Source organism: Mesorhizobium sp. M1227 (assembly GCF_040318315.1).
In the GTDB taxonomy this organism is placed as follows: Bacteria; Pseudomonadota; Alphaproteobacteria; order Rhizobiales; family Rhizobiaceae; genus Mesorhizobium.
Genome location: NZ_JAMYLZ010000032.1, coordinates 1 through 56,427, shown reverse-complemented (window position 1 = coordinate 56,427; position 56,427 = coordinate 1). Strand labels below are relative to the sequence as shown.

The 56,427-nt window shown below is 60.5% G+C and carries 55 protein-coding genes and 6 pseudogenes (1 of these 61 only partly in view); 38 read left to right on the top strand and 23 right to left on the bottom strand.

Annotated features, from left to right (window positions below; genetic code table 11):
- Positions 1-362, bottom strand: partial view of a hypothetical protein gene (locus NKH28_RS27060; RefSeq protein ID WP_352492307.1) — the 5' portion only. It extends 4 nt beyond the left edge of the window; the window shows 362 of its 366 coding nt (coding positions 1-362); the start codon lies at positions 360-362; its stop codon lies off the left edge, out of view.
- A 465-nt stretch (positions 363-827) separates the two neighbouring features.
- Between NKH28_RS27060 and NKH28_RS27055 the strand changes: the two genes are divergently transcribed.
- The gene (locus NKH28_RS27055) at positions 828-1,016 is read left to right on the top strand and encodes a hypothetical protein (RefSeq protein ID WP_352980840.1); all 189 of its coding nucleotides are present in this window, start codon (positions 828-830) and stop codon (positions 1,014-1,016) included.
- Positions 1,017-1,334: 318 nt separating this feature from the next.
- On the opposite strand, the gene NKH28_RS27050 is transcribed toward NKH28_RS27055, so the two are convergent.
- On the bottom strand, positions 1,335-1,553 hold the full coding sequence (locus NKH28_RS27050) for a KTSC domain-containing protein (RefSeq protein ID WP_352772395.1): 219 nt from the start codon (positions 1,551-1,553) through the stop codon (positions 1,335-1,337).
- Between NKH28_RS27050 and NKH28_RS27045 the strand changes: the two genes are divergently transcribed.
- From NKH28_RS27045 to NKH28_RS26965, 17 genes and pseudogenes are all read left to right on the top strand, one after another.
- Positions 1,552-1,740, top strand: a complete 189-nt coding sequence (locus tag NKH28_RS27045; RefSeq protein ID WP_352779510.1) for a hypothetical protein — start codon at positions 1,552-1,554, stop codon at positions 1,738-1,740. The two genes, NKH28_RS27050 and NKH28_RS27045, sit on opposite strands and share 2 nt — an antisense overlap.
- Positions 1,741-1,823: 83 nt before the next feature.
- Entirely contained in the window at positions 1,824-2,057 is a 234-nt protein-coding gene (locus NKH28_RS27040; RefSeq protein WP_352980839.1) for a hypothetical protein, read from the top strand.
- A gap of 658 nt (positions 2,058-2,715) precedes the next feature.
- The gene (locus NKH28_RS27035) at positions 2,716-4,743 is read left to right on the top strand and encodes a conjugal transfer protein TraG (RefSeq protein ID WP_352980838.1); all 2,028 of its coding nucleotides are present in this window, start codon (positions 2,716-2,718) and stop codon (positions 4,741-4,743) included.
- Between the two features lie 119 nt (positions 4,744-4,862).
- Complete coding sequence (locus NKH28_RS27030; RefSeq protein WP_352467842.1) at positions 4,863-5,276, top strand: CopG family transcriptional regulator; 414 nt, start codon at positions 4,863-4,865, stop codon at positions 5,274-5,276.
- The gene (gene trbB, locus NKH28_RS27025) at positions 5,273-6,241 is read left to right on the top strand and encodes a P-type conjugative transfer ATPase TrbB (protein WP_352980837.1); all 969 of its coding nucleotides are present in this window, start codon (positions 5,273-5,275) and stop codon (positions 6,239-6,241) included. The genes NKH28_RS27030 and trbB overlap by 4 nt, the downstream gene beginning before the upstream one ends.
- Positions 6,242-6,252: 11 nt before the next feature.
- Entirely contained in the window at positions 6,253-6,561 is a 309-nt protein-coding gene (locus tag NKH28_RS27020; RefSeq protein WP_352980836.1) for a TrbC/VirB2 family type IV secretion system protein, read from the top strand.
- Positions 6,561-6,833 carry a VirB3 family type IV secretion system protein gene (locus NKH28_RS27015; RefSeq protein ID WP_023680309.1) on the top strand — a complete coding sequence of 91 codons (273 nt, stop codon included), beginning with the start codon at positions 6,561-6,563 and terminating at the stop codon, positions 6,831-6,833. The genes NKH28_RS27020 and NKH28_RS27015 overlap by 1 nt, the downstream gene beginning before the upstream one ends.
- Positions 6,827-9,277, top strand: a complete 2,451-nt coding sequence (gene trbE, locus NKH28_RS27010; protein WP_352980835.1) for a conjugal transfer protein TrbE — start codon at positions 6,827-6,829, stop codon at positions 9,275-9,277. The genes NKH28_RS27015 and trbE overlap by 7 nt, the downstream gene beginning before the upstream one ends.
- Entirely contained in the window at positions 9,274-9,999 is a 726-nt protein-coding gene (trbJ, locus tag NKH28_RS27005; protein ID WP_023718720.1) for a P-type conjugative transfer protein TrbJ, read from the top strand. The genes trbE and trbJ overlap by 4 nt, the downstream gene beginning before the upstream one ends.
- A 36-nt stretch (positions 10,000-10,035) precedes the next feature.
- Entirely contained in the window at positions 10,036-11,358 is a 1,323-nt protein-coding gene (trbL, locus tag NKH28_RS27000; RefSeq protein WP_352980834.1) for a P-type conjugative transfer protein TrbL, read from the top strand.
- Positions 11,359-12,090, top strand: coding sequence for a conjugal transfer protein TrbF (trbF, locus tag NKH28_RS26995; RefSeq protein WP_352458767.1), 732 nt, complete (start codon positions 11,359-11,361; stop codon positions 12,088-12,090).
- Positions 12,080-13,108, top strand: a complete 1,029-nt coding sequence (trbG, locus tag NKH28_RS26990) for a P-type conjugative transfer protein TrbG (protein ID WP_352517829.1) — start codon at positions 12,080-12,082, stop codon at positions 13,106-13,108. The genes trbF and trbG overlap by 11 nt, the downstream gene beginning before the upstream one ends.
- A gap of 10 nt (positions 13,109-13,118) precedes the next feature.
- Positions 13,119-14,336: a TraB/TrbI/VirB10 family type IV secretion system protein gene (locus NKH28_RS26985; RefSeq protein WP_352980849.1), complete on the top strand. Its 1,218-nt coding sequence runs from the start codon at positions 13,119-13,121 to the stop codon at positions 14,334-14,336.
- 11 nt (positions 14,337-14,347) lie between these two features.
- Complete coding sequence (locus tag NKH28_RS26980; protein WP_352980833.1) at positions 14,348-14,620, top strand: DUF2274 domain-containing protein; 273 nt, start codon at positions 14,348-14,350, stop codon at positions 14,618-14,620.
- Positions 14,621-14,917: 297 nt separating this feature from the next.
- A pseudogene (locus NKH28_RS26975) lies at positions 14,918-15,790 on the top strand (IS3 family transposase); the annotation flags it as partial.
- 68 nt (positions 15,791-15,858) lie between these two features.
- A complete protein-coding gene (locus NKH28_RS26970; protein WP_352980832.1) occupies positions 15,859-16,452 on the top strand; it encodes an ASCH domain-containing protein in 594 nt (197 codons plus the stop codon).
- On the top strand, positions 16,449-17,942 hold the full coding sequence (locus NKH28_RS26965; RefSeq protein ID WP_352980831.1) for a GNAT family N-acetyltransferase: 1,494 nt from the start codon (positions 16,449-16,451) through the stop codon (positions 17,940-17,942). Before NKH28_RS26970 ends, NKH28_RS26965 begins: the two co-directional genes overlap by 4 nt.
- Here NKH28_RS26965 and NKH28_RS26960 read toward each other — a convergent pair.
- A complete protein-coding gene (locus NKH28_RS26960; RefSeq protein ID WP_502906668.1) occupies positions 17,939-18,439 on the bottom strand; it encodes a hypothetical protein in 501 nt (166 codons plus the stop codon). The genes NKH28_RS26965 and NKH28_RS26960 overlap by 4 nt on opposite strands.
- A 154-nt stretch (positions 18,440-18,593) precedes the next feature.
- Here NKH28_RS26960 and NKH28_RS26955 point away from each other — a divergent pair, with 154 nt between their 5' ends.
- The 3 genes from NKH28_RS26955 to NKH28_RS26945 all read left to right on the top strand — a co-directional run bounded on the left by NKH28_RS26955 (position 18,594) and on the right by NKH28_RS26945 (position 22,088).
- Positions 18,594-19,136 carry an ATP-binding protein gene (locus NKH28_RS26955; protein WP_352772431.1) on the top strand — a complete coding sequence of 181 codons (543 nt, stop codon included), beginning with the start codon at positions 18,594-18,596 and terminating at the stop codon, positions 19,134-19,136.
- Positions 19,137-19,293: 157 nt separating this feature from the next.
- Positions 19,294-20,634: a DUF4365 domain-containing protein gene (locus NKH28_RS26950; RefSeq protein ID WP_352772433.1), complete on the top strand. Its 1,341-nt coding sequence runs from the start codon at positions 19,294-19,296 to the stop codon at positions 20,632-20,634.
- Entirely contained in the window at positions 20,631-22,088 is a 1,458-nt protein-coding gene (locus NKH28_RS26945) for an argonaute/piwi family protein (protein WP_352980830.1), read from the top strand. Before NKH28_RS26950 ends, NKH28_RS26945 begins: the two co-directional genes overlap by 4 nt.
- A gap of 594 nt (positions 22,089-22,682) precedes the next feature.
- On the opposite strand, the pseudogene NKH28_RS26940 reads toward NKH28_RS26945, so the two are convergent.
- The 4 genes and pseudogenes from NKH28_RS26940 to NKH28_RS26925 form a co-directional block, all read right to left on the bottom strand.
- A pseudogene (locus tag NKH28_RS26940) lies at positions 22,683-23,057 on the bottom strand (transposase); the annotation flags it as partial.
- A pseudogene (locus NKH28_RS26935) lies at positions 23,026-23,667 on the bottom strand (IS110 family RNA-guided transposase); the annotation flags it as partial. The pseudogenes NKH28_RS26940 and NKH28_RS26935, both read right to left, overlap by 32 nt.
- A 191-nt stretch (positions 23,668-23,858) precedes the next feature.
- Positions 23,859-24,584: a thermonuclease family protein gene (locus NKH28_RS26930; protein WP_352773919.1), complete on the bottom strand. Its 726-nt coding sequence runs from the start codon at positions 24,582-24,584 to the stop codon at positions 23,859-23,861.
- A 96-nt stretch (positions 24,585-24,680) separates the two neighbouring features.
- Positions 24,681-25,160 (bottom strand): hypothetical protein, encoded by a 480-nt coding sequence (locus NKH28_RS26925; protein WP_352980829.1) that lies wholly within the window; start codon positions 25,158-25,160, stop codon positions 24,681-24,683.
- 715 nt (positions 25,161-25,875) lie between these two features.
- Between NKH28_RS26925 and NKH28_RS26920 the strand changes: the two are divergent.
- Positions 25,876-26,184 (top strand): annotated as a pseudogene (locus NKH28_RS26920) (integrase core domain-containing protein); the annotation flags it as partial.
- Between the two features lie 94 nt (positions 26,185-26,278).
- Here the strand turns inward: NKH28_RS26920 and gmd are convergent.
- The 3 genes and pseudogenes from gmd to NKH28_RS26905 form a co-directional block, all read right to left on the bottom strand.
- On the bottom strand, positions 26,279-27,349 hold the full coding sequence (gene gmd / locus NKH28_RS26915; protein WP_352773663.1) for a GDP-mannose 4,6-dehydratase: 1,071 nt from the start codon (positions 27,347-27,349) through the stop codon (positions 26,279-26,281).
- Between the two features lie 141 nt (positions 27,350-27,490).
- A pseudogene (locus tag NKH28_RS26910) lies at positions 27,491-27,807 on the bottom strand (nodulation factor ABC transporter ATP-binding protein NodI); the annotation flags it as partial.
- A gap of 367 nt (positions 27,808-28,174) precedes the next feature.
- A complete protein-coding gene (locus NKH28_RS26905; RefSeq protein ID WP_352980828.1) occupies positions 28,175-28,648 on the bottom strand; it encodes a hypothetical protein in 474 nt (157 codons plus the stop codon).
- 44 nt (positions 28,649-28,692) lie between these two features.
- Here NKH28_RS26905 and NKH28_RS26900 point away from each other — a divergent pair, with 44 nt between their 5' ends.
- The 3 genes from NKH28_RS26900 (at position 28,693) to NKH28_RS26890 (ending at position 32,073) form a co-directional block, all read left to right on the top strand.
- Positions 28,693-29,088: a hypothetical protein gene (locus tag NKH28_RS26900; protein ID WP_352980827.1), complete on the top strand. Its 396-nt coding sequence runs from the start codon at positions 28,693-28,695 to the stop codon at positions 29,086-29,088.
- 321 nt (positions 29,089-29,409) lie between these two features.
- Positions 29,410-30,414, top strand: a complete 1,005-nt coding sequence (locus NKH28_RS26895) for a nodulation protein NodZ (protein WP_502906669.1) — start codon at positions 29,410-29,412, stop codon at positions 30,412-30,414.
- Between the two features lie 243 nt (positions 30,415-30,657).
- A complete protein-coding gene (locus NKH28_RS26890; protein ID WP_352980825.1) occupies positions 30,658-32,073 on the top strand; it encodes a mannose-1-phosphate guanylyltransferase/mannose-6-phosphate isomerase in 1,416 nt (471 codons plus the stop codon).
- Positions 32,074-32,678: 605 nt separating this feature from the next.
- Here the strand turns inward: NKH28_RS26890 and NKH28_RS34540 are convergent.
- A complete protein-coding gene (locus NKH28_RS34540; protein WP_502898322.1) occupies positions 32,679-32,942 on the bottom strand; it encodes a hypothetical protein in 264 nt (87 codons plus the stop codon).
- A gap of 342 nt (positions 32,943-33,284) precedes the next feature.
- Between NKH28_RS34540 and NKH28_RS26880 the strand changes: the two genes are divergently transcribed.
- Both NKH28_RS26880 and NKH28_RS26875 read left to right on the top strand, forming a co-directional pair.
- Positions 33,285-33,743, top strand: a complete 459-nt coding sequence (locus NKH28_RS26880; RefSeq protein ID WP_352467057.1) for a (2Fe-2S)-binding protein — start codon at positions 33,285-33,287, stop codon at positions 33,741-33,743.
- Positions 33,744-33,746: 3 nt separating this feature from the next.
- On the top strand, positions 33,747-35,948 hold the full coding sequence (locus NKH28_RS26875) for a xanthine dehydrogenase family protein molybdopterin-binding subunit (RefSeq protein WP_352980824.1): 2,202 nt from the start codon (positions 33,747-33,749) through the stop codon (positions 35,946-35,948).
- Between the two features lie 710 nt (positions 35,949-36,658).
- Here the strand turns inward: NKH28_RS26875 and NKH28_RS26870 are convergent.
- From NKH28_RS26870 to NKH28_RS26855, 4 genes are all read right to left on the bottom strand, one after another.
- Complete coding sequence (locus NKH28_RS26870) at positions 36,659-37,849, bottom strand: tyrosine-type recombinase/integrase (protein WP_352541476.1); 1,191 nt, start codon at positions 37,847-37,849, stop codon at positions 36,659-36,661.
- Positions 37,849-38,094 carry a helix-turn-helix domain-containing protein gene (locus NKH28_RS26865; protein ID WP_352541475.1) on the bottom strand — a complete coding sequence of 82 codons (246 nt, stop codon included), beginning with the start codon at positions 38,092-38,094 and terminating at the stop codon, positions 37,849-37,851. The genes NKH28_RS26870 and NKH28_RS26865 overlap by 1 nt, the downstream gene beginning before the upstream one ends.
- 64 nt (positions 38,095-38,158) lie before the next feature.
- Positions 38,159-38,407 (bottom strand): helix-turn-helix transcriptional regulator, encoded by a 249-nt coding sequence (locus NKH28_RS26860; protein ID WP_352816193.1) that lies wholly within the window; start codon positions 38,405-38,407, stop codon positions 38,159-38,161.
- A 523-nt stretch (positions 38,408-38,930) separates the two neighbouring features.
- A complete protein-coding gene (locus tag NKH28_RS26855) occupies positions 38,931-39,407 on the bottom strand; it encodes a DUF5996 family protein (protein WP_352980847.1) in 477 nt (158 codons plus the stop codon).
- A gap of 78 nt (positions 39,408-39,485) precedes the next feature.
- Here NKH28_RS26855 and NKH28_RS26850 point away from each other — a divergent pair, with 78 nt between their 5' ends.
- Positions 39,486-40,361 carry a MurR/RpiR family transcriptional regulator gene (locus NKH28_RS26850; protein ID WP_352449995.1) on the top strand — a complete coding sequence of 292 codons (876 nt, stop codon included), beginning with the start codon at positions 39,486-39,488 and terminating at the stop codon, positions 40,359-40,361.
- Positions 40,362-40,434: 73 nt separating this feature from the next.
- Here NKH28_RS26850 and NKH28_RS26845 read toward each other — a convergent pair whose 3' ends face one another.
- The 3 genes from NKH28_RS26845 to iolD all read right to left on the bottom strand — a co-directional run bounded on the left by NKH28_RS26845 (position 40,435) and on the right by iolD (position 44,126).
- On the bottom strand, positions 40,435-41,250 hold the full coding sequence (locus NKH28_RS26845; RefSeq protein ID WP_352541473.1) for an SDR family oxidoreductase: 816 nt from the start codon (positions 41,248-41,250) through the stop codon (positions 40,435-40,437).
- 3 nt (positions 41,251-41,253) lie between these two features.
- The gene (iolE, locus tag NKH28_RS26840) at positions 41,254-42,153 is read right to left on the bottom strand and encodes a myo-inosose-2 dehydratase (protein WP_352980823.1); all 900 of its coding nucleotides are present in this window, start codon (positions 42,151-42,153) and stop codon (positions 41,254-41,256) included.
- A gap of 125 nt (positions 42,154-42,278) precedes the next feature.
- Complete coding sequence (gene iolD, locus NKH28_RS26835) at positions 42,279-44,126, bottom strand: 3D-(3,5/4)-trihydroxycyclohexane-1,2-dione acylhydrolase (decyclizing) (protein WP_352980822.1); 1,848 nt, start codon at positions 44,124-44,126, stop codon at positions 42,279-42,281.
- Positions 44,127-44,233: 107 nt separating this feature from the next.
- Between iolD and iolG the strand changes: the two genes are divergently transcribed.
- The 10 genes and pseudogenes from iolG to NKH28_RS26785 form a co-directional block, all read left to right on the top strand.
- Positions 44,234-45,241, top strand: a complete 1,008-nt coding sequence (gene iolG / locus NKH28_RS26830; RefSeq protein ID WP_352541471.1) for an inositol 2-dehydrogenase — start codon at positions 44,234-44,236, stop codon at positions 45,239-45,241.
- Between the two features lie 3 nt (positions 45,242-45,244).
- Positions 45,245-46,681, top strand: a complete 1,437-nt coding sequence (locus NKH28_RS26825; RefSeq protein ID WP_352980821.1) for an NAD-dependent succinate-semialdehyde dehydrogenase — start codon at positions 45,245-45,247, stop codon at positions 46,679-46,681.
- 10 nt (positions 46,682-46,691) lie between these two features.
- Positions 46,692-47,507, top strand: a complete 816-nt coding sequence (locus NKH28_RS26820; RefSeq protein ID WP_352541469.1) for an HpcH/HpaI aldolase family protein — start codon at positions 46,692-46,694, stop codon at positions 47,505-47,507.
- Positions 47,507-48,472, top strand: coding sequence for a hydroxyacid dehydrogenase (locus NKH28_RS26815; RefSeq protein ID WP_352980820.1), 966 nt, complete (start codon positions 47,507-47,509; stop codon positions 48,470-48,472). Before NKH28_RS26820 ends, NKH28_RS26815 begins: the two co-directional genes overlap by 1 nt.
- Positions 48,462-49,586, top strand: coding sequence for a Gfo/Idh/MocA family protein (locus tag NKH28_RS26810; RefSeq protein WP_352980819.1), 1,125 nt, complete (start codon positions 48,462-48,464; stop codon positions 49,584-49,586). Before NKH28_RS26815 ends, NKH28_RS26810 begins: the two co-directional genes overlap by 11 nt.
- Before the next feature lie 137 nt (positions 49,587-49,723).
- Positions 49,724-50,464 carry an ATP-binding cassette domain-containing protein gene (locus tag NKH28_RS26805; protein ID WP_352686825.1) on the top strand — a complete coding sequence of 247 codons (741 nt, stop codon included), beginning with the start codon at positions 49,724-49,726 and terminating at the stop codon, positions 50,462-50,464.
- A complete protein-coding gene (locus NKH28_RS26800; RefSeq protein WP_156937342.1) occupies positions 50,457-51,557 on the top strand; it encodes an ABC transporter permease in 1,101 nt (366 codons plus the stop codon). Before NKH28_RS26805 ends, NKH28_RS26800 begins: the two co-directional genes overlap by 8 nt.
- Before the next feature lie 58 nt (positions 51,558-51,615).
- Entirely contained in the window at positions 51,616-52,620 is a 1,005-nt protein-coding gene (locus NKH28_RS26795; RefSeq protein WP_352541465.1) for a substrate-binding domain-containing protein, read from the top strand.
- 210 nt (positions 52,621-52,830) lie between these two features.
- On the top strand, positions 52,831-53,880 hold the full coding sequence (locus NKH28_RS26790) for a Gfo/Idh/MocA family protein (protein WP_352541464.1): 1,050 nt from the start codon (positions 52,831-52,833) through the stop codon (positions 53,878-53,880).
- Between the two features lie 312 nt (positions 53,881-54,192).
- Positions 54,193-54,680, top strand: a pseudogene (locus NKH28_RS26785) (IS66 family transposase); the annotation flags it as partial.
- A gap of 386 nt (positions 54,681-55,066) precedes the next feature.
- Here NKH28_RS26785 and NKH28_RS26780 read toward each other — a convergent pair.
- The 5 genes from NKH28_RS26780 to NKH28_RS26760 form a co-directional block, all read right to left on the bottom strand.
- Positions 55,067-55,249, bottom strand: a complete 183-nt coding sequence (locus NKH28_RS26780; protein ID WP_352541463.1) for a hypothetical protein — start codon at positions 55,247-55,249, stop codon at positions 55,067-55,069.
- Positions 55,250-55,326: 77 nt separating this feature from the next.
- Complete coding sequence (locus tag NKH28_RS26775; RefSeq protein ID WP_352541462.1) at positions 55,327-55,521, bottom strand: hypothetical protein; 195 nt, start codon at positions 55,519-55,521, stop codon at positions 55,327-55,329.
- A 147-nt stretch (positions 55,522-55,668) separates the two neighbouring features.
- A complete protein-coding gene (locus tag NKH28_RS26770; RefSeq protein WP_352541461.1) occupies positions 55,669-55,854 on the bottom strand; it encodes a hypothetical protein in 186 nt (61 codons plus the stop codon).
- Positions 55,855-55,901: 47 nt separating this feature from the next.
- On the bottom strand, positions 55,902-56,111 hold the full coding sequence (locus NKH28_RS26765; RefSeq protein WP_352980818.1) for a hypothetical protein: 210 nt from the start codon (positions 56,109-56,111) through the stop codon (positions 55,902-55,904).
- A gap of 23 nt (positions 56,112-56,134) precedes the next feature.
- The coding region (locus NKH28_RS26760) for a TCP-1/cpn60 chaperonin family protein (RefSeq protein WP_352541460.1) at positions 56,135-56,427 on the bottom strand (293 nt) is incomplete at its 5' end.

Here is a 56,427-nt window from a genome sequence, read left to right as displayed (position 1 = left end):
CAACCTTCGTCGGTCTTTTTCACCTGGCCCGGCGCGGCGGTGTTGGCTGTCGTGTCCTGCTGACCTGGCGCAGCCTGCTGAGCGCTGCCAGTCTGCTGGCCGGGCGCACAGTCCCTGGCCGAGTTCGGATTCGTGGTGCCGCTGGTGGTGGTCGTGTCGGTGCCCTGATCGCCGGACATGTTGGTGCCGCTGCTCGTCGTGCCGGTGCCCTGATCCGTCGTGCTGGGCATGGTTGTCGTGGTCGAGGTTCCGCTCGTCGAGGTTCCGCTCGAAGTTCCGCTCGAAGTTCCGCTGGTCGCCTGGGCAAAGGAAAGCCCGGCCGACACCGCCAGCACGGCCGAAGCCAAAAGGATGCGTTTCATCTTCTTTCTCCTGTCTGAATGCGCGGGATGCGCCTGGCAAATCGAACAGGCAGACAGAAGGAGTGTTCCCCGATGAAGTTCAACTTTTGTAACTCTGGCCGTAGGTCAGCGTTAGGATGGCCGGCGTATATTAGAAACCTCTTGAAGAAGACACTGCCCGCACCAGAATCCATGGCATGGCTCGGGGAATAGGCATTGGTGACCAGGTGGCGATTACTGCCACGGTTCGAAGGTGGATAACAGAGGACCGCGTAAGCGTCTGTATCCCAGGTTACGACTTCCCACATTCCATCATCGACCACACCAAGTTGAACCGAGGCCAGCAAATCGACCTGAGACGCGAGGTCACGCGCATCGAAGAGAACACTGTGACGATCGACCTCGGGCCATTGGTCACGGTCGACCGTGAGAAGGTCCGGTTGGTGGAGAAGTATCGGCCGCCAAAACGACCAAACGCACTTGCAGATGCCCCGGATTAGAACCGACAACATCGCGACCGGCTATGAGGGCAGGCCGCATGACGGGCCGGTAGAGGACGAGGCGAAGCACTTGGTCTACTGCCCAGTCTGCGGCCAAACGTTCGACGCGCGCGATCTTGGACAGGTGTTCCACCACGCTGAGCCGCAGCACGAGCCGCTTCCGGTCGAGCAATAGCCCAGCTAGTTGAGCTCCGGCGGCAGACCGACGTTGAGACCCTTCAGCGCGCCACCGACGTACGTTGGATGAGAAAAGGGGTGCTGCGTGCACCGCGCCTTCCCCGCGCGCCGATGTTCCACCTGGACCGCAAAAAAGTCCCGCCGCACTGCCAGAACGGCGGGACCGATCAAACGCTTTGCACCAGGCGGGGGGATGCGGGGGGGTTGGGCTTGCCAAGTGAGCGCGGACCGTAACCAACCCTAAGCGCAACGGCGGCAACGCGTCCACCAACCGCCGGTTGGAGCGACAGGACGATTGAGCCGCCGGCAGGTCAGGTCATCCCGGGTCGCTATCGCTCGCAACCAGACGGTAGCGGAAATTGTTGCGGATATGGTCGTTGAAATAGCGGCCCTTAGCGAACGCGGCCCGGAACGCGGCAAAGGTTTCCGGCGGAACCCCCTCAAACTCGTACCGTTTACGGCTGGCGACGAACCACACCGAGAGGGTCCTTCTATCCAGATCATATTCCATCTTGCGGATCGAAGTAGACGGCATGAGCACCACAGGCCGAGGCCCGCGCCTTGCGGGAGCGCGGGCCGATCGGGATACCGATCTGCAGCAATACCTGGAGGTGGAGGATTCGCTGCGTGCACCGAACTTTCGCGGCGGTCCAGTGTTCCCAATCGAGATGCACAAAAAGCTAGCTGCACCTTTCGGCATCACGTGGACGTTGGATTTCTGAGAAAACGGGAGCGTCAATACCAACTTCTGGCGATGGAATTTTCCCGTGAGATAGGCACGCTCCAGGCGAAGGAGTGGATCGCCATGACCGCCATCGCCTACAACCTTGCCAACGATATCAAAGGATCGTGGAGGGTCGTCTTCGTGCCGGACGAACTGCATCTGTATGTGGAATTCAGCCAGCCAGACGCCGACACAAACCCGGTTGATTGGATGAGCGTTGATGATTTCCTTGCATGGCAGCCGAAAGGCGCGCTTCACAAGCGAGCGCGCGACAGCTTGGTTTCGCTCATTTGCAACGCGCTGACAGAGCGATGAGACAAGGGAAAACCCGCGCCGAGATCGAGTGCGAGCGCCGCGGGTGGGCCTATTCGACGTCCCGAAGGCACCGCGACGATGCCGCCAACGCGATAGCTAAAGCTCTTATCGGTGAGGCGCGCGGGCTTGGCTTTGAAGCGTCAGCGGAGCGACATTTCACCTTTCGCTCGGTGATCGCATTTTCGATGTCGATGTCGCTGACGTTAAGCTTTCTCACGAACTCCGCGTACGACCAGGCTGGCGTTCGTCAATCGACCTCCTGCAAGCCGAGACCGAACCAAGATCGAGGCACAAATGGTTCACGCTTCGTGCTTCGAAGCGCGTAAAAAGGCAGTGTGGATCCGCCATCCATCGCCGGCCAGAATCTTCCTCGCTACCCGCACAAACGCGTCGGCTCCAATGATAGGCGGGCATATCTTCCGGACTTGTCTGAGGTTTGTCTGTCAGCACATCTAATGTGCCTGCACAGAAGCCAACATTTCTGCGACCAACCGCGTACCTGGCACCGCCGACAGGTTGCTGCGGCGGATTTTCGCTTTCGCAGGTGAACAATGCCTATCAACCTTGTCATCGCACCTGGTCGCACGTAGAGGCCGTTCGAATTCTCATCGCTCGGCGCGATGTTTGGTCCGTCTGCCCAGAAGAGCGGAGCAAGCCATTGACACCCACGAAGTTGCTGATTGGGCAGATCGCTGTCGTATTCGCAATTGTCATTCTTGGCGTGTGGACTGCAACCCAATGGTGCGCCTACATGCTCTCCTATCAGCCGCCACTCGGCGCACCATGGTTTGTGACAGTCGGCTGGCCGATCTACCAGCCGTGGAAACTGTTCGAATGGTGGTTCCAATTTGACGCCTATGCGCCTGAAGTCTTCGACAAGGCTGGCATACTTGCCGGAGCCAGCGGGTTCCTGGGCTGTGCCGCCGCGATAGCTGGGTCCCTCTGGCGCGCACGGCAGCGGGGGTTGGTCACCACCTATGGGTCCTCACGATGGGCCATGAAGCTGGAGATCGAGAAGGCGGGGCTGTTTCAGCCGGCCGGCGTTTTCCTTGGCGGACTGAATTATCGCTATCTGCGCCATGACGGACCGGAACACGTCATGGCCTTTGCGCCGACACGTTCGGGCAAGGGCGTGGGACTCGTTGTTCCAACCCTTCTTTCCTGGACCGGCTCGGCCGTTATTCACGACATCAAAGGCGAGAACTGGCAGCTGACCTCTGGCTGGAGGTCGAAGTTCTCGTACTGCCTTTTGTTCAATCCTACCGATCCGAGATCGGCGCACTACAACCCGCTGCTGGAAGTGCGCAAAGGTCCGGATGAGGTCCGGGACGTTCAGAACATCGCAGACATTCTCGTCGATCCGGAAGGCGCGCTGGAGCGGCGGAACCATTGGGAGAAGACCAGTCATTCACTCCTAGTTGGCGCCATCTTGCACGTGCTCTACGCCGAAGAGGAAAAGACACTCGCCCGTGTCGCCACCTTCCTGTCGGACCCGCAACGCTCATTCGCTGCGACACTGCAGCGGATGATGACCACCAACCACCTCGGCACGGTGGACAAGCCCCAGGTCCATCCGGTCGTGGCCTCGGCGGCTCGTGAGGTGCTGAACAAGTCAGAGAACGAGCGCTCAGGCGTTCTCTCGACCGCCATGTCGTTTCTCGGGCTCTATCGAGATCCAACGGTTGCCGCGGCAACATCGGCCTGCGACTGGCGCATTGCCGACCTTGTGGATGCCGAGCGACCGATGTCGCTGTATCTGGTCGTGCCGCCGTCGGATATCTCGCGCACTAAGCCCCTGGTGCGATTGGTGCTCAATCAAATCGGCCGGCGGCTGACCGAGCGCCTGGAGGGCGATCCAAAGAAGACCCGCAAGCATCAGCTCCTGATGATGCTGGATGAATTTCCGGCGCTGGGACGGCTCGATTTCTTCGAGACCGCCCTGGCCTTCATGGCGGGTTACGGCATCCGCGCCTATCTCATCGCGCAATCGTTGAACCAAATCTCCAAGGCCTATGGCGAGAACAACGCCATTCTCGACAATTGCCATGTGCGGATTGCCTTTTCCTCAAATGACGAGCGCACGGCCAAACGCATCTCGGACGCGCTCGGTACCGCGACGGAACTCAGATCGATGCGCAACTATGCCGGCCATCGGTTGGCGCCCTGGTTGTCCCACGTCATGGTAAGCCGCCAAGAGACCGCTCGCCCCCTGCTGACGCCGGGTGAGGTGATGCAGTTGCCGCAGGCTGACGAACTAATCCTGGTTTCGGGATTGCCGCCGATTCGCGCCAAGAAGTTGCGTTATTACCAGGATCCGAATTTCACGGAGCGAGTGCTGCCTTCGCCGGTGCTGCGCGACGGTGCCTACGCGGATCGGCCCACGTCGCGCCCGGACGATTGGAGCGGACAGGTGCGCGGCGTGGATCGGCGTCTTGCTGGCGACGACGACAGTGCCGGCGCGGCAATCGAAGACGGAGGTGTCCAGCAGCAGCGCCATCCGGGCCTGCCCGAAGAACGGACCCTCGTCGCCCAGGAGCCTGATCATGGCGATCTGTTCACGCCCGCAGACGATGACTGCGAGACGCTCGCCGACAAGCGCGTCATGGATCGGATTTCCACCGCAGCACGTGCGTACGGCCTCAATGAGGGAATGGGCGACGACAAGGACATCGTGCCCGGCTTCTGAACGGCGCGCCATACGCGGGCGCATCTCAGCGTAGATAACGGCCGTAAGCGATTTCGAGGATCTCGACGATGCTCGTTCCCGTCGCCGGTGCATCAGCGCCGGTCAGAGGAACGAGCAGCATGAAGCCCCACCGCATTCGTCACCAGTTTTTGCTTGAACCCGAGTTGAGCGAGAAGCTGGAGAACCTCAGCCGCAATCCATCGACCACCAAATCGGCCATTGTGGCGCACGCGGTCGAGGCCTTTATCGAGCGACGTGGGGAGAATGAACTCGACCAGCGCTACGGCAAGAGGCTCGACCGTCTTTCCCGCGACCTCGGACATGTCAGGCGCGATGTCGAGATGATCCTGGAGAGCCTGGCGCTCTTCATCCGCTTTTCGATCACGCTTCATGCTCACACGCCGGTGCCGGACAGGGCCACGCAAGCGATTGCCCAGGAGCGCTTCGACAAATTCGTCGAACAGGTCGGCCGCCAAATCGCTTCCGGGAAACGGTCACTTGGCACCGACGATCGCAGGGGAGGGGAAGGATGAGTTCTCATCCGGAAGCCGACCATCGCCGCCGCGTCATGCTGCGCACCGCCATGGGTCCTGCGATCACCGAAGCCCTTGCCGATCCGACCGTCATTGAGGTGATGGTCAATCCCGACGGTGCGCTGCGGCTCGACCGGTTGGGTGAAGGCCGGGTCGACACCGGCGTGCACATGCATCCTTCTGAGGCCGAACGCATCATCCGCCTGGTCGCCTCCCACGTGCGCGCCGAGGCGCATGCGGACAATCCGATTGTCAGCGCCGAATTGCCATCGGGCGAGCGCTTCGAGGGTCTGCTGCCGCCTGTCGTGCTGGGGCCATGCTTCGCCATCCGAACGCCTGCAGCGAAACTCTACACGTTGGCCGACTATGTCGCCGACCGGGTCATGCTGCCGCTGCAGGCCGATGCGCTGAAGAAGGCGGTCCGCGAGCGGCGCAACATCCTGGTCGCCGGCGGCACGTCGTCGGGCAAGACAACACTTGCCAATGCGCTGCTGGCACAAGTCGCCGATTGCGACGAGCGGGTGATCCTGATCGAGGACACGCGCGAACTGCAATGCGCGGCGAAGGATTGCGTTGCCTTGAGGACGAGGCGGGGGTCGGTCACGCTCGCCGATCTGGTGCGCTCGACCCTGCGGCTCAGACCCGACCGCATCATCGTGGGCGAAGTCAGGGGCGCGGAAGCCCTGGACATGCTGAAGGCATGGAACACCGGGCATCCCGGCGGCATCGCGACGGTTCACGCCAATTCGGCGCGCTCCGCTCTCTACCGTATCGAGCAGCTCGCCCAGGAAGCCGTCGTCACCGTTCCCCGCCGCCTCATCGCTGATGCGGTAGATCTGATCGTCTTCATCGCTGGGCGCGGATCCTCGCGCCGCATTGACGCGATCGCTGAGGTCACCGGTCTCGACAGCCGCGGTGATTACGCCGTCACCCCGCTCACGCTTCCGCAACTCCAGCAGTTTTGAAAGGTCACCTCATGCGCAAGAAGCTTCGCTTCCTCTCGTCCACCGCGCTCGCGTTTCTTCTCACCGTCCCGGCCCACGCAGCGGGCTCCGGCATGCCTTGGGAACAGCCGCTGCAGCAGATCCTTGAGTCGGTGCAGGGACCGGTCGCCAAGATCGTCGCGGTGATCATCATCATCACCACCGGCCTGACCCTTGCTTTCGGTGACACGGCAGGCGGTTTTCGCCGGCTGATCCAGATTGTCTTCGGCCTGTCGATCGCCTTCGCGGCATCGAGCTTCTTTCTCTCCTTCTTCTCCTTCGGCGGCGGGGTACTCGTTTGATGGCCACCGGAGAGCAGCATATCGAGGGTTTCGAAGTCCCCGTTCACAGGGCATTGACTGAGCCGATCCTGCTGGGCGGCGCGCCGCGAGCGGTGGCGATCCTCAACGGCACGGTGGCCGCGGCAATAGGCCTTGGCCTGCAGCAGTGGATCGCCGGACTGGCGCTCTGGATCGCCGGCCACACGCTCGCGGTCTTTGCCGCTCGCCGCGATCCGGACTTCGCCAGCGTGCTTGTCCGTCATCTTCGCCTGAAGGGGTGGCTTGCATGCTGAACCTTTCGGAGTATCGCGGCAAAGCCGATCGGCTTGCCGATCATTTGCCCTGGGCCGCTTTGGTCGCGCCCGGCATCGTGCTCAATAAAGACGGTAGCTTCCAGCGAACCTTCCGGTTCCGTGGCCCCGACCTTGAAAGCGCGACCGAAGCCGAATTGGTCGGCATCTGCGCACGAGCCAACAATGCGCTACGAAGGTTGGGCTCCGGATGGGGGTTGTTTTTCGAGGCCGAGCGCGTTGAAGCGCTGGGCTATCCGAGCTCGGCTTTTCCCGATGCTGCCTCATGGCTGGTCGATGAGGAACGGCGCGCGGCATTCGAGGGCAAGGTCGCGCACTTCGAGAGTCGCTATCATCTGACCTTGGTCTGCATGCCGGCGCCAGATGGCCAGGCGCGGGCGGAAAGCGCACTGGTCGACTCGCATCACTCGGGAGGGGCTAGAGACTGGCGCCAGGAGCTGGCGTGGTTTCGCGACGAGACCGACCGCGTCCTGGATTTGCTGTCCGGCTTCATCCCGGAAGTGCGCGCCCTCGATGATGCCGAGACGCTAACCTATCTGCACGGCACAATCTCGACCTACCGCCATCCGGTCGCCATGCCGGAAACGCCAATGTATCTCGACGGTGTTCTGGTTGACGCGCCGCTTACCGGCGGCCTGGAGCCGATGCTGGGTGAGCAGCATCTGTGCACCCTCACCATCCTTGGTTTCCCGAACGTCACCCGGCCAGGGATCCTCGACGCGCTCAACCATCAGGATTTCGCCTATCGCTGGATGACGCGCTTCATCCCGCTCGACAAGACGGAAGCCACCAAGACGATGACACGGTTGCGCCGTCAGTGGTTTGCCAAGCGCAAATCGGTCGCCGCCATCCTGCGCGAGGCCGTGACCAACGAACCCGTCCCTCTCGTCGATAGTGACGCCGACAACAAGGCCCTGGACGCGGATGCCGCCCTTCAGGCGTTGGGCGGCGATCACGTCGGCTTCGGCTATCTCACCACAACGGTGACGGTATGGGACAAGCACCGGCAGGCCGCCGCGGAAAAGCTCCGAGCGGTTGAGCGCATCGTCAGCGGGCTCGGCTTCACCACGATCCGTGAAAGCATCAATGCGGTCGAGGCGTGGCTCGGCTCGTTGCCCGGTCATGTCTACGCTAACGTTCGCCAGCCGCTCATTCACACGCTGAACCTTGCCCACGTCATGCCGCTGTCGTCGGCGTGGGCCGGTCCGGTGGATAACGAGCATCTCGCCAATGTGACTGGGACCGAATCCCCGCCGCTTCTCTTCGCAGAGACCAGCGGGTCGACACCGTTTCGGCTTTCTACCCACGTCGGCGATGTCGGCCACATGCTGGTCGTTGGGCCGACCGGTGCCGGCAAGTCGGTTCTGCTTGCGCTAGTCGCTCTGCAGTTTCGACGCTATGCCGGGGCGCAGGTCTATGTCTTCGACAAGGGCAATTCGGCTCGTGCGGCAACACTGGCCATGGGCGGAGAACACCACGCTCTGGGCGCGGACGGTGCGCTTGCCTTCCAACCGCTGCGCAATATCAATGACCAGGCTGTCCGCAGCTGGGCAGCCGAATGGATCGCCGGCCTCATCGCCCATGAGAATGTCACCGTAACGCCGGAGGTGAAGGAGGCGATCTGGTCGGCCCTGACCAGCCTTGCCACCGCGCCGGCGCAGGAACGCACGCTCACTGGACTGTCGGTCCTGCTTCAGTCCAATGCGCTGAAATCCGCGTTGATGCCGTACACGCTCGATGGCCCGTTCGGGCGTCTGCTCGATGCCGATGAAGATCGGCTGGCTTTGTCGGATGTGCAGTGTTTCGAGACCGAAGAGCTGATGCACCAGGAAGGCGCCGTGCTGCCGGTGCTCACCTATCTCTTCCATCGCCTCGAGGAGCGGTTCGACGGCCGGCCAACACTGCTCATGCTCGACGAGGCCTGGGTCTATCTCGACAACCCGCTCTTTGCCGCCCGCATCCGCGAATGGCTGAAGGTGCTGCGAAAGAAGAACGTCTCCGTCATTTTCGCCACGCAGTCACTTGCAGACATCGCTGCCTCGTCGATCGCGCCGGCAATCATCGAGAGCTGCCCACAGCGCATTTTTCTTCCCAATGACCGTGCCGTGGAACCGCAGGTGCGGGCAGCCTATGAGTGCTTCGGCCTGAACGAGCGGCAAATCGAATTGGTCGCCCGTGCCACACCGAAGCGCCAGTATTATCTGCAGTCGCGCCGCGGCAACCGCCTCTTCGAGCTCGGGCTCGGCCCGATCGCTCTTGCGCTCTGCGGCGCCTCTGATCCGGCCACGCAAGCTTTGATCGACAGCGTCCTGTCAGAGCACGGGCAGGACAGCTTTGCCTCCCGGTTCCTGAGTGCGCGCGGCCTCGATTGGGCTGCCGAGCTTCTCCAGCAATTCCCTCAACCAGACAAGGAGCAATCGTCATGATGCGGCGCCGCCTTCTCACCAGCCTGATCACCGTTTCCCTGATCGCAAAACCGATGGCCGACTACGTCCAGCCGGCCCACGCCCTGATCGTGTTCGATCCGTCGAATTATGCGCAGAACGTGCTGACAGCGGCACGTTCCCTGGAGCAGATAAACAACCAGATCCAGTCGCTTCAGAACCAGGCGACCATGCTGCAGAACATGGCGCGCAACCTTCAGCGCCTGGATTTTTCTTCCGTCGGCCAGCTCACAGGTTCGCTCCAACGGATCGACGGCCTGATGACCCAGGCCAGCGGCCTGAGCTTCGATCTCGACAAGCTTCAGAACCAGTGGCGTGTGCAATATCCGGAAAGCTACGACGCCACAATCAAGGTCAGCGATGTGGCGAGCGCCGCGCGCGAGCGCTGGCAAAACGCCATGCAGGCGTTCCGCCAAACCATGAGCGCGCAGTCGCAGATCGTGGAGAACGTGCGGGCCGACGGCGACCTGCTTACCGATCTCGTCAACCGCAGTCAGGGCGCGGCAGGTGCCCTTGAGGCAAGCCAGGCCACCAATCAGCTGATCGCGCTTTCGACCAAGCAGCAGATCCAGATTCAGACGCTGCTCGCGACCCAGTTCCGGGCTGAAGCCGAAGATGCTGCCCGCAAGGCGCAGTCCGAGGAAGCCGCCCGCGAGACGACGAAGCGTTTCCTGGGCACCGGTACGGCCTATCCCGGCAACTGATCAGCAGTTCTTCAAGACAACGAGGAAGGCGGCGACATGAATGACCTCGGCGTCATTGATCGCTTCATGGAGACTTTTACCCGCTATATTGATAGCGGGTTCGGTCTGCTTTCGGGCGACGTCGCCTTTCTCACCACCATCCTGATCGGCATCGACATCACGCTGGCAGGCCTGGTCTGGGCGTTCGGCGGCGAGCCCAATGTTCTTGGCCGGCTTGTCCGAAAAGTGCTCTATGTCGGCGCCTTCGCCTTCATCCTGAACAATTTTAAGAACCTCGCCGACATCATCTACCATTCCTTTGCCGGCCTCGGCATCAACGCATCGGCCGGCAATCTGTCCGCCGACAGTCTCCTGCGGCCAGGCCGCATTGCCGCGGCCGGCTTCGAGGGCGCCTGGCCGCTGCTCAATCAAGCGAGCCAGCTAGTCGGCTTCCCCGAGATTTTTGGCAACGCGCTGACCATCTTCGTGCTGCTTCTCGCCTGGTTCCTGGTCCTCATCGCCTTCTTCATCCTTTCCATCCAGCTTTTCATCACCATCCTGGAGTTCAAACTCACCACATTGGCCGGCTTTGTTCTGGTGCCCTTCGCGCTCTGGAACCGCTCGGCGTTTCTGGCCGAGCGCGTGCTCGGCAATGTGATCTCGTCGGGCATTAAGGTGATGGTGCTTGCCGTCATCGTCGGCATCGGCTCCACGCTCTTCGGCGAGTTCGCTTCCGCCCTGCAAGGCAAGGAGCCGGACTTGGCCGCGGCCATGTCACAGGTACTGGGCGCGTTGGCGCTGCTTGGGCTCGGCATTTTCGGACCGGGAATTGCCTCGGGTCTTGTTTCCGGCGCGCCGCAGCTTGGCGCGGGAGCCGCACTCGGAACCACCGCGGCGGCCGCCGGATCAACGCTCGTTGCCGGAGGTGCGGCGCTTGCCGGCGCGCGCATGGCAACCGGCGGCGGTCTCGCCGCCGTTCGAGCCGGCACGGCCATGGGATCGGCTGCTTCCACAGCTTGGCAGATGAGGCGTGCAACATCGCCCGAGTCCGGCCTCTCCGGCGTAGCTGCTGGACTGCAGGGCGTTGCCGGCGCAGCTGGCGGCGCCGCGATTCGGGGAATGCGATCTGCAACAGAACCATTCCGGCGCAGCGCCGATGCCGGCCGCGATGCCGCCTGGACCGCGACGGGCGGCACGCCGACCGCATCAATGACCGGAAACCCTGCCGCGTCAGGTGCCGATGCCGCGCCGGCGTGGGCGAGGCGCTTGCGTTCCGAACAGACCGCGCGCGCCCATCGCCACGCCGCCACGCAGGCCGTCCGCGATGGCGATCGGGGTGGAAGCGGCGCCAACCCCTCTCTCAACGATAAGGAAGACTAGATGCTCTTCAAGCGACCTGTTCAGCGTTACGGGAAGACGCCCCACCCCGTCACACCATACCAGAAGGCCGCCCAACTTTGGGACGAGCGCATCGGCACTGCGCGCGTGCAGGCAAGGAACTGGCGCCTGATGGCCTTTGGCTGCCTCGCTCTGACCACCGGGCTCTCTGGTGGACTCTTGTGGCAGTCGATGCAGGGCCGCGTCGTGCCCTATGTCGTCGAGGTTGATCGTTTCGGCGAGGCGCGCGCCGTCGCTCCAGCAATCCGGGACTACGAGCCCACCGATGCCCAGATCGCCTGGCATCTCGGCCGCTTCATCCAGAATGTCCGCTCTGTTTCCACCGATGCGGTGCTGGTGCGGCAGAATTGGCTCTCGGCCTACGACTTTGCCACCGACCGCGGAGCCCTCTTTCTCAACGAGTACGCTAAGGCCAACGACCCGTTCGGCAAGATCGGCACGCGCAGCGTCTCGGTGCAGGTGACGAGCGTGGTTCGAGCGTCCGACAGCTCCTTTCAAGTCAAATGGACCGAGCAGGTCTTTGAGCGCGGCAGCCTCGCCAGCACAACGCGTTGGACCGGGATCCTCACCATTGTGATCCGGCCGCCGAACAATACCGATCAGCTGCGCAAAAACCCGCTCGGCGTCTTCATCAATGCCATCGACTGGTCGCGCGAGCTCGACAGTGCCGCGCAGACTTCCGTTCCCCCAAAGGAGCCCGCCAATGATAAATAGACTCTCGTCGCTCCGCACTGCACTGGTCCTGTCGACGTCGGCTGCGGTCATCTCCGCCTGTGCCTCGAAGCCGGTGCCGCCACCTCAGATTTCCTATGATGCTGCCAAGTTCCAACCGGCGGCAATCGAGAAGGCGCCGGAGAAGCCCGTCAAAGTCGTGGAAGTGCCGAAACCGCTACCGCTGCCCGGCCAGTTGCAGCCCGAGCCGGGCAAGGCTGCTGAAGACAGGCGCTCGCCTGAAGAACGTGTCGCCGATGCCAACAAGGCGGCGACGCAGCAACCCACCAAATATGGCTATGTGAATGCGGTGCAGGTTTACCCCTTTGCCGAAGGCGCGCTCTACCAGCTCTATGCCGCACCGGAGCGCGTCAGCGATATCGCTCTGCAGTCAGGCGAGAAACTCCAATCCGTGTCGGCCGGCGATACAGTGCGCTGGGTAATAGGCGATACCGTCAGTGGCTCTGGCGATGACCAGCGCACCCATGTGCTGGTGAAGCCCTTCGCGCCAGGACTTGCCACCAATCTGGTGATCACCACGGACCGGCGAAGCTATCACTTGCAGCTTCAAAGCACGGATAAGACCGCCATGGCGGCAATCTCCTGGACCTACAGCGAGGACCAGATTATCGCGCTACGCCGGCGCGATGCGCAGGCCGAGGCTGCTATGCCAGTGGCGTCGAATGTGGCTCTCGAAAATATTCGCTTCCGCTATTCGATTACCGGCGACATGCCGCCCTGGAGGCCGACGCGCGCGTTCGATGATGGCAGCAAGGTCTACATCGAGTTTCCGCGCCGCATCGATCAGGGCGAGGCCCCGCCGCTCTTCATCGTCGGTGCTGACGGGGACAACCAGCTCGTCAACTACCGCATACGCGGCAACTATTACATTGTCGATCGCCTCTTCGCCGCGGCCGAACTGCGCCTCGGCGCCAAGCAGCAGCAGGTGGTGCGCATCACGAGGACCGACGGCAGGCAAGCGCCGTGGCGGAAATTGCTCTTTTCGCGTTCCAGCAGGTGAGGGACGGCCCATGACGGATACTTCCCGCTCCGATGCTTCACCGAAACTCGATCCAGAACAGCTGCCGCTGCGGGCCTCGCCTCGCCGCGCTGTGCGCTTCAAGCGCGGCATTATTGTCGCCATTGCTGCTGTTGGTTCCGGGACCGTTCTAGGCGTCACCATGATGGCGCTGCAGGGACCGGCGCTGCGCATCAAAGAGCAGGCTGAAGAGCTTTACAACACTGAGCGGAAGCCAACCGCGGAGGCAATTGAAAGGCTGCCTAAGGACTATTCCGGGATCAAGCCCAAGCCTCCGGTGCTTGGACCACCGCTGCCCGGCGACCTCGGCCGCCCCATCCTTGAGCACCAACGCCAGCTGGGCATCGCGCCGGGCCAGGAGGTTTCGGCGGAGGAGCAGCGCCTTGCACAGCAGGCGATCGAGGCGCGCGAATCGCAAGTCTTCTTCCGGATCGAAAATCGACCCCGGCAAGCAGATGCCGCCGGCAACGGGCAGGGCGGGCGTCCACCCTTTGAGGCAACGGCTCCACAATCCGATGCCGCACGCGGTTCAGCTTCCGTAGCACCGGCCGAGGGCGACCAAAACAACCAACAGCGCAAGCTCGTTTTTGTCAGCCAGCGGAACACAAGTGGAATCTACAATCTGCATGCACTGCAGACGCCGGCTTCGCCGTATCAGCTGATGGCCGGCAGCGTCATCGCAGCGAGCCTGATCACTGGCATCAATTCCGACTTGCCCGGCCTCGTCGTCGCACAGGTCACCGAGAATGTGCACGACACAGTCACCGGCAGCACCTTGCTCATTCCGCAAGGCTCTCGCCTGATTGGCACCTATGACAGCGTTGTTGCCTTTGGACAAAGGCGCACGCTGCTGGTCTGGCAACGGATACTGCTGCCCGACGGCTCTTCGATCGAAATCGACAATCTGCCGGCGACGGACACCGCCGGCTATGCCGGGCTTGAGGACAAGGTGGATTTCCACACCTGGCAGCTGATGAAAGGCGTTGCGCTGGCCACGTTGCTAGGGGTCGGCACCGAGCTGAGCCTCGGGGAAGACGAAAGCGACCTGGTCAAAGCAATCCGCGAATCCGCTCAGCAGAACGTCAGTCGAGCTGGCCAGCGCATCACCGAGAAGAACCTCAATATCCAACCCACCATCACTGTCCGGCCCGGTTGGCCACTGCGCGTCATCGTGCACAAGGATCTTGTGCTGCGGCCGTACCCGGATTGACTGGAGTCATCATGACCAATCTGAAACTCGGCAAACTTCCGGATCGGACACCTTCGAAGATCACCATAAGCGTAAGTGCAGACATGAACCAAGCACTGAAGGACTATGCGGCGCTTTGTCGTCAGACCTATGGCGAGTCCGAATCGGTAGCGGAACTGATCCCGTTCATGCTGGCGGAGTTCCTGGAGAGCGATCGAGCGTTTGCCAAGGCCAGAAAGGAAGGGTTCCCTGTCGTCGACAAGTCAGAGAAATCGCGGCGGCAGCCAATTTCAGGGTCCGAATAAGTGACAGCGACCAGTGAGTCCGAGGGGGCACCTTTCTAGGCGGGCAAATGCATTGAAGCAATTTGCCGGCGGCAAGCCGAAACACAGGGCACAATAGACGAGCTGATCTGCCCCGAACCAATCCCGGCTCTGCGCCTCATCCCGGTCATTTGCACTATCGAGGTCATCTACCGAAAGCGGACATTTTTCGGCCGACTTCACCGATCGCGTTTCTGGAAAGAGTTCCGGAGCTCTAGCTAAAAATGGGCGTGTCCCAGTCGGTCTCGGAAAAAACCTGTGTCGCAATGAAGTCCATCAATGCGAGACCGGCAGGCGTGCAAGACCATCGGCTGCTGCCGGATGACGGTTCGCCACAAGGCGAGCCGTGGCGACGATGGTGGCCTGCGGGAGCGGATGAAGGCGATCGCGCATGAGCGCCGGCGCTTCGGCTATCGCCGCCTGCATGTGCTGCTGCGGCGGGAAGGTTATGTGGTCAATCACAAGCGTCTGTTCCGGCTCTATCGCGAGGAGAAGCTTGCCGTTCGGCGCCGTGGCGGCCGCAAGCGGGCCATTGGAACGCGGGCACCGATGATGGTCCCCGTTGCGCCCAACGACCGTTGGTCACTGGACTTCGTGTCGGATCAGCTGACCGATGGCCGTCGCTTCCGGATATTGACCGTCGTCGACGACTGCACGCGCGAGTGCCTGGGGTTGGTCGCGGATACGTCTCTGTCCGGCGCGAGGGTTGCCCGCGAACTCGATCGGCTCATGATCGAACGCGGCAAGCCGAAGATGGTGGTGAGTGACAATGGCAGCGAACTGACCAGCAATGCGATCCTTGCCTGGGCCGATGCAAGCCGCGTGGACTGGCATTATATCGCGCCGGGCAAGCCAATGCAGAACGGCTTCATCGAGAGCTTCAACGGTCGCCTCCGTGACGAACTGCTGAACGAGATGCTGTTCACCTCATTGGCGCAGGCTCGCGCGGTCTTGGCCAGTTGGCGGACAGATTACAACATGAATCGCCCACATTCGCGGCTCGGATGGCAGACCCCCTTCGAGCTCGCCCACACCTTCACCGCGCGACGGGACACAGCGCTGCGCACCATGATCAGCTCCGCGCCTGTGCCCGTCGCTCAAACCGCCCAACAGGGCAACATTGATCGCCGGAGCGAACTCAGGATTGGATAAAACTTGGGGGCAACGTCAGTCGGACAGGCTCAGATATCGACCGTTATGAAGGTGCAGTGGGGGCGAGCGTGACGCTTGCTACGGCATTACGTGCGGGCTTGCGAACCGCAACACATTGGAAGCGAATTGGTCGCGACGCCGATTTTGAGAGGCAGCAGTTCACATTTTGGTTTGTACGGGATAATGCCGATCATGAGAAAAATTGCGATCGTCAAAGAATGAGCAATCTGGACCTGTTCCGCCACGACTTCGTTCTGAGTATCAAGCCAGAGTACGCTATCAAAATTGTAAGCGGTCAGAAGAAAGTCGAACTGAGGCGTCGATTTCCGTATGGGACGGTCACCGGCGCGGTCATGTACATTTATGCGTCGGCTCCGATCCAAGCAGTGATCGGGTACGCTACGATCTCTACCGTGGAAGAACTCCCGGTCGAGCGCATATGGGCAAACTATAGTGACGTGGCCTTCATTGCGCGTGATGACTTCGATGCGTACTATGCTGAGAGGACGTCCGGCTTCGTGATCAAGCTACAGGATCCGGTCGCCGTCCCGGAACCCGTCCCCCTATCCTTACTCAAGGATCGTCTCGGCTTTACGCCGCCACAGTCATTCGCTTATGCCGACGATGCCTTTCGTCAGCTGATCCGGGGTTCCGAGAGATGAAGCTGCTCATCGACACCAATGTCATCATCCAGCTCGAGGATTCGAAAGAGATTAAGGCTCAGTTCGCCGACCTGCAGCGCAAATGCCAGGAGCACGGAATATCCGTCTTCGTACATGAAGCTTCGTTGGAAGATATCGAACGCGATCCCGACAAGGATCGTAGGAAGATCACTCTTTCTAAGGTCAAGAAGTTCCGCCAGTTGAAGGGCGTTCACGTTCCTCCCGAGGAGGAACTGGCAAAGCTGTACGGCAAGCTGCCGAAGCCGAATGACGTTTGCGACGCGAAGATGCTGCACGCGGTCGCGGATGGTGTCGTGGAGCTGTTCGTTACGGAGGATGACGGCATTCATCGACGCGCGAAGGCCGCCGGTCTCAGCGAACAAGTTCTGACAGTCGCTGATGCGGTCGCGTGGCTTAAGCAGGCGTACGAACCGGATCAGGTTTTCCTGCCCTCCGTCGAATACGTCAAAGCGTACAATATCGACTTCAAGGATGAGATTTTTGACGATCTGGCCGCCGATTACGTCGGGTTCCGGGAGGTATGGGTGCCGAAGTGCAAGGAAGAGCACCGCGACTGCTGGGTGATCAAGAATGGCGGCAAGCTAGCCGCGATCGTCATTCGAAAAGACGAGACCCACGCCGAAGCCGGCACGCATTACGCCGCTGCCAAGATTCTAAAGATCTGCACCTTCAAGGTGGCCCAGGGCTATAGGGGCCAAAAGCTCGGTGAGCAGTTGCTGAAGCAGGTCCTATGGCATTGCCAACGGAACGGCTACGACCTGACCTATGTCACCGCGTTTCCCAAGCAGGAGGCTCTAATCCGCCTGCTTGAAGAATACGGGTTCGAGAAAACCAAAACGCTCGCGAAAGATGAGCTAGTCTACGAAAAGCCTATGGGAAGCGGGCCGTTGTCGGCCGGAACCGATAAGCTCAGGACCGTGAAGAAGAACTACCCACGGTTTTCGGACGACGCTTCTGTGGGCAAGTTCGTCGTGCCTATCCAGCCGGGATATCATCGGAAGTTGTTCCCTGAGGTGACCGCTCCGACGACCGGAAGCAGCGGGGTGCCAGGCGGCAAACCTGGCAATACCATTAAGAAAGTCTACATCTGCCACGCCCCAACGAATGCATTGCAGCCTGGAGATCTGCTCTTCTTCTATATGACCAAGTCCCCGTCCTACGGCTCCCAATCAATGACGAGCGTGGGCATTGTGGAATCCGTCCGTTGGACCCTCGATGTGAACGAGGTACGAAAGTGGACTGCGAAACGATCCGTGTTTTCGGATACGGAACTCGCCCACTGGGTGGCGGGATCGCGTCCGCTTAAGGTCATCGACTTCCTGCTGATCGGGCACCTGGAGCCGACCGTGCCGTTGATCGACTTGCTCGGCTACGGCGTCCTGCCTTCGTGGCCGCAGTCGATAAACAAGATTCCCCAATCGGCTTACGCGAAGCTGAAAACGCTCCTGAAGCTGGGCTTCAAGTTTTAGACGGAAGCGGATTGCAGCACCACGTTCCAGGCCAAAGTCTTTTGCTTCGTCGCCGTTCGCTCGAGGGCGAACTCGTAAATGCAGACCGTGTCATCCGGCATTATGCGGCCGTAGAAGTGCTGCAGCGTACCGAGCAATTCGTCTAGGGAAGAAAATCCGTCGGAACGCGCATCAGCTTCGGTTAGGCCATTAAATGTGGAGTAACGCACGCTGAGGACACGAAGACGGGCAAGGCAACGATACTCGTCATGCGGCGCTTGCTCGGCAGCGGCGTAAAGTGGCAGCACAGGCCCAGCGGGGTACTCGACCCTATCGCGGTCGTATCGGATTGTCGTCGATTTCTGCTCAGACAGCACCTTGTCCGCGAGGCGTTCGGTCATGACGAAGCGCTCACGCGGGACGGAAGATCGTTCGGGAAACTCGTCCGCGAGCCTTGTCTTCAGACGCTCGAGAGCGGCGTCGTACAGCCCTGGGGGCGTAGGAAACACGAATTGCAATGGGCCACTCCTGACTTCTCCGGACTCTATGCGAACGCGAGAGAAATCGAAACAGTCCCACGCAAACTTCTCGTGGACAGCGTGTACAATGTAGCGGGCGATTTCGTCGCACGGTCGTCTATGGGAGAGGCACAGGCTAGAGGAAGTTGGGTCGATGACGAGAGTCGCATTGGTGGTCGGCGTGTCCGGTGTTGGAAAATCGTACGTGATTGGACGATGTGCCGCAAATGCCGGCCTCATCCATGTTCAGGCAAGCGATGTCCTACGGCAAGCGAAAGCCGACCTGCTGGCTCGAACCGTAGACCGCGAAGAACTCAGAAAAGGTCAAGTTCTCGACAATCAGACGCTGCTAAGCGAAGCTTTCGGGAAGTTGCGCGCGAGGGAGAGCCGTCCCATCGTTTTCGACGCGCATAACATCATCGACACCGACGACGGCTATGTCGAAATCCCTCTGGAGGTCTTCCGACTGATCGATCCGTACGTTGTGATAGCTCTTTACGGCGATCCTGAAAGTATCCTCGGTCACAGGAGTCGGGACACGAGCAGGGTCCGCCCGGACAGGACTTTTGGCCAGATTGCCGAGTACCAAGCCCTGGTCATAGCGCTCGCCGAGAAGCATGCCCGGGATCTCGGCGTGCCGTTGCGTCTGGTAGGCGCGGGTGACGAGGAAGCTTTCGCTCGGGCGATTTTGGCTTAGAGGTCGATAGAGCTTGGACTTCCTTCGAGTGCCGTGGCACCTATCCGGCGACAACTCGTCGTGAAAATTGAAGCGCAGACCGCGCCGTCGTATTCCTAACCGAACGATTCTTGTCCCTATTCTCGATTCTGGGTCGCATACTCTCGTTGAGCGGAAGATGGCGAAGAAGATTGGGCGTACCGATATCATCGGCGAACGCGGCATCGCGTATATTCGCCAAGTCGTGTTGAACATGGGCTTCATGTTCTACGAGACTGGCGGCGTGGAAGCCGGAATCGATGGATTTATCGAACTGCGCGATGAAACGACGGGAGCCGTCTCAAACCTGTTGCTGCAAGTTCAGGGAAAGGCAACCGAGCGCACGCGACTGCAGGCCGAAACCGACACCACGTTTGAGTTCCCCTTGGCAGAAGCAGACATCCAGTACTGGATGCATGGCACGGCTCCTGTTCTGCTGCTCGTCGTAAAGCTCGACGAAGGGAAGGCCTATTGGAAGTCGATCAAGGAATGGTTCAGTGACACCGAGAACTTGAAGTCGAGGAAGGTCGTCTTCGACAAGCGATCTGATTTTTTCTCTGTCGACGCGAAGGCCGCGATCGTGGCGGTAGCCACTTCGGCAAAGCCCGGGTCCACGGGACCTAGCGTGCGTCTCCACGAATCCCTGCTCGTCAATCTGTTGGAGATCGGTTTCGCGCCTAAGATCTACTGGGCCCCAACCGACCACCACACGGACAAATCTTTCGGAGCCGCCCTGAGGGAGCTGGACTCGAAAGCCTCTTCCGAGTGGATAGTCAGGAGCAATGCGGTCCTGTCATTCAACGACTTGGACAAGTGGCCCTGGAACAAAATTTGCGATGTGTCGGCGATGGAAGTCTTCGACACCTCCGAGTGGTCGGACAGCGACGACGTGGATCGGGTTCGTGATTTCGTTGCGCTGTTGAATAGGGCAATCGGGGATTTTGTGAGACCCGACCTTCGTCGCGATCGCGACAGCGGCATCCTGTATTTCGTGAAGCCGAGAAACCGAGGGAAGCTCAACTACGCCTACAGGAGCGTCCAGAACTTGACTACGCGTCGCGTTGTCAAAGGCTATGGTCGCCAGCGCGAGCATCCGGGGAAGCCTGCTTACTTTCGTCATTCGGGCTTCCGCCCGTATTTCGTCCGCTATGATCAGAAATGGTACGTCGAGGTTACGCCGACCTATCATTTCAGCAGGGATGGCCGGGAGCCCGATTTCAAGGCAGGCGAACATCTTAAGAAGATCAAAGAACTCGAGAACAACGCTGCTGTCATGGGCCAGTTTGTGATGTGGCAGGCGTTTCTGACTACCCACCGGACGGGAGACCTTCTCGGAGAGGCCTACCCACATCTCAGATTCGCGCCGTTGGAATCATTGGAACTCGACGTGGGTGTGCCGGATCAACTTTGGACCGCGCAAGAATCCAATCCTTCCTCGCCGCTGTTCGACTTCGACAAGATGCAGGAGGGCACGGAATGAGGCTTTCTCATCTGGCCGAGCCCGAACTGGAATTCGGAAGCGGGCTGCGGCATCCCGACATCCGCTTCGGGATCATGGACTACGGTCCCTTTGACGTGCACATCGATGGTGCGCCTAGACGCGTCAAGCTTGGAATAGTCGGGAGCGCGGACACCGTGGAAGGCACCGCCAGATGGATCGAGGCATGCTCTGACGGTTTCGAAGCAAAGCCCAGCCGCCAGGCAAACCTGTTCCCACGGTTCCCAGGTCTGCGGAACGATGAAACCTTTCGATGCGAATTCACCACATCGAGCGAGCTTCAGCGAATCCTTCCGACAAAGGAAATCGCCCGTCTGGTTGCGGTTCCGGGGCAAAGGGAGGTCACTCGCGAGGTGGTCAGCACGATCGTCGACGAAATCGCGGTCCTTGCTGAAAGGACCGCGCGACCCGATGTCGTTCTTATCGCGTTGCCTGTCGAGATAATCGAAAGGACCGTGAATGCACGTGAAGCCACAGGCGAGAACGAAGACGAGGTCGGGGAAGCGGAGCCAGGCAACGAACTAGATTTCCGCGGCATGCTCAAGGCAGCGTGCATGCGCCTGCGTATCCCTATTCAGTTGATGTGGCCGACCACGTTCGATCCGTCTTACCGCATACCTCGGAAACTGAAGGAGAACAGCGACCGGCGAACGCAGGATCCTGCCACCATCGCCTGGAACCTTGTCACTGCCATCTACTACAAAGCCGGTGGCCTTCCGTGGCGCCTCGCGAGGGATGCCCGAGAACTTAGAACATCTTTCGTCGGTCTGAGCTTCTACCGATCGGTGGAAGGCGAGCATATGCATACGAGCACCGCCCAGATGTTTGATGAGAGAGGGGAAGGTTTAATCCTTCGCGGCGGCCGCATGGTCGAAAGCGAAGAAGACCGTTCGCCCCATCTCACCGCCGAAGATGCCTATACGCTCCTGAGAGATTCCCTGAAGGTGTTTCGCGGTCAGCACGGCCACTACCCAGCCCGCGTGGTGCTGCATAAGACATCGCGTTTCGATTCGAACGAACTGGATGGTTTTCACAAGGCTATTGACGAGCGCGACATCGACTATGCTGATTTCGTCTGGATTCAGAAATCGATGACACGCCTTTATCGGCTCGGCGTCTATCCCCCATTGAGAGGCAGCCTTTTGCGCTTCAGCAAGGATCAGGCTCTCCTTTACACGCGCGGCAGCGTCGACTTCTTCCGCACATATCCCGGCATGTATGTGCCACGGCCGCTGATGCTGCGATGTCAGGTTCTCGGTCAGCCACTGCAGCATATCGCGCACGAAACCTTGGCTTTGACCAAGATGAATTGGAACAACACTCAGTTCGACAACGGAATGCCGATTACCATTGCTGCGGCAAGGCAGGTGGGCCAGGTGCTCAAATACCTCGGAGACGAGCAGGAGATCGCTCCAAGGTACAGCTTTTACATGTAAGAATCGGATCTGATGCTGCGGAGCCAGCGTCCCTATGTCGACGAACAGAAGCGCGTCAAAACAAATGCCCACTCTTGGCCGCGCGAACGATAGGCAAATTATATGCCCGACCACGTGCTGAGACTGGTCACCACATCGGCGAATGGCTGGTATCGGAATGCCTCGAAACAGCGAGAAAGCCGCGGCCGAGAATGCCGAACGTGCCTACGAGCTAATGGTTCGGCATTGGCGGTCACGCGGGCCGAAGCGGCGCACGGACGCCACAAACGAGGAACGACTATAACAGCTGCGTGGCGGCACTCTCATCCTCTCGCACCACTCTTTGCCACGTGGTCGTCCGTGCCGGACAAATATAGCACAAGGAAATCTGGCGGCACGACCGACGCCCTCGGTCCGCTCCAGAATGGCGCCGTGCTCGACGCCGTCAAGGCGTGGCCTGGAAACCTCGCAGCCGGCCGCGGCGCCATCGCACCGGCCAGCCTTGACTGCGTCTCGACACGCTCGCGTGGGAAATCCTGTGGGCCGGGACGAAGAAACAGGCTCACCTGAGCCGAACAAAGAAACGCAACAGGAATCGAAAAAGTCGAAATCAGGCTTGTCGATGTCATCCGTCGACTTCATGTGCTTGTGGTGAGCTAGCGGCAGCCGATAGAAGCTCAGCGTCTCCTCGATGTTATCTTCCACCCAGTTGACCAGCTTCGGGTATTTGGCCTGCCATTTGGCGATCCACTGCGCCAGGTCGCGTTTGACCTCGGCAAGGTCGCGCCGGTCGTAGAACCATCTGAGCTCCATCAGGCAATCGTCGTCGACCTTGCGCGGCACGTAGTCGAGCGCGTTTCTGAGGAAGTGCACGTAGCAGCGCTGCCAGACCGCTTCGGGCAGCACTTCGCGGATTGCCGCCCTGCGCCCCGGATGGTCGTCGGAGACGACGAACTCGACGCCGGCGAGCCCGCGATTCTTGAGCCCCGTCACGAACTCGCGCTTCGGCATCGAGCTGCTTGATCCTTTCCTCCAGCGATCTCAGCGTATCGACCAGCACGGTGAGGGCCAGGCGGGCTGCTTCTGGCAGATCGCCCTCAGGATCCTCTACCTTTTCCATCAGCTTGGCAGTATGTGAAGGGCCCTGGGCAACGACCAGTCCATATTCTGCAAGATGGCCGCGCAAGGCGTTGATCGTCTGGGTGCGCTGCCGCACCAGCAGATCACGAGCCCGGAATACGGCCGCACTCGCCTGCTCCTCCTCACTCTTCACGGCGACAAAGCGCATGGTCGGCCGCTGCGCGGCCTCGCAGATCGCCTCGGCATCGGCGGCGTCGTTCTTCTGCCGCTTCACGAAAGGCTTCACATAGGATGGCGGGATCAGACGAACGGTGTGCCCGAGCTTGCCGATCTCGCGCGCCCAGTGATGCGCCCCAGAACAGGCCTCCATGGCGACCAAGCAGGCCGGCTGCCCAGCGAGAAACGCAAGCACCTTGTCGCGTCGCAGTTGCTTGCGGAAAACAATGGCGCCCGCCGCATCGGCTCCATGCGCCTGAAACACATTCTTCGCTAGGTCTAACCCGATCGTGTTAACTTCCATTGTGGACGCTCCCTCTCTTACGGTGGCTGTCAAACACCACCATTCTGGCACATCGATGCCGTCGAGGGGGCGTCAACCCCATCACTATCTACCTCGTCAAAAAATGGGGTTAGCAGACCGCGCCGCCCATGCATGGTCTTCGTTAGATCGGTGTAAGCGGAAAGCCGAACAGGCCGTAGCGCGCATTTCAGCTAGCAGAGTGTTTCGCATGGGATCCCATCCTTGTCGCGATCGAGTTTTCCGCCCCATGAGCAGTTTTGCAGGTACCAGTTGGCTTCGTCGCAGGAACCGATCTGTTTGCACGTTCTCCGCGGCTCGCAAGAATAGCCGCTCTGCGCGACCAGCTTACGGCTGATGATGCCCAGTGGGCGGCTCGACGGCGCCGCGCCGTCGGCGTGCGCAGAGCGCCATTCCCAGGGTGCCTGAAACGTCCCGGCCCACAGGCCGATCTTTGAGGCTTGGGCTTGCGCCTGCAGCCCCGCATAGGCGCCCTGGCTGTAGCGAGGCCAATCCAGCGCCTGGCCGTGCTCGACCATCCAGGCGGCTACGCCCGCGCCGTCAGCGCGCCGACAATCGCCGACAAAGCGCTGATAGCGGTCCCACGTCACGAATGTGCATTCGAGCGGCCTCGACGCGGCCAGGAAAGTGTCCAGCGCTTCGGCCGATCGCCGGCCGCAAGGATACTCGGCGCCATTCAGATCGCGGCACAGCTGCCGGCTCTCTGGTGCGTCGATGCCGTTGAAACGGACGCGCTGGCCGTGGATTTCGATGGTATCGCCGTCAATGACGGAAGCGACACCGGTAAGCGAGGCGGGCGCCGCCCTTCGTGGGCTGGCCTTTGATGCATCGTCGCTACGTTGCGCGCCCGACGGCGCCAGGAAGGCGGCCAGTGCCGCCGCTGCCGTAAGACCGAGCATTGCCGGCACGCTCGCAAGTTGGCGCCGCCACAGCTTCGCACCGGTGGGTCTCTGCCACCGATTGAATCGATATTTGCGGTATGGCCTGCTCATCCGCTACGCCGACCAGCCCGGCCATGCGCTGTCAACCATCGGCAGGCCGGCGCAATAGTAATCGTCAAGGAACCGCCCGGTGGACCGGTCGCGGCAGCGCCAGATAATGCTGTAGTTCTGGCCATAGAATTGGTCCCACGCGACGCCATAGGTTTGTGGTGGCGGTGGCCGGTAATATGTTCCGCCTCCATAGCCGTTGTTGGCAGCGACACCCACAGCTGCGCCGCCGACAGCCGCGATCGCTATGCCTGTCGCGACAGCATTGTCGGTTTGCACAAGCCTGGTGCACTTCTCTGCTGTTGCGCCCCTGCGCACTAGAAGGGCCGCTACCCTGCTACGATACTGTTCGTCCGTGCTGCTGGCGAGAACGTGACATAGCGCAACGGTATTCATTGCCGTGAGATCGCTGTCCGACACGACAGCGCTCGTAGAGCAGCCGCTGACGCACAGGGCTGCACTTGCGATGAGTGCTCCAATTTTCATGTGAATCCCCCAAACAAATATTGGGGCGAGTCCGACCTAGAAGTCCAGAGTTTTGTTTTTCACTTTGCTACGATTCACAGCATGCTGCGGCTAGCTGGCATCCACTGCAACCAACCCTTCCGCCGGTCGTTGACTGATGCTGGGTTGATCTCAGCCACTCCAGAACTTGCCCGCTGGCCCAAAACCGGCGGGCTTTTTTCCGCGACGCCGGAAGGCTCTATCTCGCCGCATGTTGTGGTACATCGGCACGCCGTCATCGGGCCGTGCCGTTGACCAAGGTGGTCCCTCCGCCATGGTCGGCCGGCGCAGCCTTGACCGTCCGCGCGGGCCATCCCAATCAAGCCCGCTGGCTTCGGTCGGCGGTTTTTTATTTGATGCCCGGCGCCGTCGGCTTGGATCTAGATCCTCGCCAGTGCCGGATTTGAAGGTAAGCTGCGGCGGTATGATCGCACTTCGCGCGGGACGGACCATTGGTGTGCAGCAAGAGCGCCGAGTTCATTCGGCCAAGATTCTGCACTAGGCCGAGGTAGGTGAAGGCAGATAGCTATCCGGTAATCGCTGAGATATTGGAGATAATGTTCCCCCATGGAGGTGTGTACCAGTATGATAAGTTTCCAAACTTCATGTACGAACGCCGTGGACGAGCTGCTGTGTGCGCTTGCCGTAAATCGCTTTCCGCGAGTTCACAGTCGGAGGTTGGCTAGGACCCTAACGCGAGAGCTTCAACGGCCCCCTTCGCGATGAACTCCTCAACGATACGTGGTTCACGTCCCTGGCCCAGGCCCGCGCGAGGCTCAATGTATGGCGCGCCGATTACAACGGCGCGCGTCCGCACTCGCACATCGGATGGCAGACACCCAACGAATGTGCATCGACCTTCAACCCGCGACGGTCGCTCGCGCTGCGCAACGTGAAACGCTCCGCGCCAGCACCCGTCGCGTCCACCGGCCATCAGGGCAAATCCACCCCCGGAAACGAACTCACGACTGGACAAAATTTGGGGGAAACGTCAGGGCGGCCATAACTTTGCAGTCTTCAGACGCGAGGCGGCCTACAACAGCGCTGCCCACCATGCTTGTGGCCCGCGACCCACACGGCTTTTCCCTTCAGATCGTACATTATGCTTCCTTCATGATTACCGATGTCTGCATGACCTTGAGGTCTTCCCGCACCATTTCCGCGGCGAGCTCGCGCACGGATGTCTCATGCACCCAGCCGAGCTTCTCCTTCGCCTTGGTGGCATCGCCCAGGAGAAGATCGACTTCCGTGGGGCGGAAGTAGCGTGGGTCTACCTGGACTAGGCATCTGCCGGTCTCGACATCATAGCCCTTTTCGTCGACTCCCTCACCACGCCATTCGAGCTCGACGCCGACATCTTCGAAAACCCATTCGACGAATTGGCGGACAGGGGTCGTCTTGCCCGTCGCCAGCACGTAATCATCCGGTTGATCCTGCTGCATCATCATCCACATACCACGCACGTACTCACGCGCATGGCCCCAATCGCGTTGAGCATCGAGATTGCCGAGATAAAGCTTGTCCTGCTTGCCGAGGTAGATAGCAGCGGCGGCGCGGGTGATCTTGCGCGTCACAAAAGTTTCGCCGCGCAGTGGGCTTTCATGATTGAAGAGAATGCCGTTGGAAGCATGGATACCATAGGCCTCCCGATAGTTGATCACGATCCAGTAGGCGTAGAGCTTGGCGGCAGCGTAAGGGCTGCGCGGATAAAAGGGCGTTGTTTCGTTCTGCGGTACGGATTGTACGAGGCCGTAGAGCTCTGAAGTCGAGGCCTGATAGAAGCGGGTCTTGTCCTTCAGACCGAGGAGGCGGATCGCCTCAAGAAGTCGCAATGTTCCGATACCGTCGGCGTTTGCTGTGTATTCCGGCGTTTCGAACGACACCTGGACATGGCTCTGAGCGGCCAAGTTGTAAATCTCGTCTGGCTGGGATTCCTGAACTACGCGGATGAGATTAGTCGCATCAGTGAGGTCACCGTAATGCAAAATTAGGCGCGGATCGGGATCGTGCGGGTCTTGGTAGATGTCTTCGATGCGACCCGTGTTGAAGGAAGAGGAACGTCGCTTAATCCCATGAACGACGTAGCCTTTTTCCAGCAGAAGACGCGTGAGATAGGCACCATCCTGTCCCGTTATGCCCGTAACCAGAGCAACTTTCCTGTTCTCGCCCATTTTCTTCCTGCTCTATGGTAGTTGAAGTTTCGAATCTGGCTCGCCACACCGCCAGCAAACTGCGGCCCGCCCCATACCCTATGGTAGGATTTCGACAGATGCGGCGCGGAGCTCGTCATTGACAGTGTCAGCCAGCGAGCACACCTGCTCCTGCTTCGAGGCATAGCAAAACAGAGTCTCGCCGCTAACGTGCCTAAGTCGCACATGCGGCCTGAGTGCCGAACTCAGCTCACGGGGTGAGCGACATACATTTCAATCACGTCGCACCCGATTTGCTCATCAATCAGCGAGTTAGGACGCCCTTCTGGGATTCTACATCCGTTCTCAAGCACGCACAGTCGGTTGCATAGCCGCTCCGCTTCTTCCACGAAGTGGGTGGCCAGTAGAATCGTATTGCCCTGCGCCAGCAGGGCACGTAGCAGTTCCCAGATAAAATGGCGAGCATGTGGGTCCAACCCACACTAGCACTCCACCATGCCTCTTTTGCGCTGACCAAGTAATCTTTGCCTGCTTCAGCTCTTCTAATGGAAATTGTTTTGATCGGTGAAATCGATTGTTTGGATGAGGTGCATCCATAAAATGGATTGTTTGACAGGGCAGCGCGGCACCATCGGCGGCACAAAGTCGTGGGCGCGAGGTTTCGCTCCGCGCGAAGACAAAGTTCGTGGCAGTCGGGTGCTTCGGGCGAACCGCACATCTGAGACGGCGGCGAAAAGCCGGGTAGGGCATTACGTATTGACCTCCAAGAAATTTCGGGCGCGCTAGCCCGAAAACGGTGGCTGGGCTTCAACGATGGGCGGGACGAGGCGACCAACAAACTGTGTTTCATACTGTAGGCGATCGCAGTGCGGCGAATTTGAACGGCCGCCTTTGCCAGCCCTCGCCATCGCATCCGGCTACAGGTGCCGAAGATCTTCTCGATCCGAGTACAAATTCTGTGGATCGGTTGGTTCCAGGCGTCGAGCTTTCGGCCTCGTCGCCCCCACATAGCGGTTGCGACAATGCGCGGCCTTCCACCCTTGGCGCGCACCGCGTCGCCGAGATGATTGCCTCGGTAGGCGCTGTCGGCAAACACTTCGCCGGGATTGTCGGGCAGAGCATCAGGAACGACGTTGCCGTCCTCGGTGTGGGCGCCGTGACGGCGATCTCCTCGACAAGGGCCGTATCGGCGTAGGCACCGAAATGGGCTTTGAAGCAATGAAACGCTGATCGGCGCTTGTACTTGACCCAATGGCCCTCTTCATCATCTTCGCTGGCCGAGGCGATGATCGCCGCATCGACAGGCGTGCCGATCTTCACCTGGATCGCTGAACTGGCGGGTGATCTCGGCGAACAACAGGGTCATGAACCTCAAGGGCCTGTGGAAAACGGACGAGAGCGGGTTCGCACAGGTGTCGGCTCTGACACCGAGAACCCGCAGAACCGTCGGAACGATCCTCCACATGGCTGCAGACGCCAAAATTCCTCTCTCGGCCGTCGTCGCACAGCATCGCGTGCCAAGTCGCTCAATCCAGCCGGCTCGAAAGCTATCCGGCAGGAGTTGCGCCATGTTGGCGCACTTGAAAGCGTCAGAGGGCGCCGTGTCGCATCTTTTGGTGGGACCGGACGCCATGATGGCCACAACTGACGTGGATGGCCTGCGCCTGACATTCGACGGCTGGGGGGTCCTGCACATCCGTCCTTCACTGAAACGCGCGCAAATGACATGTTACGTTGAGGCAGTTAAGAATTGGACTTGAAAAAGGGACTTTGTGGACTGCATCGACCGGCTGTTTCGCTTAGCAAGCGCGGCCCACGTCAGCAGAGGCTCATCGTCAAGGAACGCGTTAGTATCCATCGCATGGATGGGCTACATTCACTCAATCAATTTTACAGATGTCGCCGGGCGCATTAAACCGGAAGCGAGTGTACCCGGCGTCAAGATTTGCGAGCGTCACAGAGATAAGGATAGGCAGTGCTGAGGGAGCTCTTCTGCCCCACGCGCAGCCTCTACCAAATCGCCCGGCGTAACGGTCGACTAGTATCGATTAAGAGATCCCAAGCCAGATGCAACCTCGTCTCTGAAACGAGATTTCCGAAAGGTCAGTGGATTGGTAAAGCGCAGGTTCGTCGTCTCTCAGAGGCGTACGGGGTTCGGTGATTGTCTGTGGTCGCTGGCGGCCGCTTGGCGCTACGCTCAGCGGTCGGGACGAACGCTAGCCGTCGACTGGCGCGGGTCCTGCTATCTCGACCAACCCTTCACAAACGCCTTTCCGGTTTTCTTCCAACCGATCAATGACATCGCTGGCGTACCGGCTATTTGCGACGACCGGATCAACGACTTTTCCTTCCCGGGTCCATTCTTCCCGGAGTGGTGGAATAGGCCAGCGATCGACTGCCTTTACCGCCCAGATGAGCAGATTTTCCAAGAGCGCGACGAGTTGGGCGAGCTCTTTCAGGCCGAACAGGATGTCGAAGCGAACACAGTAGTGTGTGACGCTTGCTTGATGTGGCGCTGCGATGAGGATGCCGAGCGGCAGGTCTTCCAGAGTGTCAAGCCTCGGTCTGAAATTCAAACACGCATAGATGCCATTTACCAAGAATGTTTTGAGGGGCACAGCATCATCGGGGTTCATGTTCGACATGGTAACGGTGAAGACATCATGGAGCATGCGCCCTACTGGGCCGATCCGGAGTTCGCCGTTCGACAAGTGTGCACTGCGGTTGATAAGGCTAAAGCGTTACCGCACCCCAAGCCTGTGCGGCTGTTCTTGTGCACGGACAGCGCGCAGATCCTGGATCACCTGTCGGCCAGGTTTCCCGATCTTCTCACCGTCCCCAAGCGTTTCCGATCCGATCAAGATGGCCCCTTACACACTGCAGCACTTGGGATTGACGGCGGAATTTCCGCCCTCGTTGAGATGTATCTTCTCGGGCGCTGCGATACTGTAATTCGGTTTCCTCCGACGAGCGCCTTTACACGATATGCACGCCTTTTCGTACCACGCGTAATTGAGTTCGATCTGAAGGAGCCAAGTCGTTTGATTTTGATAGAAGACAGCCAAAGAATCTCTGGTCTCAGTTAAGACCCGCCACCTGCACAATTCGGCGGATGCAAACAACAGGATAGTTGAATGTCATCATTTCTCATCGAGGCCATGGAAGCGTCGTACGATACCGATAGCGTCGTCATCTGAGGCCGTTCGGCAACGCGCCAGAACTTCGCTGTTACTCGGAGGCCGCAGACCAAGCCAGTGCGACGGCGATCGTGACGCTAACGCTCGAAAGGGCGCGGGCAATCACTCCAGAGACGAAATCGAGGTTGTTATATGAAAGTGGTTCCCGTCATCATCAGCGGCGGAGCCGGATCGCGGCTATGGCCCGCCTCAAGGCAATCGCACCCTAAACCTTTCCTCAAAGTGGCAGACGGGCATTCACTGATGCAGCACACTGTGTTGCGCGCCGGTTCGATAAAGGGCGTAGTGGAACTCGTCGCCGTGACATCTGGGGAACACCTCTTCCTTACCAAGGACGACTTCGACGAACTAGAGTCCGTGGTTCTGCCACGCACGTTTCTGCTCGAGCCTGAAGGCCGGGATACGGCCGCCGCCGTGGCGGCAGCCGCGATCCATGCCCGGGCAACGCAAGGCGCTGACGCAATTCTATGCGTCTTCCCGGCCGATCACATGGTTGGAAACCTGCCTGTATTTTTAGACGTCATGGGCCGGGCAATCGAACATGCGAAGCTCGGGCGGATCGCCACATTGGGCATCACCCCAACCAGACCGGACACGGCATTCGGCTATATCGAAGCGGATGGTGAGAAAGTCGTCCGTTTCGTTGAAAAACCGGATCTAGACACAGCCAAAGCCTATGTCGCGTCCAAGCGCTTCTTCTGGAATGCCGGCATTTTCTGCTTTAGCGCACAAACCATGCTCGACGAGATGGCATCGCATTGCCCCGCGGTGATCCAGGCCGTCTCCGACAGCTACGAGAACGGCAGGTTCAGTCAAGGCGAAGGCTTTGCCAAAATCGAACTCGCGCCTGAGCATTTCGGCTCCGCGCCGCGAATCTCGCTCGACCACGCTGTCATGGAGAAGACGAATAAACTTGCCGTGGTTCCCTGCGACATGGGTTGGAACGACATTGGATCCTGGAACGCAATGGCCGATTTGATCGCCCCCGACGAAAGCGGGAACAGGATCCGCGGCGATGTTCACATGGTCGACACGACCGGCAGCTACGTGAGCTCCGACAAGCGCGTCATCGGAACGGTCGGCGTCAGCGATCTGGTGATCGTGGATTCCCCGGATGCTTTGCTCGTCGCATCCCGCGACCGCGTTCAGGACGTCAAGAAGCTGTTCGAGGGCCTCAAGGCTTCCGGACATGAAGCTCACCTGGTCCATAGCACGGTACACCGGCCGTGGGGTAGGTACACGGTTCTTGAGGAAGGCGAGCGCTTCAAGATCAAACGCATCGAGGTGAAACCCGGTCGGCGGCTGAGCCTGCAGATGCACTATCATCGTTCGGAGCACTGGGTCGTGGTCAGCGGCTCCGCGAAAATCGTCAATGGCGAGCAGGAGTTGTTCCTGGCGACAAACGAATCAGCCTACATCCCCTGCGGCCATAAGCATCGGCTGGAGAACCCAGGCAGAATTGACCTGGTGATCATTGAAGTGCAGAGCGGCGATTATCTCGGCGAGGATGATATCGTTCGCTTCGACGACGTATATGGTCGAACGTAGATTTCACCCGCGCATGACGAGAACGGTCAACGTGTCGCTGACTAATTACCACCAAGAAGGCCGTCTGCCCACTCAGGACAGGATGCTTGTGGAATCGGGAATTGACCAAGGCAGCGGCGAATGACCGCAATCGGCATCAGGGTGGGACAAATCAACCGGAAAAGACCGGAGAGCATAGTAACGCAACACAGTCCCACCGTCGAATAGCCTTTGATATTTTTGACTTTCCAAGCACCCTCAGGGCCCACCGAAATTATATCAATGGCTTATGGCCGACTTCGCTCTGAAGTGGGCCAAATCGACCTCGCTATGCCCGCAGCACTCAGTTTGATTGTTTTCGCATGAAAACGAGCAAGGACAGGGGGAGGGCGATCTTGTGCTGGGCTTCTATGTCCAATCTTGCTCCTGTTCGTCGTCAGGTTGTGTGCAGCCCATAGCGCGGCTATCGCGAGGCTGGAAGGCCTCCGATCGATAGGTGCGGCGAACGGCGGCAACGAGGTGCGAATAGGATGGCTGAGCGTATGATCGAGAATACCGCAGCTGCGGTCTAGCGCGAAATGCAGCGTCTGTGACTCATCGGTCATTGCAGCGCAATGAACCGGAAATCATGACCCTAAGCCGCCCTTCATCAGCCCACCAGCGCCCAGAAGAAAGCGAAGATCCGTCACAATGCCTACCTGTACCAAGGCTTCAAGCAGTTCACCGCGAATGTGAAGACCGCCAGCCATTGCTTCTTCATTTTCGGCCATTCGCTCGCTACGAACGACGACCACATCCTTAACCGCATAGCGCGTGGCAAGTTTCGCAAGCTCTGTGTTGGCATCTAGAGTGAACCAGCATCCGCGGATAACCAGCGGATCATGAACCACGCGAACGAGCTAGCGGTGCAGCGCAACGAAAAATCGCCGCTTGATGTCGTCTTTTATGATGCTGCTACAGTTCATGTCTGGGGTTTCGGCTTAGAAGCGGAATGACTGCCAACCAGGTCATCGAGCCGGAAACTGACCGGCCGGTCGGCCCAAAAATGACATTCAGTTGCCTCCAGCCTTTCGACACGAGCCACTTCACGATCTCGCGATTGCCAGCTAGCGGCTTGTTGCTCGAGCTGCGCGATCCTAGTCTGTGGTCGCTATGCCTCAGCAATAAGAATCCGGTTCCTAGCCGGGCGGAGGCGCAACGAGATAGCCAGCTCAGGACAAGGAGAGCAAACCATGGTCGCTTTTACCCTCAATGGCGAGGCGCGAACACTCGACGTCGATCCAGAGATGCCGCTGCTCTGGGCGATCCGTGACGGCATCGGACTCACAGGAACGAAATTCGGTTGCGGCCTTGCCCAGTGCGGCGCTTGCACGGTTCACGTTAACGGCATGCCGACGCGCTCGTGCCAGACCGCAGTCGGCGACATCGAAGGAGCCTCGATCACCACCATTGAGGGCGTGTCGGGCAAGATCGGCGAAACGGTCCAGGCCGTGTGGGCCGAGTTCGACGTACCTCAATGCGGCTATTGCCAGTCTGGCCAGATCATGTCGGCCGTGGCCCTCCTGACAGAGACGCCGAAGCCGACGGACGATGATATTGATTCGGCGATGAGCGGCAATCTCTGCCGCTGCGCCACCTATCATCGCATCCGCGCGGCCATCCACGAGACCGCCAACCGGCTGGAGACTTGAGGCATGTTGCAGTTTCTCCCGAAGCATAATGCCGTGGGGCCTACGCGCCGCCAGTTCCTCCTCGGCACGGCCGTCACCACCGCGGGCCTCGCCGTGGGCTACCGGCTAATGATGGCCGCGCCCGCCAACGCACAAACGACGCCTGCAGCAGTCCAGGCGAACCCCTTCCAAACCTATGTCGAGATCACACCGGAGAACCGAATCGTCATCCACTCGTCGCAGTTCGAAATGGGACAAGGCTCCTATTTCGGCATCGCCACCCTGGTTATGGAAGAGCTCGACGGCGCCTGGGCGCAGGTCCACGTGGTCGGCGGATATGGCAATACCGCGCTCTACGGCAATCTCGCCTGGGGCGGGGCCGCGCAGGGAACCGGTGGCTCCACGTCGATGAGCTCGTCGTGGGAGCGCTACCGCGAGGCGGGTGCTGCCGCACGGGCCATGCTGGTGGCGGCCGCGGCGCAGCGGTGGGACGTGCCAGCCGGCGAGATCACAGTCGCTTCCGGGGTCGTGTCGCACGCCTCAGGGATGCAGGCGCGCTTCGGTGACCTGGCTGAAGCCGCAGCGGGAATGCCGGTTCCCGACGACGTGCCGCTAAAGCCGCGCGACAAGTGGGCCCAGATCGGATCGGACAGCCTCAAGCGCTACGATTCCGCCGGCAAGACCAATGGCGCGCAGACCTACACGATCGACCTCAAGATGGATGGACTCAATACGGCCGTTATGATCCATCCGCCGAAATTCGGCGCTGAGATCGAGAGCTTCGACGCCTCCAAGGCCAAGGCACTCGACGGCATTGTCGATGTCGTCCAGACGCCGCGCGGCATTGCCGTGGTCGGCAGGGACATGTGGACGGCGCTCAAGGGCCGCGATCTCGTGGAGGTGACCTGGAACGAAGAGAAGGCCGAAAGGCGCGGCACGGCCGAGATCATGGCCGAATACACTAAGGCAGCAGACGATCCGGGCGCGGCCACCGCGCGCGACGACGGTAACACTCCCGCAGCGTTGGCCAGTGCTGAGAAAGTCATCCAAGGGCACTACGAATTCCCCTATCTTGTCCATGCTTCGATCGAGCCACTCAACGCGGCCGCCCGAATCAACGAAGACGGCACCATCGACGTCTGGGGCGGACACCAGATGCCCGATCTTTATCAGGCGGCTGCCGCTCAAGTAGGCGGCACCACGCCGGACAAGGTGAGGCTGCACGTGATGAAGACCGGCGGCAGCTTCGGCCGCCGAGCGGTCTCGGACGCAGATCTCATTATCGAAGCTGTTTCCACAGCGCGTGCACTGGGACCCGGCAAGCCAGTGAAGGTGCAGTGGACCCGCGAGAACGACATGCGGGGTGGGCGGTACCGGCCGGTCTATGTGCACGCAGTCAAGGCGGGGCTCGACAAGGAAGGCAATGTCGTCGCTCTCCATGACCACATCGTGGGCCAATCGATCGCGGGCGGTTCGCCCTTTGCGGCGATGATCGAGAACGGCATCGATCCGACCTCCGTGGAGGGCGCCACCAACCTGCCCTATGCGATCCCGAACCTGAAGGTCGAGCTGACCACGACGGACGTGAACATCCCAGTGCTGTGGTGGCGTTCGGTAGGCTCCACCCACACCGCTTACGCAATGGAAACCCTGATTGATGAGCTCGCCGCCGCTGCGAACCGTGATCCGGTCGATTTCCGCTTGTCGATGCTCGGTCACCATCCACGGCATGCCGGCGTGCTGAAATTGGCTGCTGAGAAGGCAGGCTGGGACAAGCCTCTGCCGGAAGGCCGTTTCCGCGGCGTGGCCCTGCATGAAAGCCTCTCGACTTATGTCGCCGAGGTGGTCGAGATCACCTTCAACGATGGAAATGATTTCAAAGTCGACCGCGTCGTCTGCGCGGTAGATTGCGGCACCGCGATAAATCCTGACCAGATCCGCGCTCAGATGGAGGGCGGTATCGGCTTCGGGCTAGGCGCGATCCTCCAGGAGGAGCTGACCCTGACGGGCGGTGTCGTAGACCAAGAGAACTACGACACCTATATGCCGCTCAGGATCGAGCAGATGCCGCGCGTCGAGGTGCACATTGTGCCGTCCGACGAGCCGCCCACGGGCGTTGGCGAGCCGGGTGTGCCGCCGATCGGCCCGGCCGTCGCCAACGCGCTACGGGCGGCGACGGGCAAGACGATCCGCAAGCTGCCGATCATAAAGAACTTGTCAGCATAGCCGGGAATGACACCATGAAAACGGCCGCGATGAAGATCGCGGTCGTAGGTCGTTTTTGAACGCCTCCTGACATGCGATCACCTCCATTCGATCAATTTCCGGCGGCTGCCCGGTCCAATATACGGTTTAGAGACGGTAACCCGTGTTCTGAACGACCGCCGACGGTCGTTGGTGCTGGTAGCACTAAAGAACCGCTTTCGAGACGCAAATGCCGCACGCAAATGTCTCGAAAGGGTCACGCTGGAGATTTTGTACCACCTAGTTGCATGTCTGCTATCGCTTCTTGGCGCGACAAGCGGCCGGTCCTCTGACGGCCCCATAACAGGACATTGATGTCTTCGCGCTGAGCGTCAGCAGTTGGCGCTACCGCGACCTTTCTCAGGAAGGCTGCACACCGACGCGATCTTCCTTTCGCCTTGCGCAAACCTCCCTTCCGAGTGAGGCGTTCAGTGCGTCGGCTTGGTGGACTGAGGCACTTCTGAGTGGGACAACAACATTGAAAAACATTGGAAAAGATTTGAATGCTCTGAAGTCCCACTGATCTCTTACCAATTGATTTTTATGGCTTTCTGAATACCCTCCGGGCCCACCAAGATCTTTGATTTTAGTGCGAAAAAGTGGCCTCGGCCCAAAATGTTTTGGGCCGATTATGGGCCCAACAAAAAAGGGCGGCCGATAAGCCGCCCTGCACCGGTCCGAATTGAAACCATTCACTTGATGACGCGAAGCGGTGTCCGCTGCTTTATGGCGTCGCGTTTCGCCTCCCGCTCGTTGATCGCGCGGGCGATATCGACGGCCATCCGCTTCTTGTTGGCTTCCCGTACGTACGCGTCCGTCACCGTCATGGAGGAATGTCCCATCGCTTCCATAATGGCGCGTGCCTGGATGTTGCATTCGGCGAGATACGTGCCGAAGGTACGCCGGAGCCCGTGCAGGGTGTAGCCCTCCGGAATGCCGGCCTGCTTGTTCCAATGTGCCATCATGCCGGTGAGGCTTTTTTCCGCAAACGGACGCCCATAGCCATTCCTCAATACCGGTCCACCTTTCGAACGGTCTAGCGGCTCCAGAGCCTGCGCCAGCTTGTCCACGACGGGGATAAACACTTCCCTGCCGCCGTGGCGGTTTCGGTTCTTTTTCTGCCGGAACTCGAAGGCCTCGATCAAAACCAGCGAGCCATCGAACAGTTCGATTTCCTCGCTGACCAGATCTTCCCATTCCAGTGTGGCGATATCGCCGCGTCTATTCCCGAGCCAGAAGCCGAGGGCATAGCAGGTGCGCGCCGCCGAGCCGACCGCATGGCGCGCCTCGAACTTTTCACGAATGGCCATCGGCCACCCGGGATTGGCCGTCGATTTGGGAATGCGAACGCGAATTGACAGCGAAGGATCGTCCTGCGGCTTGATCCACTTCTCAACGTCAATCGCCACCCAAAGGAGCTTTTTGATCGCTACCAGCAGGTGCTTTGCGACTGTCCGTCTGGTGCCAAAGACGCCTTCGATAATCGCACGCAGACGGTCGGCATCGAGATGCTCGATCGGCGTGTCGCGCCAGGTCAGCGGATAGGCGGGATCGACCTTCATCTCAAGGAAGCGTTCAATAAGCCGAGCATTCTTCTGCTGGGTCGCTTGGTCGAAGTCCAGCCATTCCATCGTCGTTTCAAGTCGGCGGGCAGCATGACCGAAAGTCTTTGGCAACGCCCGTCCAGGCAAGTCGATGATCACGGCCTTCTGACTCTGGCCTTGAGTTGCCCGTCCATAGGCGGCTTCGAACTCTGGATCACCCGGCCGGCCTGGAAGCCGAATTTCGGGCTTTCCCTTGCCGCGGTAACGATAGACGAGTTTACCGCCTTTTAGGCGCGACGAGACTCCGGGATATTTGTCATCCTTGAATGGCCGGCCCATTAAGCCCTCCTTCCAGCCTTCTGCTGTTCCAAGCGCCGGGGCACCTCGATCGTCGCCGGAGGCGAAGGGCCTTTGCTCTCCATGGCGACCCGAAGGAGCAACGGGTAAGGGAAGCCCCTGCCTTGCTCAATGCCTTCAAATGTGCGCTTGGGTATCCCAAGCACCTTGGCTGCGGCTTCGGCCGTGAATCCTGCCTTGGCGCGCCAAATTTTAACTTCTTGCGCAAGCTTTTCACGATCGTTCACGTCGCGTGTTCCGTACGAGCCCGCGACTTTATTACGCCAGCAGCGTATGCGCAAGCTGCCTATTCTATCTCCTTGCTTCCTTTTTGCTCCGCTCCAAAAGCTGTTGCAGACCGTTGTTTTTGTCGGGTAACGAGGTGAACGCGATGTCGAGCGCTACACGGTCCCAGACGGCCCGACTGTTGATGTGTTTAGGTCTCGGCATGCGCCCGTCAGCAACCATCTCTTCAAAAAGCGTCGATCCGACACCGACGTAGCGTGCGGCTTCGTCGCGAGAGAGTCCTCTCGGCGGATAGGAAATCGCGTCACTCTTCATAGACGCTGCCTCGGAGATATCGGCGCGCAAAAGCCGCAGCCGCGCGAAGCCAAAATAGGCAGTTGCTTCGGCAGCTTCGTGGCAAAGAAACAGGGCTATGTTGCCATGAGTGCAACCAGATCCGCATATCCATATCATCCCAACAGGGCGAGATCATCCTGCCATAATAGGATGTGGCTTTGTGCGGAAGCTGCCTCAATAGTTCGTTCGGCAAAAGCGAACAGCGACGTGTAAATCGGACAAATGATACTCACAGAATATTCCGCTGCAAATGTGGGGGGCCGAGTCGCTAGACCGCTACATCGCAAGACCCCCTATCGAGGAGGCGTTCTTTTGCTATCGTCGGCAAGCGGCCTGACAACAAATCGAGATCGAGCAACCACGAACTCGAAATTGCGAGTCGGGACGATGATGGACTGGACGGACTGATCCGGAAAAGATAATAAAAATCAAAGCTTAATGGGATTTAAGTTGGCGATGCAGTACCAAATGCAGTACCGCTGAAGCGCAGCCGATGATGTTTTCAGGGTCGTAGGACGGACTTGCCGTTGCGAACGTCGGCGCGACAGAGCACTTGCGGAGCCCGTGGTCGCAGAGGTTGCCCGAATGCACATTCGAGACCGGCTGAATCCCAGTCCGCGAGGTCTGCGGCGGCGCGATATGTGCTCTCCAAGAAGACTATGAGGCTTGCTTCCGGATCGGTAACTCTGCGGATCGCATAAGGCAGCAGGTATTCTCCAAGTCGTAGTGGGCGGCGTCGGCAAAGATCTTCGCCGCCGCGAAGCCTTTTGGTAGGGCGGTGGAGCGGTCGACTTTCCGGCCTTCTATTCCTAAGCCTGTCCGAAACCGCTGCTCCTCTGACGCGTCTCCTTCGCACGGACCCGTCGCAGCCCTCTTGGTGCGCGGACGCGCGATGCGCACTCTTCGGCGCTCCGATCCGTTTTTCTAGCGCGAAGCTGACCTGCGCAGTACGACCGAAAGTCACAACTTGTGGCCCCATGACAGAGTTGACAACTCTCTGCTGGTCAAAAACCTTCAAAGACGCCATCATGCAACAAAAATTGCAAGGATGTGCATCGTGGACGAGAAGGTCGAGGCTCCCAAGGACTATGAGGATCTCATCCGCGTGATACACGACCGGTATGATGGGATGAGCAAGTCGTACCAGAAGATTGCGTTGTATCTCACCCAAAATCCGAATGACGTCGCGGTGCGATCGGTGAACTCGATCGGGGAAGGCAGCGGCGTTCACGCGTCCAGCTTCGTCCGATTTGCCCAAGCATTGGGGTATGAGGGGTTCAAGGACCTGCAGAGCCTCTTCCAGAAACGATTGTCCACCGCGGCTCCCGGCTTCGAAGCCCGCGTCAAGGCATTGGAGAAGGAACTGGGGGAGCGGACGGATCGCAGCGAGATGGGATTCATGCACGATCTGGTCGTCCGTGACATCGCGTCCCTGAAAGAGATGCTCACCGGTATTCAGCCCGAGGATCTGGCGGAAGCCGTTAGCCTGCTCGAGAAGGCCGACGTCGTCTATCTGATGGGACAACTTCGCTCGGCACCGGTCGTCGAACTCCTTCGCTATATACTGACCATGCTGGGTAAGCGCTGCGTGCTCCTGGATCCGGGCGGCGGACTGGCCACGCATATGGCCCGCGCGATGCGGAAGACGGACCTGCTGTTTGCGGTGTCGTTCCGCTTCTATGCGAACGAGGTCGTCAATGTTGTGGAAGAAGCCGCGGGGAGAGGTATACCCATCGTGGCGATCTCGGACAGCACGCTGTCTCCATTGGCCAAGAGCGCGCGCGTTCTCTTCGCCGTTCCGGAGCACGAATACACTTTCTCGCGCTCGCTGGCGGCTCCTATGTGTCTTGCCCAGGCTTTGACCGTGGCCTTGGCGGCCAGGCTTCAGAACAACGCAGTCAATCCCCGCATTCCAACGGTTACCGAGCGGTAGGGACTCCAAACCGCGAAACCTGTCGCAGCACCGGCGATCCTCCGGCCGTCGATTCTCAATCGGTGTCGGAAGGTTAAAACGCCATCGCCTTTTCAGGCACGGCCATGGGGCCGGATGCGGCACCAAGGACTGTCTGGTCGTAATCCACCACCGAACCTGTCATGAGCCCGGCATCGTCCGAAACAAGGAAGTTTACCGCCCGCGCGACCTCGCGGGGGTCGATCAGGCGCCCGAAGGGCAGGTTTGCGACCGCTTTCGCTTCCCAATTGGAATCGCCCGTCTCACTCGCCTGTAACTCCCGCTCATGGTCGGAGGCCATCCAGCCGACATCAAGCTGGTTGACGCGGATGCGGTTCTTCATCACGGAAAACGCCGTGTTGCGGGTCAGCGTCGCCAGCGCCGCCTTAGTGGCACAGTAAACGTTGATGAAAGGCTGGCCGGCATGTTCCGAGATCGAGCCGATGTTGCAGATGGCGCCTTCAATGCCGTCGCGGATCATGCGGCGGATGGCCTCCTGCATCAGGAAGTAGGGTCCGCGCACGTTGACGGCGAACAGGGCGTCGAAAAGTTCGGGCGAGGTATCGAGGATGGTGCCACGGTCCGTGCGGGCACCGGCGTTCACCAGCACATGTATCTTGCCATAAACGCGCTCGGCCTCCGCCATCACGCTTCGGCAATCTTCGACTTTGCCGAGATCGGCCTTGACAAAGTGGACAGGCACGCCGGTGTCGTGCGTGATCGCCTCGGCCGCGGCACGGCCCTTCGCCTCGTTGCGGCCGAGAGTGACAAGACCGGCAGCGCCGGCTTCCGCCAGCCGGCGCGCAATGGCCGCTCCCAACCCCTGCGTTGAACCCGTGACAACGCAGACCTTTCCATCCATGCGATTCATACTTCAGCTCTCCACAGGGTAGCCAGCCGCGGCCATGACGCGCCGCAATTCCTTATGCCCGATCTTCGCCATTTCGAGTGGCGGACTTTTGACGGGATCCTGCTCGGCTTCAACGACGAACCAGCCTTCGTAACCGTAGGAGGCCAGCCGCTTCACGATCGCCTCGAAGTCGAGCGAGCCGTCACCGGGTACGGTGAAGGCCCCCTTTACCACTGCGTCGAGAAAACTTTCCCGGCTGCGGTCGAGCCCGTCCACGACCGCTTGGCGGATGTCCTTGGTGTGTACATGCGAAATGCGGGCGTGGTGCTTGTCCACCACCCGCAGCACGTCGCCGCCGGCAAAGGCCATATGGCCGGCATCGTAGAGCAGGGGCAGACCCTCGCCGGAATGCTTCATCAGCAGATCGACGTCCTGTTCGCTTTCGATCGGCGCGGCCATGTGGTGGTGGTAGCAAATCGGCATGCCCTGACCCGCGCACCATTCGCCGAAAGTGGTGAGCTTACGGCCGTAGGCCTTGATCTGATCGTCGTCGAGACGCGGGCGCATAGCCAGCGGCGTTCCGCGGTCGCCCTGAATGGTGCGACCCGTCTCGCCATAGACGATGCAGGGCGCGTTGGTCGCCTTGAACAACTCCATCTGCGCGGCGATGCGGTCCTTCTCTTCATCGATATTGCCGACCAGCAAGCGGCCGGAGAACCAGCCGCCACAGACGCTCATGGCATGCTGCCTCAGGATGGGCTCAAGCACGGCCGCGTCCATCGGGAAGCGGCGGCCAGTCTCCATGCCGGTGAAGCCGGCCTCACGGGCCTGCCGCAGGCACTCCTCCAGCGAGACGTCGTCGCTCAGTTCGGGAAGGTCGTCGTTCCACCAGGCGATCGGCGCGATGCCAAGCTTGGCTCTCATCGTCATCTCCAATCATGATTTTCGAATGCTGCTGGCTGCCTGCGCAGCGACAAAAAACTGCCGGAACAATGCTCAGGGAGTTTTGCATCGTTCCGGCAGGGGACGCCCCCGCGCGCCCGAACGGTTCAGACACCCACGCGCTGCTTCTTGCGACCTTCGGTTTGCGCGGCATGCGCGTCGCGGACCTGCTGGCGCCCGCTGATCTCGGGCACGCCGACGTCCCACCATGCATCCCCGGGCGTCCAGCTGAAGGCGTCGGAGACGATGGCAATGACGGTGGTTCGGTCGGTGGTCTTCGCCCATTCGATCGCTTGGCCGAGATCGGCAAGGCTTTCGACACGCCGCGCCAGCGCGCCCATGGCTTCCGCGTGCTTGGCGAAGTCGACCGAGAACGGCTCCTTGACCCGGCAGTCCTTGATAAGGTTATTGAAGGAGGCGCCGCCCTTGGCGTTCTGCAGCCGATTGATCACCGCATAGCCGCCATTGTCGCATACCACGAGAATCATCTTGTGGCCGGCGAGCACCGACGAATAGATGTCGGAGTTCATCATCATGTAGGTGCCGTCGCCGATCATGACGATCGGCGTGCGGGTAGGGTCGGCCATGGCCGCGCCCCAGCCGGCAGAGATTTCATAACCCATGCAGGAGAAGCCGAACTCGCAGTCGAAAGTGTTGGGTTCCTTCACCCGCCAGTTCTTCATCACCTCGCCGGGCAGTCCGCCGGCCGCGGTGATCAGCAGGTCACGCTCGCCCGCCTTGGCGTTCACCACGCCTACGACCTGCGCATAGGTCGGGACCGGCTCGTTGGTCGGCTTCTGGAAGCCGTCAAGCATCGTGTTCCACTTGGCGAACTCGATGCGACCCTTGTCTGTCCAGGCCCTCTCCGCTTTCCAGTCGCCGAGGGCACCTTCGAGTTCGCTCACCGTCTCCAGCGCGTCGCCGACGACGGCGAGCGCCCGGTGCTTGGTGGCATCCCAGCGTGCGGCATTGATCGAGACGAACTTTGCGTCGGCCGAGAAGGCGCTCCAGGATCCGGTGGTGAAGTCCATGAGCCGTGTGCCGACGGCGATGATCACGTCGGCTTCCGCCGCCAGCGCGTTGGCGGAGGTTGAGCCGACGATGCCGATCGGTCCGACATGCGCGGGGTGGTCGTGCGTAACCGTGCCTTTGCCGGCAATCGTCTCCGCGAGCGGGATCCCATGCCTTTTGGCGAAATCGCCAAGAACCTTCTCGGCACCCGAATAACGCACGCCACCACCCGAGATGATCAGCGGCCGCTTTGCGCCTTTGAGGAGGCGGGTCGCTTCGGCGAGCCGGCTGCGATCGGGCCGGGGGCGCGGCACCTCATTCACCGTCTGTTCGAAGAAGGCTTCGGGATAATCCCAGGCGATCTCCTGCACATCCTGCGGCAAAGCGATGAAGGCAGGCCCGCAATCGGCCGGATCAAGCAGCACCGCAACCGCCTGCGGCAACGACGAGATGATCTGCTCGGGATGGACGATGCGGTCCCAGTAGCGCGTGACCGCCTTAAAGGCGTCATTGACGTTGATGGTTGGGTCGCCGAAGTGCTCGACCTGCTGCATGACCGGATCGGGCCGGCGACTGACGAAGGTGTCGCCTGAGAGCATCAGCACCGGCAGCCGGTTCGAATGGGCGACACCCGCCGCCGTCACCATGTTCAGCGCACCCGGACCGATCGAGGTCGCCGCAACCATGATCTGGCGCCGGCGCTTCGCCTTTGCAAAGCCGATCGCTGCAAGCGCCATCGACTGCTCATTCTGGCCGCGCCAGGTCGGCAGCACGTGCTTCATCGCCTCGAGTGCTTCAGAAAGGCACGTCACGTTGCCGTGCCCGAAGATGGCGAAGACTCCCGGAAAAAGCGGAACTTTCTCGCCGTCGACGACCGTGAACTGGTTGCACAGATAGCGCACGAGCGCCTGTGCCATGGTCAGACGGACGGTGGCCCTGGTCATCTTTGTCTCCTCCCTAACGACGGTCTTTCCAAATCTATACGGAATGCCCATTGACAAATCAATATGTTTGCAACGATCATTGCAAAAATTCAAACCGGGAGGATTTCTTGCTCAGGATTGCTGTGCTCGGCTGTGGTCGGATAGGTAGGATGCATGCGGCAAACATCGCCGCGCATCCCCGTGCGGAACTGGCCACCGTCTATGACATCGACGAATCGTCCGCGGAGGCTGTCGCGGCGCGGCACGGCGTTCGCGCTTCGGGATCCGCCGACGAGGTATTTGCCTCGGCAGATGTAGATGCGGTCCTTGTCGCGACGGTGACTGACACGCACGCCGACTACATCGAAAAGGCGGTGGCCGCTGGCAAACCCGTGCTCTGCGAGAAGCCGATCGATCTTAGTCTGGAAAGGGTGAACCGTTGCGCCGAAGCAATTTTGTCCAAGGGCGTGCCGGTCCAGATCGGCTTCAACCGACGTTTCGACCCCGGTCATCGTGCGGCGTGGAACGCCGTACGATCCGGCGAGATCGGCGACCTGCACCAGGTCATCATCACCTCGCGTGATCCTGGCATGCCGCCCCGTTCCTACTACGAGGTCGCGGGCGGGCTTTTTCGCGACATGACGATCCACGATTTCGACCTCGCCCGCTTCATGCTGGGAGAGGAGCCGGAGGAGGTGTTCGCCATAGGAGGCCGGCTGATCGACCCGGCGATGATGGAGGAACTAAACGACTACGACAGCGTCATGGTCGTGATGCGAACCAAAAGCGGCAAGCAGTGCCACATCAACAATTCCCGCACCTCAACCTATGGATACGACCAGCGCGTCGAGCTTCTGGGCAGCACCGGCATGGTGATCAGCGGCAACCGGAAGCCTCATGAGTTGCGCCGTTACTCGGCCGCGCGGGCCGAAGCCACCACGCCCTACCTCGACTTTTTCATCGAGCGATACCGCGAAGCGTTCGATGCCGAGATCGACGCCTTCGTTACCTGCGTCGAGAAGGCCGAGCGGCCGCTGGTCGGTTTCGAGGACGGGCGCCGCGCTCTGGTCTTGGCCGAAGCGGCGATGAAATCGGCGGTCGAAGGCCGCTCCGTGAAGGTCAGCGAGATCGGATAAGCCATGTACGCGAAATACGGATTGTTTATCGATGGTCGTTGGCGACCGGCGTTCGGAAATGCCACCTCCACGGTCCTGAGCCCGGTCACAGAAGAGTCACTTGGGAATGCGCCATCTGCCGCCTTCGTCGATACCGAGGAGGCTCTGGAAAGTGCGGGCCGCGGCTTCGCCGCCTGGAAAGTCAAAAGCGCCTTCGAGCGGGCTGACGCGCTTCACGCCATCGCCGACGAGATGATCCGCCGCAAGGACGAAGCGACGCGGATGATCTCGACCGAGACCGGCAAGCCAATCGCCCAGTCTGAGCGGGAATGGGGACTCTCGATCGACCAGTTCCGCTGGTATGCCGAAGAGGCGCGGCGCATCTATGGTCGAGTCATCGAAAGCCGCGTACCGGGCGGCCGGTTTGAGGTCCTGCGCGAACCGGTCGGGGTTGCGGCAGCGTTCACGGCCTGGAATTTTCCGGCTGCTCTGGTTGCCCGCAAGGTGGCGCCGGCGCTAGCTGCCGGCTGTTCGACTATCATCCGTCCGTCGAGCCAGACTCCCGGCGTGGCGATGGTGATGGTCGACTGCATGCGCGCCGGCAAGCTTCCTGCCGGCACGGTGAACCTCGTCATCGGCCTGACGGACACGACTTATGCGCCCATCATGGCTTCGCCTGCTGTCCGCAAGGTATCGCTGACCGGCTCCACTCGAGTCGGCCAGCAAATGATCCGCGATGCCGCCGACACGGTGAAGAAGGTGTCGATGGAGCTTGGCGGCAACGCGCCGCTGATCGTCTTCGACGATGCAGATCTAGACACTGCGCTCAACCTGTCGGTGCCAACCAAATACGCTAATGCCGGGCAGGTCTGCGTGACGCCTGATCGCTTCTTCGTCCACGAAAGCCTCCACGACTCTTTCGTCGAAGGCTTCGTCGAACGCGCAAGAGCATTGAAGCTGGGCGACGGCCTCGACCCCTCGGTTCAGATGGGACCGCTAATCAGCGACCGCCGGCTTGCGGAGATCGAAGCCATCGTCGACGACGCGGTGGGGGCCGGAGCAAAAGTAGCGACCGGAGCTGGTCGCGCCGCCTCGTTCAATGCGGGCCATTTCTATGAGCCCACCGCTCTCAGTGACGTTACCGACAACATGACGGTCTTTGCCCAAGAGAACTTCGGACCCATCGCGGCGATCGCCAGATTCAGCTCCGACGACGAGGTGCTCGCGCGAGCAAATGCTTCGCCGGTGGGGCTTTCGGCCTATGCGTTCACCCGCAGTCCAGACAGGGCCAGGCGAGTTGTCGCGGAGCTCAAGGCGGGCATGGTGGGCATCAACAGCTTCGCTCTTGCCGCGTCCGAGGCTCCGTTCGGCGGCACGAAATATTCCGGAATGGGTCGCGAAGGCGGCAGCGAAGGTATCGGTGACTACCTCGACACCAAGCTTGCGCAGATCGTGTTCTGAGGAGGCCGCCTTGATCAAGAACGAGCTCAAGCAGATCTGGGCCGAAGGGCGGCCCACGATCAATGGCTGGCTTTCGATCGGCAATCCATTCACCGCCGAGATCATGGCCGCGCAGGGCTATGACAGCGTGAGCATCGATGTCCAGCACGGCGCGCTCGACTATTCGATGCTGCTTCCGATGTTCCAGGCGATGCGTGCATCCAGGGTGGTGCCCATGGCGCGCGTGCCGTGGCTGGAGCCGGGCATCATCATGAAGGTGCTGGATGCCGGCGCCTATGGCGTGATCTGTCCCATGATCAACACGCCGGAACAGGCGGCTCAGCTCGTCAGCTACCTGCGCTATCCGCCGGCCGGCCAGCGCAGTTTTGGGCCGACGCGTGCCAACTTCTCGGCGGGTGCCAACTACGCGGCCGAGGCCAATGACGAGATCCTGGCTTTCGCCATGGTCGAGACCGCCGAGGCGATGCGCAATCTCGATGCGATCGCCGCAACGCCAGGGCTCGACGGCATCTATGTCGGTCCCGCAGACCTGACCTTCAGCCTGCACCAGGGGCGTCTCGCGCCGTCCTTCGATCGCGAGGAGCCTGACATGATCGCCGCTCTGCGGACGATCGTTACGGCCTGCAAGAGGAACGGCAAACGCGCCGCGCTCCATTGCGGCACGGCCGACTACGCCGCACGTGCCGTCGAATGGGGTTTCGAGATGACAACCATCTCGGGTGACTCCCGACTGCTTGCCTCCGCCGCGCAGGCAAGTGTCGCTCGCTTCCGCGAATTGACGGGTGCGAAAGCCGTCCCGGCCGAAGCCGGCAAGGGAGGCTATTGATGCCCCACGTCCTGGTCGCCGGAAAGCTTCATCCGAGCGGCATCGAACTTCTCGATGGGTCGCCCGGCGTCACCTACGACTATGTCGAAGATGTCTCCGAGCCAAGCTATGCACCTCTGATCGGCAAGGCCGATGGTCTCGTCATCCGCACCCAGCCCTTGTCGGCTCCGACCGTCGCACGCGCCGAGAGACTGAAGATCGTCTCGCGCCATGGCGTCGGCTACGACGCCGTGGATCTGCCTTCTCTCAACGAACGTGGTATCGCGCTGGCGATAGTCGGCGACGTGAATTCGGTGTCGGTGGCCGAGCACGCTATGATGCTGTTGCTGGCGGCAACCAAGCGGCTCATCCGCGCGGATCGTTCGGTCCGCGACAACGAATGGGGTTGGCGCAACCGGCTGGAGCCAAACGAACTCGCGGGCAAGCGACTGCTGATCCTCGGGTTCGGCCGGATCGGCCGCCACTTGGCGCGCATGGCGGCGACATTCGGCATGAACGTGCGCGCATATGATCCATTCCTTGCAAGGCAAGGCTGGCCGGAGGGGCCGGTCGCGTCGGTGAGCGACTTGCAAACGGGACTCGCCTGGGCCGATGCGATCTCCGTCAACGTACCCAAGGCCGAGCGCCCGGTGATCGGGCCAATGGAACTCTCGGCGATGAAGCCGACTGCCGTACTCATCAACACTGCGCGGGGCGGCGTGGTCGACGAGGCGGCGCTGATCGCGGCGCTGCGAGAGGGGCGCATCGCCGCAGCCGGTATCGACGTCTTCGACGATGAACCGCCTGCCGCGAACCATCCGCTCTTCGGCTTCGACCACGTGATTCTGACGCCGCATATAGCCGGGCTCACCGCCGAATGCGGAGAACGCATGGCGATCTCGTCCGTGCGGAACGTGCTCGAATTTTTCGCCGGGCGGATTGACTCGGCGCTGGTGGTAAACGGAGCCGCGTTGAATGGCCGGTGAAAAACCTCAACTCAGAATCGGCCTGATCGGCACCGGCTTCATGGGCAAGACCCATGTGTTCGGCTTTGCTGCCGCACAACGTGTCTTCGATCTTCCCTACGAACTGGTGCTCCACACGGTTGCGGACAGAACCGATGACCTCGCCGCGCAGGCGGCGCAGGCCTTGGGGTTCGCGCGGGCGAGCGGGGACTGGAGGCGTCTGGTCGAGGACTCGGAGATCGATATGATCGATATCACGGCGCCGAACGCCTTCCACAAGGAGATGGCGCTCGCCGCCATTGCCGCCGGCAAGCACGTCTATTGCGAGAAGCCGCTGGCGCCCGTTGCGGCGGATGCCCGACGGATGGCCGAGGCGGCGGAAGCGGCCGGCGTCAGGACGCAGGTCGGGTTCAATTATCTCTGCAACCCGCTGCTCGCGCTGGCGCGGCAGATGATCCGCGCGGGCGAGTTGGGCGAGATCCGCAGCTATCGCGGCATTCACGCCGAGGATTACATGGCGGATGCGGAAAGCCCATTTACCTTCCGGCACGATCCTGTCGGCGGTGGCGCATTGGTGGATCTGGGCAGCCATGCTCTGGCCACGGCGGAGTTTCTGCTTGGCTCGGTGGAACGGGTCCTCGGCGATTCCGTCACCGTCATAGCGAGCCGTCAGGATGGCCGAGGCGGGCGCCGGACCATCGAGGTCGACGACATCGGTCGCGCATTTCTGCGTTTTGCCAATGGTGCATCCGGCAGCATCGAAGCGAGCTGGGTCGCCACCGGCCGCAAGATGCAGCACGATTTCGAGGTCTATGGCACCAAGGGGGCGCTCGTCTTCAGCCAGGAGCGCTTCAACGAGCTGCATTTCTACAGCACGGCCGATCCCGGCGGCCGGCGTGGCTTTCGGCGCATCGAGGCCGGTCCGGATCACGATCCCTATGGATTCTTCTGCGTCGCACCAGGCCATCAGCTCGGCTTCAACGATCTGAAGGCTATCGAGATTGCGCGGTTCGTCGATGCGATCGCCGGGAAGCGAGACGAGTGTTTCGGCTTCCGGGCCGGCCAACGCATCCAGGAACTCGTGGAGGCAATTCAGGGCTCGGCCCGGGAGAGCAAGTGGCTGCGAACAGACTGATGCGAGGGAGAGTTGGTCGCCGCCCCGCATGCGTCTGAAATAAACGTTGCATGTTTGTACATTTTGCAATATAGATTGCAGCCGGAGAGAGGTACGTCGGCTGAGTGCTCAAGTCGACGTCGCACAGGGAGGAGAATGTGTCTGTGCTGGACGTACGAAGCGTCTCGAAAAGCTTTGGTGCTATCCGCGCCTTGTCAGATGTTAGCTTCGCGGTTGCTGCCGGCGAGGTGGTTGGCCTGATGGGCGACAACGGTGCCGGGAAATCGACCATGGTGAAGCTGATTGCGGGGAACTTCCCACCCTCCGACGGCGAAATCGCGGTGGACGGCAAGGTCTGCCATTTCCACAAGCCGATCGAGGCACGGGGCGAAGGGATCGAGGTCGTCTATCAAGATCTGGCCTTGGCCGACAATCTGACGGCCGCCCAAAATGTCTTTCTCGGCCGCGAGATGAAGAAGGGGTTTTGGCCGCTCCGCGTGCTCGACAAGCAGACGATGATCAACCGCTCGGCAAAACTGTTCGCGGAGCTGAAGTCGGAGACGCGGCCGCGCGATCTGGTCAAAAAAATGTCAGGCGGCCAGCGGCAGGCGGTCGCCATTGCCCGCACCCGGCTATCCAACTCCAAGCTCGTGCTGATGGATGAGCCGACCGCGGCGATTTCCGTCCGCCAGGTAGCCGAGGTGCTGGAGCTGATCCGGCGGCTCAAATCGCAAAATGTGTCGGTAATGCTGATCAGCCACCGCATGCCCGATGTGTTCGCGGTCTGCGACCGCATCATCGTGCTGAGACGCGGCTCGAAAGTGGCCGACAAGGCGACGGAGAAGACATCGCCGGAGGAGATCACCGGCCTAATTACGGGAGCAATCCGTGATGCATAGCCAGAGCGACATGCTGAAGGAAGGCCATGCGTCCATCGGTGATGTGGTCGGCATAATAGAGCAGAGCGTTTTCCAGAAGATGATCGCCAGCCAGGCCTTCTGGGTCGCGATCGCGCTTTTCGTGTTGGTGGTCTTCATGACGTGGCTGGAGCCCAGCTTCGGCACGGTCGACAACGTTACCAACACCACCCGCAATTTTGCACCTATCGCCATCATGGGGCTGGGCATGACGGTGGTGCTGATCACCGGCGGCATCGATCTGTCGGTCGGCTCGGTGATGGGGCTGGTCGCGATCGTCGCCGGCCTGCTGCTCACTTGGCACCAGCCTTGGTATGTGGCGTTTGGCGCGGGTCTGCTCGCAGGCATCGCCTGCGGAGCCTTTAACGGTTTCTTCGTGGCCTATATCGGCATGCCGTCCTTCGTGGTGACGCTAGGCATGCTGTCGATCGCGCGCTCGCTGGCGGTCGTGCTGTCCGGCAACCAGATGCTTTACCAGTTCGGACCCGATGCGCCGATCGTCAAGGCCATCGGCCAGGCCAAATGGCCGAGGCACACGCCTGACGGCTGGGTGCCTCATTGGATCCCGGAACTGTCCTCGCAGTTCTGGGTGATGGTGATCCTCGCGCTCATCGTCGGCTCCGTCTTCATTTTCACCGCCTGGGCGCGCCACCTCTTCGCGATCGGCGGCAACGAGAACGCCTCGCGGATGACCGGCGTCCCCGTCGACTGGATCAAATTCCAGGCCTATGTCTTCTGCGCATTTACCGCATCGATCGCGTCCCTGCTGCTGCTCGGCTACAGCGGCTCGGCCATCAACGCGATGGGAACCGGCTACGAGTTGAGGGTGATCGCCGGCACCGTCATCGGGGGGGCCAGCCTGATGGGCGGCTACGGAACCGCGTTTGGCGCTGTGATCGGTTCGGCCTTCCTCGAGGTCATCCGCAACGCGCTGCTGATGGCCGGGATCGATTCGAACTGGCAGGGCGCCTTTGTCGGGGCCTTCATCATTCTTGCCGTGCTTCTCGGCATGCAGACCTCGGGCAAGTCGCTGCGGGCGACGCTGGAGGGTATGTTTACCTGGAAGCGCAAATAGAATCCGGCGGCCGCAAGCCGTCGGGGATAGTGGACGTCAAAACAAAGTGGAGGAACAGGTGAAAAAATACATTCTGACGGCGGCCGTGGCGTTTTCCGCGCTGATGGCAGGGCAGGCCTATGCCCAGCAGAAATACGTCTTCGCCCTTGTGCCGAAGAACATGAACAATCCTTTCTTCGACCAGGCTCGTGACGGCTGCAAGAAGGCCGAAGCCGAATCCAGCGGCGCGATCGAATGCATGTATATCGGCCCCGGCGAGCATGGCGGCGGCGAGGAGCAGGTGCAGATCGTGCAGGACCTGGTGGCCAAGAAGGTCGACGGCATCGCCGTCGCCCCGTCGAACGCCGCGGCAATGGCCGTCGCGCTTCAGGCCGCCAGGGAAGCGGGCATTCCCGTGCTTACCTGGGACTCGGATGTGCTACCGGAGAACAAGGACCTGCGTGTCGCCTATATCGGCACGCACAATTACGAAATTGGCGTCAACCTCGCCAAGATCGTGCAGACCATCAAGCCGAAAGGCGGCACCATCTGTATCCAGTCGGGCGGAGCTGCCGCGGCCAACCACAATGAGCGCATGAAGGGTATACGCGATACGCTGGCCGGCAAGGAGTCGGCTGCCTCGCCAGGTGATGCCCTGACCGGCCAGAACGGCTGGACGGAAGCACCGGGCTGCCCTCTCTATACCAACGACGACTTCCCTCTGTCGGTTCAGCAGTTCCAGGACTTCATGGCGAAGACGCCAAACCTCGACGCCTTCGTGCCGACAGGCGGCTTTCCGCAATTCATACCGGATGCCAATCGCGCTGCGGTCGAGCCGTACAAGGATAAGATCGCCAAGAAGGAGCTGGCTCTGGTCGTCGCCGACACGCTGCCGGTGCAGATGGACCAGATGAAGGAAGGCCTGTCGCTCGGCCAGGTCGGACAGCGGCCGTTCGAAATGGGCTACAAGACCATGCTGGCGCTGAAGGACATCAAGGACGGCAAGCCCGCGCCGGCCGACCCGACCTACACCGGTCTCGACGTCTGCACCCCCGAAACCGCCGACACCTGCATCGGAAAGTAGGCGGGGGGCGCAACTCTGCGGCGGGCGAGGGATGACTCTTGCCCGCCTTTGCCCCTGAGAGGCGACAACAGACCCATCGAGCGACTGGCTCAAATCGACCGCTGCCGTCAGGCCTCAGAGACGCTCCGCTGGCCACGGCGTGACCATTTTTAGACGAGTGCCGGGAGTGATCCCATTCGGGAGGAGCAATTGAGAAAGATACGATATGCCGTGGTGGGCGCGGGCTGGATCACACAGGAAGCCTTTATGCCCGGTGTGTCCCAGACCGGAAACTCGACAATCACGGCGATCGTCAGCGGCTCGGCCAAAAACGCCGCTAAGCTCGCCGAATTCTACGGCGTGGAACACGTCTTCAGCTATGAGCAGTACGACCAGATGCTCGCATCGGACGTCGCCGATGCAGTTTACGTGGCATTGCCGAACTCCATGCATGCCGACTATGCGATCCGAGCCCTGAGAGCCGGCAAGCACGCGCTCGTTGAGAAGCCGCTGGCCACGACCGAGGCGGAATGCGAGGCGATGATCGCCGCCGCCAATGAGAGCGGAGCGTACCTGATGACGGCGTATCGGCTGCACAACGAGCCCGGCACTGTCGAGGTGCTGGAGCGCATCCGCAGCGGTGAGATCGGCGATCCCCGCATCTTTGCCGCGGTCTTCTCCTTCGTAGCGTCGTCCGACAATCACCGCCTCAAGGCCGCCTATTGGGGCGGTCCCTTGCAGGACATCGGCGTCTATTGCCTGAATGCCGCGCGCCATATCTTTGCCACTGAGCCGATCGAGGCAGTCGCGGTAAGGAGTTTCGGCAGCGCCTCAGTCGGGGAGGTAGAGGAAAGCATTGCCGTGACGTTGCGCTTCCCCGAGGGCCGGCTTGCACAGTTCATTGCCAGCTTCGGCGCGGACAATTCGGATTTTTACCACGTGGCCGGAACGAAGGGGAGCGTAACAGCCGACCCTGGCTTCCGTTTCGAGACTGCCGTGCAAATGAAGCTTCGGCATGGCGACATCAGAACCGAAACGACGTTCCCGCAGACAGACCATTTCGCCGGACAGACCGCGTATTTCTCCGACTGCATCCTGAATGCACAACCGCCTGAAGCCGACGGTGGAGAAGGATTTGCCGACGTGCGCGCCCTGCTTGCCATTGAGCGCGCCGCCAGCACCGGTCAGCCTCAGAAGATAGACACGCCGGCACGGCAGGTTCATCCTACTGCGGATATGATCCGCATCTTGCCTACAACGGACCAGCGGCTGCTTCTCTGACGCGCTTTCGCCCGCGGAGCCGGCCAGGATTCATTGCGAGAAGCGTCTCACGAAACGGCATCGCGTACCGCGTTGTACCGTGCAACCGTTCATGCGGAGGCAGTCACGATCTTGTTTCCGAACGTGCTCGACGGGCTGCGCTGGGTGAAATTCATCCAGGCGGCCGCCGACTCGCACGAGGCCGGAAAAGCCCGGACAACCGGCTGGCTTGACTGAACGCATTGGAATAATACGGAGGTCAACTTGAGTATACGCGTTGGAATTATCGGCGTAGGGGTAATGGGTGCGGATCACGCGCGGATGCTCGCATCACCTCAAGCCCGGCTTGCCGCCCGACGGGAGCATTCCGCGCCCATCATCGCTGCCCTGAAACCATGGTTCGAAAAGCAGCTATCGATGATCTCCTCCGGCTCTGGCCTGGCCGAAGACATCCGGCATGGGCTCGGCCACTGGCAAGGCCTGACCCGCTTCCTGGACGATGGCCGCCTGGAACTCGACACCAACCCGGTCGAAAACGCGATCAGGCCAGTATGCCTGACCAGAAAAAAATGCCCTGTTTGCAGGTCACGAAGTCGGGGCCGAAAATTGGGCGCTGCTCGCCTCCATCGCCACCTGCAGGCTAAACGACGTCAACCCGGTCGCCTACCTCGCCGAAACCCTCGACGCCATCATCAAACGGCCATCCGCAGACCCAGATCGAGGAACTCATGCCCTGGCGATTCCGAAAAACGTCAAGCCCAAATCCACAGGCGATCCGCGAGGCGCTCACCCTAAGCTTTATCATTGACGGTCTGACTTGACGTCTGGCCCGAGGGCGGCGTTCGCTACTATTCCGAAACTTAAGGTTTCGCCCTACCGCGTAGTTGGGGTCGGCTGTCTTAAGAGGGCCGCTGCCCAAGGTGCCTACTTCTTAACGCATTGGCGGACTGGTGCGGCCGAGCAAACTTCGCCCACGCCGCAGTCCAGGTCGCGTGAACAAGGTTCCGGCATTTGCGGTGGCTCCAGCGTGACGAAGGGCGTCCTCGGCTCTTCCCCCGGTCTCGCCGTTCTCGGGAGGAAAGCGCCGGGATCACCGAGCGACTTCACATATCGATAGAATGACCGAATGTCGCTCTCCGGCATGACGCGAACGTTGTACCAAGGCATCGGGTGATGTCCGGGTTTTGCCCAAAGGGACATAGGGGCATCAAATCAGGCGGTTGCTTTCCGCAATTTGACGCGCCCGCCGCACCGTGCCGTCGGTGTCGGCGGACTTTCGTCTTGTTGCTTCGTCGCTTCTGATCGTCAGCCGCTTCGACAGGATTTTTCCAGTTTCGACGATTGGCTTGACCGGTATGGCCGGAGCGTCCGGAGTTTTCATGTACCTCATGCTTATTATCCTTTTAGGCAAAAATGAAAGAGAGCGCGGAGCGGCTGTCCGCCCCGTCACCTTGCACGGCGATAAAATTACGGTCGCACGATCCAGGCCAGCAACGCCGGATTAAAATCGGAGTTGCCGGTATAGTCGCGGATCAAAAGCGCGGCGTATGCCTGCCACTGATCCTCGGGGATCTGCTTTTCAATGACCGATGTTCTGAACGCGTCACGCAGGATATTGCAGTCAAAAGTCGAAATCACATCGGCCGATTGATCGTTGTCCATAATGCGGCTCCCATCGAGGGGGCGGGAGTACGATGGACGCTCTCAAGCGCCGGTGCCCATTGTTCTGTGGCCGGCGACAACGGACTGTACGCCCCGCACAGGTGCTTAGCGAATCATTCCGGAGAATTTGCTCGCCGGTGTGCTAGCTCAGCGGCCGGCCTGTTCCCGCCGCTTGGCGTCTTCATCGTTCAGCCGGCCGACCATCTCGTCCGCTTCGCCGGCATTGATGCCGACCATGATCTTGTGATCGGACTCGGCGGGCTGGCCGGTGAAAACGTCGAAAACGGTCCAGCTGTCCGGGCGGTCCATGCGAAACGCGTAGCGGTTTGCCATAGTCGCGTCCTATTCATTTTTGCCGGCACCAATTTGTGTCGATCGGTTCAGGCCTGCACAATGACAAAGACTGCCGCCAGGCCAACGACTGTCCACAGCACCACGCACACCTTCAAAGCCAGGCCCCCGTGCCGTGAGATGCCCTCCCGCATGCGGGGTACCCCGTTCTTCATTCTCCTGCCCGGCGTGGCCGCAACGCCGACCGGCGGCTTGACCCCAAGTCTGCCGAATACCGGAAGCAGCGTCGGCTCACGCACGGGCTTCTCCGGACGCCAAGGTCTCAGTATCCCATGCTGCCGCCGCCACCGCCGCCGCCACCACCAACTGCCGGTGCGGCATCCCGAGCCGGAATGTCGGTGATCATCGCTTCGGCGGTGATCAGAAGGGCGGCGATCGAGCCGGCGTCCTGCAGCGCGGTGCGCACCACCTTTGCCGGGTCGACGATGCCGGCCTTGATCATGTCGACATACACCTCGTTCTGGGCATCGAAGCCCTGATTGTGATCCTTGCCCTCGGCGAGCTTGCCGACGACGATCGAACCTTCGACGCCGGAATTCTCGGCGATCTGCCGGA

What these genes read in the sequence shown, in the direction of transcription:
- NKH28_RS27055 (WP_352980840.1), top strand. Translation starts at nt 828, where the DNA reads ATGCCCCGGATTAGAACCGACAACATCGCGACCGGCTATGAGGGCAGG.
- NKH28_RS27045 (WP_352779510.1), top strand. Translation starts at nt 1,552, where the DNA reads ATGAGCACCACAGGCCGAGGCCCGCGCCTTGCGGGAGCGCGGGCCGAT.
- NKH28_RS27050 (WP_352772395.1), bottom strand. Translation starts at nt 1,553, where the DNA reads ATGCCGTCTACTTCGATCCGCAAGATGGAATATGATCTGGATAGAAGG.
- NKH28_RS27040 (WP_352980839.1), top strand. Translation starts at nt 1,824, where the DNA reads ATGACCGCCATCGCCTACAACCTTGCCAACGATATCAAAGGATCGTGG.
- NKH28_RS27030 (WP_352467842.1), top strand. Translation starts at nt 4,863, where the DNA reads ATGAAGCCCCACCGCATTCGTCACCAGTTTTTGCTTGAACCCGAGTTG.
- trbB (WP_352980837.1), top strand. Translation starts at nt 5,273, where the DNA reads ATGAGTTCTCATCCGGAAGCCGACCATCGCCGCCGCGTCATGCTGCGC.
- NKH28_RS27020 (WP_352980836.1), top strand. Translation starts at nt 6,253, where the DNA reads ATGCGCAAGAAGCTTCGCTTCCTCTCGTCCACCGCGCTCGCGTTTCTT.
- NKH28_RS27015 (WP_023680309.1), top strand. Translation starts at nt 6,561, where the DNA reads ATGGCCACCGGAGAGCAGCATATCGAGGGTTTCGAAGTCCCCGTTCAC.
- trbE (WP_352980835.1), top strand. Translation starts at nt 6,827, where the DNA reads ATGCTGAACCTTTCGGAGTATCGCGGCAAAGCCGATCGGCTTGCCGAT.
- trbJ (WP_023718720.1), top strand. Translation starts at nt 9,274, where the DNA reads ATGATGCGGCGCCGCCTTCTCACCAGCCTGATCACCGTTTCCCTGATC.
- trbL (WP_352980834.1), top strand. Translation starts at nt 10,036, where the DNA reads ATGAATGACCTCGGCGTCATTGATCGCTTCATGGAGACTTTTACCCGC.
- trbF (WP_352458767.1), top strand. Translation starts at nt 11,359, where the DNA reads ATGCTCTTCAAGCGACCTGTTCAGCGTTACGGGAAGACGCCCCACCCC.
- trbG (WP_352517829.1), top strand. Translation starts at nt 12,080, where the DNA reads ATGATAAATAGACTCTCGTCGCTCCGCACTGCACTGGTCCTGTCGACG.
- NKH28_RS26985 (WP_352980849.1), top strand. Translation starts at nt 13,119, where the DNA reads ATGACGGATACTTCCCGCTCCGATGCTTCACCGAAACTCGATCCAGAA.
- NKH28_RS26980 (WP_352980833.1), top strand. Translation starts at nt 14,348, where the DNA reads ATGACCAATCTGAAACTCGGCAAACTTCCGGATCGGACACCTTCGAAG.
- NKH28_RS26965 (WP_352980831.1), top strand. Translation starts at nt 16,449, where the DNA reads ATGAAGCTGCTCATCGACACCAATGTCATCATCCAGCTCGAGGATTCG.
- NKH28_RS26955 (WP_352772431.1), top strand. Translation starts at nt 18,594, where the DNA reads ATGACGAGAGTCGCATTGGTGGTCGGCGTGTCCGGTGTTGGAAAATCG.
- NKH28_RS26950 (WP_352772433.1), top strand. Translation starts at nt 19,294, where the DNA reads ATGGCGAAGAAGATTGGGCGTACCGATATCATCGGCGAACGCGGCATC.
- NKH28_RS26945 (WP_352980830.1), top strand. Translation starts at nt 20,631, where the DNA reads ATGAGGCTTTCTCATCTGGCCGAGCCCGAACTGGAATTCGGAAGCGGG.
- NKH28_RS26930 (WP_352773919.1), bottom strand. Translation starts at nt 24,584, where the DNA reads ATGCTCGGTCTTACGGCAGCGGCGGCACTGGCCGCCTTCCTGGCGCCG.
- NKH28_RS26925 (WP_352980829.1), bottom strand. Translation starts at nt 25,160, where the DNA reads ATGAAAATTGGAGCACTCATCGCAAGTGCAGCCCTGTGCGTCAGCGGC.
- gmd (WP_352773663.1), bottom strand. Translation starts at nt 27,349, where the DNA reads ATGGGCGAGAACAGGAAAGTTGCTCTGGTTACGGGCATAACGGGACAG.
- NKH28_RS26900 (WP_352980827.1), top strand. Translation starts at nt 28,693, where the DNA reads ATGAACCTCAAGGGCCTGTGGAAAACGGACGAGAGCGGGTTCGCACAG.
- NKH28_RS26890 (WP_352980825.1), top strand. Translation starts at nt 30,658, where the DNA reads ATGAAAGTGGTTCCCGTCATCATCAGCGGCGGAGCCGGATCGCGGCTA.
- NKH28_RS26880 (WP_352467057.1), top strand. Translation starts at nt 33,285, where the DNA reads ATGGTCGCTTTTACCCTCAATGGCGAGGCGCGAACACTCGACGTCGAT.
- NKH28_RS26875 (WP_352980824.1), top strand. Translation starts at nt 33,747, where the DNA reads ATGTTGCAGTTTCTCCCGAAGCATAATGCCGTGGGGCCTACGCGCCGC.
- NKH28_RS26870 (WP_352541476.1), bottom strand. Translation starts at nt 37,849, where the DNA reads ATGGGCCGGCCATTCAAGGATGACAAATATCCCGGAGTCTCGTCGCGC.
- NKH28_RS26860 (WP_352816193.1), bottom strand. Translation starts at nt 38,407, where the DNA reads ATGAAGAGTGACGCGATTTCCTATCCGCCGAGAGGACTCTCTCGCGAC.
- NKH28_RS26855 (WP_352980847.1), bottom strand. Translation starts at nt 39,407, where the DNA reads ATGGGGCCACAAGTTGTGACTTTCGGTCGTACTGCGCAGGTCAGCTTC.
- NKH28_RS26845 (WP_352541473.1), bottom strand. Translation starts at nt 41,250, where the DNA reads ATGAATCGCATGGATGGAAAGGTCTGCGTTGTCACGGGTTCAACGCAG.
- iolE (WP_352980823.1), bottom strand. Translation starts at nt 42,153, where the DNA reads ATGAGAGCCAAGCTTGGCATCGCGCCGATCGCCTGGTGGAACGACGAC.
- iolD (WP_352980822.1), bottom strand. Translation starts at nt 44,126, where the DNA reads ATGACCAGGGCCACCGTCCGTCTGACCATGGCACAGGCGCTCGTGCGC.
- NKH28_RS26825 (WP_352980821.1), top strand. Translation starts at nt 45,245, where the DNA reads ATGTACGCGAAATACGGATTGTTTATCGATGGTCGTTGGCGACCGGCG.
- NKH28_RS26815 (WP_352980820.1), top strand. Translation starts at nt 47,507, where the DNA reads ATGCCCCACGTCCTGGTCGCCGGAAAGCTTCATCCGAGCGGCATCGAA.
- NKH28_RS26810 (WP_352980819.1), top strand. Translation starts at nt 48,462, where the DNA reads ATGGCCGGTGAAAAACCTCAACTCAGAATCGGCCTGATCGGCACCGGC.
- NKH28_RS26800 (WP_156937342.1), top strand. Translation starts at nt 50,457, where the DNA reads ATGCATAGCCAGAGCGACATGCTGAAGGAAGGCCATGCGTCCATCGGT.
- NKH28_RS26780 (WP_352541463.1), bottom strand. Translation starts at nt 55,249, where the DNA reads ATGAGGTACATGAAAACTCCGGACGCTCCGGCCATACCGGTCAAGCCA.
- NKH28_RS26775 (WP_352541462.1), bottom strand. Translation starts at nt 55,521, where the DNA reads ATGGACAACGATCAATCGGCCGATGTGATTTCGACTTTTGACTGCAAT.
- NKH28_RS26770 (WP_352541461.1), bottom strand. Translation starts at nt 55,854, where the DNA reads ATGGCAAACCGCTACGCGTTTCGCATGGACCGCCCGGACAGCTGGACC.